At 63.6% G+C, this 54,126-nt stretch carries 61 protein-coding genes (2 of these 61 only partly in view); 28 read left to right on the top strand and 33 right to left on the bottom strand.

Translation table 11 applies throughout. The annotated features are described in order from the left end of the window. The 7 genes from C9427_RS26355 to C9427_RS26325 form a co-directional block, all read left to right on the top strand. A protein-coding gene (locus C9427_RS26355; protein ID WP_006327034.1) for a DUF1328 family protein crosses the window boundary here: on the top strand, positions 1–95 show its 3' portion. 67 nt of this gene lie to the left of the window's left edge; the window shows 95 of its 162 coding nt (coding positions 68–162); its start codon lies beyond the left edge, outside the window; its stop codon occupies positions 93–95. 98 nt (positions 96–193) lie between these two features. After that, on the top strand, positions 194–1,078 hold the full coding sequence (gene dapF / locus C9427_RS26350; RefSeq protein ID WP_107651975.1) for a diaminopimelate epimerase: 885 nt from the start codon (positions 194–196) through the stop codon (positions 1,076–1,078). Beyond that, positions 1,078–2,379 carry a tRNA (N(6)-L-threonylcarbamoyladenosine(37)-C(2))-methylthiotransferase MtaB gene (gene mtaB, locus C9427_RS26345; protein ID WP_107651974.1) on the top strand — a complete coding sequence of 434 codons (1,302 nt, stop codon included), beginning with the start codon at positions 1,078–1,080 and terminating at the stop codon, positions 2,377–2,379. The genes dapF and mtaB overlap by 1 nt, the downstream gene beginning before the upstream one ends. A 12-nt stretch (positions 2,380–2,391) precedes the next feature. After that, the gene (gene ftsY / locus C9427_RS26340; protein WP_107651973.1) at positions 2,392–4,278 is read left to right on the top strand and encodes a signal recognition particle-docking protein FtsY; all 1,887 of its coding nucleotides are present in this window, start codon (positions 2,392–2,394) and stop codon (positions 4,276–4,278) included. A 60-nt stretch (positions 4,279–4,338) separates the two neighbouring features. Continuing rightward, positions 4,339–5,013 (top strand): septation protein A, encoded by a 675-nt coding sequence (locus C9427_RS26335; protein ID WP_107651972.1) that lies wholly within the window; start codon positions 4,339–4,341, stop codon positions 5,011–5,013. Positions 5,014–5,036: 23 nt separating this feature from the next. Further along, a complete protein-coding gene (locus tag C9427_RS26330; protein ID WP_107651971.1) occupies positions 5,037–5,657 on the top strand; it encodes a pyridoxamine 5'-phosphate oxidase family protein in 621 nt (206 codons plus the stop codon). A gap of 33 nt (positions 5,658–5,690) precedes the next feature. Beyond that, positions 5,691–6,224, top strand: a complete 534-nt coding sequence (locus tag C9427_RS26325) for an NADPH-dependent FMN reductase (protein WP_107651970.1) — start codon at positions 5,691–5,693, stop codon at positions 6,222–6,224. Between the two features lie 181 nt (positions 6,225–6,405). On the opposite strand, the gene C9427_RS26320 is transcribed toward C9427_RS26325, so the two are convergent. Next, positions 6,406–6,612, bottom strand: coding sequence for a tautomerase family protein (locus C9427_RS26320; protein WP_107652001.1), 207 nt, complete (start codon positions 6,610–6,612; stop codon positions 6,406–6,408). A gap of 159 nt (positions 6,613–6,771) precedes the next feature. Then, entirely contained in the window at positions 6,772–7,689 is a 918-nt protein-coding gene (locus C9427_RS26315) for an SMP-30/gluconolactonase/LRE family protein (RefSeq protein WP_107652000.1), read from the bottom strand. A 300-nt stretch (positions 7,690–7,989) separates the two neighbouring features. Here C9427_RS26315 and C9427_RS26310 point away from each other — a divergent pair, with 300 nt between their 5' ends. Continuing rightward, positions 7,990–8,157 carry a hypothetical protein gene (locus C9427_RS26310; protein ID WP_008873374.1) on the top strand — a complete coding sequence of 56 codons (168 nt, stop codon included), beginning with the start codon at positions 7,990–7,992 and terminating at the stop codon, positions 8,155–8,157. A gap of 28 nt (positions 8,158–8,185) precedes the next feature. Here C9427_RS26310 and C9427_RS26305 read toward each other — a convergent pair whose 3' ends face one another. The 4 genes from C9427_RS26305 to ccmA all read right to left on the bottom strand — a co-directional run bounded on the left by C9427_RS26305 (position 8,186) and on the right by ccmA (position 10,516). After that, entirely contained in the window at positions 8,186–8,761 is a 576-nt protein-coding gene (locus C9427_RS26305) for a DsbE family thiol:disulfide interchange protein (protein ID WP_107651969.1), read from the bottom strand. After that, positions 8,758–8,925, bottom strand: a complete 168-nt coding sequence (gene ccmD, locus C9427_RS26300) for a heme exporter protein CcmD (RefSeq protein ID WP_107651968.1) — start codon at positions 8,923–8,925, stop codon at positions 8,758–8,760. The genes C9427_RS26305 and ccmD overlap by 4 nt, the downstream gene beginning before the upstream one ends. Positions 8,926–9,045: 120 nt before the next feature. Then, positions 9,046–9,711, bottom strand: coding sequence for a heme exporter protein CcmB (ccmB, locus tag C9427_RS26295; protein WP_107651967.1), 666 nt, complete (start codon positions 9,709–9,711; stop codon positions 9,046–9,048). Positions 9,712–9,907: 196 nt separating this feature from the next. Further along, entirely contained in the window at positions 9,908–10,516 is a 609-nt protein-coding gene (gene ccmA, locus C9427_RS26285; protein ID WP_107651966.1) for a heme ABC exporter ATP-binding protein CcmA, read from the bottom strand. A 285-nt stretch (positions 10,517–10,801) separates the two neighbouring features. Between ccmA and acnA the strand changes: the two genes are divergently transcribed. Continuing rightward, positions 10,802–13,492 carry an aconitate hydratase AcnA gene (gene acnA / locus C9427_RS26280; protein ID WP_107651965.1) on the top strand — a complete coding sequence of 897 codons (2,691 nt, stop codon included), beginning with the start codon at positions 10,802–10,804 and terminating at the stop codon, positions 13,490–13,492. A 39-nt stretch (positions 13,493–13,531) separates the two neighbouring features. On the opposite strand, the gene C9427_RS26275 is transcribed toward acnA, so the two are convergent. After that, positions 13,532–14,206, bottom strand: a complete 675-nt coding sequence (locus C9427_RS26275; protein WP_107651964.1) for a ceramidase domain-containing protein — start codon at positions 14,204–14,206, stop codon at positions 13,532–13,534. Between the two features lie 180 nt (positions 14,207–14,386). Here C9427_RS26275 and C9427_RS26270 point away from each other — a divergent pair, with 180 nt between their 5' ends. Beyond that, a complete protein-coding gene (locus C9427_RS26270) occupies positions 14,387–15,154 on the top strand; it encodes a DUF1223 domain-containing protein (protein WP_107651963.1) in 768 nt (255 codons plus the stop codon). 97 nt (positions 15,155–15,251) lie between these two features. Here C9427_RS26270 and C9427_RS26265 read toward each other — a convergent pair whose 3' ends face one another. Next, on the bottom strand, positions 15,252–15,653 hold the full coding sequence (locus C9427_RS26265) for an endonuclease domain-containing protein (protein ID WP_245437178.1): 402 nt from the start codon (positions 15,651–15,653) through the stop codon (positions 15,252–15,254). Positions 15,654–16,109: 456 nt separating this feature from the next. Between C9427_RS26265 and C9427_RS26255 the strand changes: the two genes are divergently transcribed. After that, the gene (locus tag C9427_RS26255; RefSeq protein ID WP_107651999.1) at positions 16,110–16,496 is read left to right on the top strand and encodes a DUF2794 domain-containing protein; all 387 of its coding nucleotides are present in this window, start codon (positions 16,110–16,112) and stop codon (positions 16,494–16,496) included. A gap of 1 nt (position 16,497) precedes the next feature. Here the strand turns inward: C9427_RS26255 and C9427_RS26250 are convergent, their stop codons facing one another. The 4 genes from C9427_RS26250 to C9427_RS26235 form a co-directional block, all read right to left on the bottom strand. After that, on the bottom strand, positions 16,498–17,070 hold the full coding sequence (locus C9427_RS26250) for a GNAT family N-acetyltransferase (RefSeq protein ID WP_107651961.1): 573 nt from the start codon (positions 17,068–17,070) through the stop codon (positions 16,498–16,500). Positions 17,071–17,187: 117 nt separating this feature from the next. Beyond that, positions 17,188–17,967, bottom strand: a complete 780-nt coding sequence (locus tag C9427_RS26245) for a Bax inhibitor-1/YccA family protein (RefSeq protein WP_107651960.1) — start codon at positions 17,965–17,967, stop codon at positions 17,188–17,190. 230 nt (positions 17,968–18,197) lie between these two features. After that, complete coding sequence (locus C9427_RS26240; protein WP_107651959.1) at positions 18,198–20,747, bottom strand: ABC transporter permease; 2,550 nt, start codon at positions 20,745–20,747, stop codon at positions 18,198–18,200. Further along, positions 20,747–21,457 carry an ABC transporter ATP-binding protein gene (locus tag C9427_RS26235; RefSeq protein ID WP_107651958.1) on the bottom strand — a complete coding sequence of 237 codons (711 nt, stop codon included), beginning with the start codon at positions 21,455–21,457 and terminating at the stop codon, positions 20,747–20,749. Before C9427_RS26235 ends, C9427_RS26240 begins: the two co-directional genes overlap by 1 nt. 84 nt (positions 21,458–21,541) lie before the next feature. Here C9427_RS26235 and C9427_RS26230 point away from each other — a divergent pair, with 84 nt between their 5' ends. Both C9427_RS26230 and thpR read left to right on the top strand, forming a co-directional pair. Further along, positions 21,542–22,186, top strand: coding sequence for an arylesterase (locus tag C9427_RS26230; RefSeq protein WP_107651957.1), 645 nt, complete (start codon positions 21,542–21,544; stop codon positions 22,184–22,186). A gap of 137 nt (positions 22,187–22,323) precedes the next feature. Then, complete coding sequence (gene thpR / locus C9427_RS26225) at positions 22,324–22,920, top strand: RNA 2',3'-cyclic phosphodiesterase (protein ID WP_107651956.1); 597 nt, start codon at positions 22,324–22,326, stop codon at positions 22,918–22,920. Here the strand turns inward: thpR and C9427_RS26220 are convergent. After that, complete coding sequence (locus C9427_RS26220) at positions 22,824–23,336, bottom strand: low molecular weight protein-tyrosine-phosphatase (RefSeq protein WP_107651955.1); 513 nt, start codon at positions 23,334–23,336, stop codon at positions 22,824–22,826. The two genes, thpR and C9427_RS26220, sit on opposite strands and share 97 nt — an antisense overlap. Before the next feature lie 53 nt (positions 23,337–23,389). Between C9427_RS26220 and C9427_RS26215 the strand changes: the two genes are divergently transcribed. From C9427_RS26215 to C9427_RS26205, 3 genes are all read left to right on the top strand, one after another. Continuing rightward, positions 23,390–23,686 (top strand): 4a-hydroxytetrahydrobiopterin dehydratase, encoded by a 297-nt coding sequence (locus tag C9427_RS26215; protein WP_107651954.1) that lies wholly within the window; start codon positions 23,390–23,392, stop codon positions 23,684–23,686. Between the two features lie 137 nt (positions 23,687–23,823). Further along, positions 23,824–24,186, top strand: coding sequence for a YkvA family protein (locus C9427_RS26210; RefSeq protein ID WP_107651998.1), 363 nt, complete (start codon positions 23,824–23,826; stop codon positions 24,184–24,186). A gap of 249 nt (positions 24,187–24,435) precedes the next feature. Then, a complete protein-coding gene (locus C9427_RS26205) occupies positions 24,436–24,939 on the top strand; it encodes an invasion associated locus B family protein (RefSeq protein WP_107651953.1) in 504 nt (167 codons plus the stop codon). 89 nt (positions 24,940–25,028) lie between these two features. Here C9427_RS26205 and C9427_RS26200 read toward each other — a convergent pair whose 3' ends face one another. The 6 genes from C9427_RS26200 to C9427_RS26175 all read right to left on the bottom strand — a co-directional run bounded on the left by C9427_RS26200 (position 25,029) and on the right by C9427_RS26175 (position 31,698). Next, positions 25,029–26,366 (bottom strand): chloride channel protein, encoded by a 1,338-nt coding sequence (locus C9427_RS26200; protein ID WP_107651952.1) that lies wholly within the window; start codon positions 26,364–26,366, stop codon positions 25,029–25,031. 139 nt (positions 26,367–26,505) lie between these two features. Then, positions 26,506–27,447, bottom strand: a complete 942-nt coding sequence (locus C9427_RS26195) for a glycosyltransferase (RefSeq protein ID WP_107651951.1) — start codon at positions 27,445–27,447, stop codon at positions 26,506–26,508. 68 nt (positions 27,448–27,515) lie between these two features. Next, on the bottom strand, positions 27,516–28,445 hold the full coding sequence (locus tag C9427_RS26190) for a CPBP family intramembrane glutamic endopeptidase (protein WP_107651997.1): 930 nt from the start codon (positions 28,443–28,445) through the stop codon (positions 27,516–27,518). Between the two features lie 129 nt (positions 28,446–28,574). Next, on the bottom strand, positions 28,575–29,180 hold the full coding sequence (locus tag C9427_RS26185) for a DUF1236 domain-containing protein (RefSeq protein ID WP_107651950.1): 606 nt from the start codon (positions 29,178–29,180) through the stop codon (positions 28,575–28,577). Positions 29,181–29,245: 65 nt separating this feature from the next. Further along, positions 29,246–30,343, bottom strand: coding sequence for a zinc-binding metallopeptidase family protein (locus C9427_RS26180; RefSeq protein WP_107651949.1), 1,098 nt, complete (start codon positions 30,341–30,343; stop codon positions 29,246–29,248). A gap of 107 nt (positions 30,344–30,450) precedes the next feature. Beyond that, the gene (locus tag C9427_RS26175; protein WP_107651948.1) at positions 30,451–31,698 is read right to left on the bottom strand and encodes a flavin monoamine oxidase family protein; all 1,248 of its coding nucleotides are present in this window, start codon (positions 31,696–31,698) and stop codon (positions 30,451–30,453) included. A gap of 267 nt (positions 31,699–31,965) precedes the next feature. Here C9427_RS26175 and C9427_RS26170 point away from each other — a divergent pair, with 267 nt between their 5' ends. Further along, on the top strand, positions 31,966–32,766 hold the full coding sequence (locus tag C9427_RS26170; RefSeq protein ID WP_107651996.1) for a lytic murein transglycosylase: 801 nt from the start codon (positions 31,966–31,968) through the stop codon (positions 32,764–32,766). Positions 32,767–32,869: 103 nt separating this feature from the next. Here C9427_RS26170 and C9427_RS26165 read toward each other — a convergent pair whose 3' ends face one another. Beyond that, positions 32,870–33,451: a hypothetical protein gene (locus C9427_RS26165; RefSeq protein ID WP_245437177.1), complete on the bottom strand. Its 582-nt coding sequence runs from the start codon at positions 33,449–33,451 to the stop codon at positions 32,870–32,872. A 190-nt stretch (positions 33,452–33,641) separates the two neighbouring features. Next, a complete protein-coding gene (locus C9427_RS26160; protein ID WP_107651947.1) occupies positions 33,642–34,871 on the bottom strand; it encodes an argininosuccinate synthase in 1,230 nt (409 codons plus the stop codon). A 184-nt stretch (positions 34,872–35,055) separates the two neighbouring features. Between C9427_RS26160 and C9427_RS26155 the strand changes: the two genes are divergently transcribed. Next, positions 35,056–35,697, top strand: coding sequence for a LysE family translocator (locus C9427_RS26155; protein ID WP_107651946.1), 642 nt, complete (start codon positions 35,056–35,058; stop codon positions 35,695–35,697). On the opposite strand, the gene C9427_RS26150 is transcribed toward C9427_RS26155, so the two are convergent. Continuing rightward, positions 35,669–36,148: a hypothetical protein gene (locus tag C9427_RS26150; protein WP_107651945.1), complete on the bottom strand. Its 480-nt coding sequence runs from the start codon at positions 36,146–36,148 to the stop codon at positions 35,669–35,671. The two genes, C9427_RS26155 and C9427_RS26150, sit on opposite strands and share 29 nt — an antisense overlap. Beyond that, on the bottom strand, positions 36,145–37,380 hold the full coding sequence (gene rlmN, locus C9427_RS26145) for a dual-specificity RNA methyltransferase RlmN (protein ID WP_097575296.1): 1,236 nt from the start codon (positions 37,378–37,380) through the stop codon (positions 36,145–36,147). Before rlmN ends, C9427_RS26150 begins: the two co-directional genes overlap by 4 nt. Before the next feature lie 411 nt (positions 37,381–37,791). Between rlmN and ffh the strand changes: the two genes are divergently transcribed. The 4 genes from ffh to C9427_RS26125 all read left to right on the top strand — a co-directional run bounded on the left by ffh (position 37,792) and on the right by C9427_RS26125 (position 41,171). Continuing rightward, the gene (ffh, locus tag C9427_RS26140; RefSeq protein ID WP_107651944.1) at positions 37,792–39,393 is read left to right on the top strand and encodes a signal recognition particle protein; all 1,602 of its coding nucleotides are present in this window, start codon (positions 37,792–37,794) and stop codon (positions 39,391–39,393) included. 7 nt (positions 39,394–39,400) lie between these two features. Next, positions 39,401–39,727, top strand: a complete 327-nt coding sequence (locus tag C9427_RS26135; protein ID WP_107651943.1) for a chorismate mutase — start codon at positions 39,401–39,403, stop codon at positions 39,725–39,727. A gap of 105 nt (positions 39,728–39,832) precedes the next feature. Then, entirely contained in the window at positions 39,833–40,234 is a 402-nt protein-coding gene (rpsP, locus tag C9427_RS26130) for a 30S ribosomal protein S16 (protein WP_107651942.1), read from the top strand. 91 nt (positions 40,235–40,325) lie between these two features. Beyond that, positions 40,326–41,171, top strand: a complete 846-nt coding sequence (locus C9427_RS26125; protein WP_107651941.1) for an acyl-CoA thioester hydrolase/BAAT C-terminal domain-containing protein — start codon at positions 40,326–40,328, stop codon at positions 41,169–41,171. A gap of 100 nt (positions 41,172–41,271) precedes the next feature. On the opposite strand, the gene C9427_RS26120 is transcribed toward C9427_RS26125, so the two are convergent. Beyond that, positions 41,272–41,682: a DoxX family protein gene (locus C9427_RS26120; protein WP_107651940.1), complete on the bottom strand. Its 411-nt coding sequence runs from the start codon at positions 41,680–41,682 to the stop codon at positions 41,272–41,274. A gap of 237 nt (positions 41,683–41,919) precedes the next feature. On the opposite strand from C9427_RS26120, the gene C9427_RS26115 reads away from it, so the two are divergent. From C9427_RS26115 to C9427_RS26105, 3 genes are all read left to right on the top strand, one after another. Beyond that, on the top strand, positions 41,920–42,324 hold the full coding sequence (locus tag C9427_RS26115; protein WP_107651939.1) for an ACT domain-containing protein: 405 nt from the start codon (positions 41,920–41,922) through the stop codon (positions 42,322–42,324). Between the two features lie 72 nt (positions 42,325–42,396). After that, positions 42,397–42,666: a type II toxin-antitoxin system Phd/YefM family antitoxin gene (locus tag C9427_RS26110; RefSeq protein WP_107651938.1), complete on the top strand. Its 270-nt coding sequence runs from the start codon at positions 42,397–42,399 to the stop codon at positions 42,664–42,666. A gap of 3 nt (positions 42,667–42,669) precedes the next feature. Next, the gene (locus tag C9427_RS26105; RefSeq protein ID WP_107651937.1) at positions 42,670–43,101 is read left to right on the top strand and encodes a type II toxin-antitoxin system PemK/MazF family toxin; all 432 of its coding nucleotides are present in this window, start codon (positions 42,670–42,672) and stop codon (positions 43,099–43,101) included. A gap of 159 nt (positions 43,102–43,260) precedes the next feature. Here C9427_RS26105 and C9427_RS26100 read toward each other — a convergent pair whose 3' ends face one another. Next, positions 43,261–44,295 carry an aspartate-semialdehyde dehydrogenase gene (locus C9427_RS26100; RefSeq protein ID WP_107651936.1) on the bottom strand — a complete coding sequence of 345 codons (1,035 nt, stop codon included), beginning with the start codon at positions 44,293–44,295 and terminating at the stop codon, positions 43,261–43,263. 455 nt (positions 44,296–44,750) lie between these two features. Here C9427_RS26100 and C9427_RS26095 point away from each other — a divergent pair, with 455 nt between their 5' ends. Both C9427_RS26095 and C9427_RS26090 read left to right on the top strand, forming a co-directional pair. Further along, on the top strand, positions 44,751–46,604 hold the full coding sequence (locus C9427_RS26095; RefSeq protein WP_107651935.1) for a DEAD/DEAH box helicase: 1,854 nt from the start codon (positions 44,751–44,753) through the stop codon (positions 46,602–46,604). Positions 46,605–46,771: 167 nt separating this feature from the next. Next, positions 46,772–47,473, top strand: coding sequence for a DUF805 domain-containing protein (locus tag C9427_RS26090; RefSeq protein ID WP_107651934.1), 702 nt, complete (start codon positions 46,772–46,774; stop codon positions 47,471–47,473). Between the two features lie 20 nt (positions 47,474–47,493). Here C9427_RS26090 and C9427_RS26085 read toward each other — a convergent pair whose 3' ends face one another. From C9427_RS26085 to leuD, 6 genes are all read right to left on the bottom strand, one after another. Next, the gene (locus C9427_RS26085) at positions 47,494–47,844 is read right to left on the bottom strand and encodes a hypothetical protein (RefSeq protein ID WP_107651933.1); all 351 of its coding nucleotides are present in this window, start codon (positions 47,842–47,844) and stop codon (positions 47,494–47,496) included. Positions 47,845–47,851: 7 nt separating this feature from the next. Beyond that, positions 47,852–48,955, bottom strand: a complete 1,104-nt coding sequence (leuB, locus tag C9427_RS26080; protein ID WP_107651932.1) for a 3-isopropylmalate dehydrogenase — start codon at positions 48,953–48,955, stop codon at positions 47,852–47,854. Between the two features lie 88 nt (positions 48,956–49,043). Then, complete coding sequence (locus C9427_RS26075) at positions 49,044–49,394, bottom strand: VOC family protein (protein ID WP_107651931.1); 351 nt, start codon at positions 49,392–49,394, stop codon at positions 49,044–49,046. Positions 49,395–49,402: 8 nt separating this feature from the next. Then, positions 49,403–49,786 (bottom strand): RidA family protein, encoded by a 384-nt coding sequence (locus C9427_RS26070; RefSeq protein ID WP_107651930.1) that lies wholly within the window; start codon positions 49,784–49,786, stop codon positions 49,403–49,405. Between the two features lie 312 nt (positions 49,787–50,098). Continuing rightward, the gene (locus C9427_RS26065) at positions 50,099–51,022 is read right to left on the bottom strand and encodes a hypothetical protein (protein ID WP_107651929.1); all 924 of its coding nucleotides are present in this window, start codon (positions 51,020–51,022) and stop codon (positions 50,099–50,101) included. A 62-nt stretch (positions 51,023–51,084) separates the two neighbouring features. Beyond that, a complete protein-coding gene (leuD, locus tag C9427_RS26060) occupies positions 51,085–51,690 on the bottom strand; it encodes a 3-isopropylmalate dehydratase small subunit (protein WP_107651928.1) in 606 nt (201 codons plus the stop codon). A gap of 156 nt (positions 51,691–51,846) precedes the next feature. Here leuD and C9427_RS26055 point away from each other — a divergent pair, with 156 nt between their 5' ends. Then, entirely contained in the window at positions 51,847–52,269 is a 423-nt protein-coding gene (locus C9427_RS26055; RefSeq protein ID WP_107651995.1) for a GNAT family N-acetyltransferase, read from the top strand. A gap of 292 nt (positions 52,270–52,561) precedes the next feature. On the opposite strand, the gene C9427_RS26050 is transcribed toward C9427_RS26055, so the two are convergent. Beyond that, entirely contained in the window at positions 52,562–53,728 is a 1,167-nt protein-coding gene (locus C9427_RS26050) for an NAD(P)/FAD-dependent oxidoreductase (protein ID WP_107651927.1), read from the bottom strand. 95 nt (positions 53,729–53,823) lie between these two features. Beyond that, positions 53,824–54,126, bottom strand: partial view of an ATP-binding protein gene (locus C9427_RS26045; RefSeq protein ID WP_107651926.1) — the 3' end only. The gene runs 1,302 nt beyond the window's last position; 303 of the gene's 1,605 nt are visible here — the last part of the coding sequence; the start codon falls outside the window, past its right edge; its stop codon occupies positions 53,824–53,826.

The raw sequence follows: 54,126 nt of genomic DNA, 5'->3' as shown, positions 1-54,126 counted from the left end.
TGGCAGGGGCTGCCGCGACCGGCGCCCGAATTCTCATCGGCATCGTTCTCCTCATCTTCCTGCTGATCGTACTTGGCGTTTTTGCGGTGACGTGAGAACGTCCGCCGATAACGCGCCGCACTGGTAATTCCGGCCCGTTTCCGCCATATAGCGCCAAACGGACACGGCTAACCGACGCGGAACCACCGGAGCAATGGCAGGCACGGCCCCCTTCGCCAAGATGAACGGCATCGGCAACGAGATCATCGTTGCCGATATGCGCGGTCGTGCCGATCGGGTAACCGCGGCTGCCGCCATTACGCTCAATGGCGACACGGCCACGAAATTCGACCAGATCATGGCGATCCACGACGCCAGGACCCCGGGCACCGCCTTTTTCATCGACATCTTGAATTCCGACGGAACCGGCGCGCAGGCTTGCGGCAACGGCATGCGCTGCGTCGTCCGGGCGCTCGCCGCCGAGACCGGCCAGAAGACATTCACCTTCGAGACGGTTGCCGGCATCCTCAACGCCAGGGAACATGACGACGGTTCGATCTCGGTCGACATGGGCACACCGCGTTTTGGCTGGCAGGACATCCCGCTGGCCGAGGAGTTCCGCGACACCCGGATGATCGAGTTGCAGATCGGCCCAATCGATGCGCCGGTGCTGCATTCGCCCTCGGTCGTTTCGATGGGCAACCCGCACGCCATCTTCTGGGTCGACAACGATGTCTGGTCTTACGAGCTCGACCGCTTCGGCCCGCTGCTGGAAAACCATCCGATCTTCCCCGAGCGCGCCAACATCACGATTGCGCAGGTCACTTCGCCCGGGACCATGGTCATCCGCACCTGGGAGCGCGGCGCCGGCCTGACCAAGGCCTGCGGCTCAGCCGCCTGTGCCGCCGTCGTCGCTGCCGCCCGCACCAGGCGCACTGGACGCAGTGTCACGCTGGTGACGCCCGGCGGCGGCGAACTGCATGTCGAATGGCGCGACGACGACCACGTCATCCTGACCGGTGCCGCCGAATGGGAATTTTCCGGCAGCTTCGACCCGTCGACCGGCGCCTGGGCCCGCGACACCGAAAGCGCCGCCTGATGGGCGCTGTCTCCAACAAGGGTATCGAGGTCGTCACCTTTGGCTGCCGGCTGAACACCTACGAATCCGAAGTGATGCGCAGCCAGGCCGAAAGCGCCGGCCTCGGTGCGCTGGAAGGCGGCGCCATCATCTTCAACACCTGCGCCGTCACCGGCGAGGCGGTGCGCCAGGCCAGGCAGTCGATCAGAAAAGCCCGCCGCGAGAATCCCGGGGCGCGCATCATCGTCACCGGCTGCGCCGCGCAGACCGAGCCGCAGAATTTCACCGTCATGGACGAGGTCGATCTCGTCCTCGGCAATGAGGAGAAGCTCAAGGCGCATTCCTACCGCGCACTGCCCGATTTCGGCGTCAACGACACGGAGAAGGCGCGCGTCAACGACATCTTTTCGGTGCGCGAGACGGCCGGCCATATGGTCGATGCCATCGAGGGCCGGGCGCGCGCCTTCGTCCAGGTGCAGAACGGTTGCGACCACCGCTGCACCTTCTGCATCATTCCTTACGGCCGCGGCAATTCGCGCTCGGTGCCGATGGGCGCCGTGGTCGAGCAGGTCAAGCGGCTCAGCGACAATGGCTATGCCGAGATCGTGCTGACCGGGGTCGACATGACAAGCTTCGGCGCCGACCTGCCCGGCGCACCGAAGCTTGGCAAACTGGTCAAGACGATCCTGAAGCAGGTGCAAGGCGTAAAGCGCCTGCGGCTTTCCTCCATCGATTCGATCGAGGCCGATGAGGATCTGCTCGACGCGATTGCCACCGAGCCACGGCTGATGCCGCATCTGCATCTGTCGCTGCAATCCGGCGACGACATGATCCTGAAGCGGATGAAGCGCCGGCACAGCCGAGACCAGTCGATCCGCTTCTGCGAGGATGTCAGGAAACTGCGTCCCGGCATCGTCTTCGGCGCCGACATCATCGCCGGTTTCCCGACCGAGACCGAGGCGATGTTCGAGAATTCCGAAAAGATTGTCGAGGAATGCGGCCTGACGCATCTGCACGTCTTCCCATTCAGCCCGCGCGAAGGCACGCCCGCCGCGCGCATGCCGCAGGTCCGCCGCGAAGTGGTCAAGCAGCGCGCCGCCCGGCTGCGCCAGGCCGGTGAAGCCGCCTACAGCAGCCATTTGTCGTCGCTCGCCGGCAGCCGCCAGTCGATCCTGCTCGAGCGCGACGGCCTCGGCCGCACCGAAGGGTTTACGCTAGCCGCGATCGCGGCTGGCGCGCCGGGCGAGATCGTCGAGGCCGATATCGCCGGCCATGACGGCGCTCGCCTCATCGCGGCGCCGCTCGCTGCCCGCGCCGCCTGAGACGATTGAAGCATGGCCGGTTTTTTCAAGAAGATATTTTCGTTCGGCAAGAAGGAAGTCGTCGAGGAGCGCATCGACGAGACCGCCCCCCTGCCGCCGATCAAATGGGACGCGCTGGAGGCGCTCAAGCCGGCGGCCGAGCAGACCGTTCCGGAGTTTTTGAAGCGCGACGAGCCCGAGGCAGAAGCCGCGCCGTCGGTCGAGCCCGCATCAGCTCCGCCAGTCGAAGCGGAAGCAGAGCCGCAGCCCGAGGAGCCAAAGCCCGAGCCGACCCCGACCATTCCGCCAGCACCAGAGCCGATTGTTCCGTCCGAACCGGAACCTCTGCCGGAGCCCGAGCCGATAGAGGAGCCCGCTCCCGAGACGCCTGCCGAGCCGCCAGCGCCCGAGGAAATTCCAACACCGCCGGTCGTTCCCGAGCCTGCCCCCGAACCGCAGCCGCAGGAAGTACCTCCCGCGCCGGCCGAGCCGGAGATCGCACCGCCACGCCCTGAGACGCAGCCCGAACCGGCGCCCGCCGAAGTGCCGACGCCGCCTGCTGAGGTCCCAGCGGAGACGCCGGCGCCCGAAATTCCTCCGGCCGAAGTTTTGCCGCCCGTTCGCCAGCCGGCTCCCATCGATCCGGAGCCGCTGCGCGCCGAGATTGCTCCGGAGATCGAAGCTGCGGCGACGCTCGAACCTCCTCTCAAGGAGGAGGTAGCGCCCGCCTCCATCGCAGAACCCGTGCTGCAGCCCGTCGTCGAGCCGTCCCCGGCCGCGCCTGAACCCGAAGCCCCGCCGGCCGAAATCCCGCCCCCCATTCGACAGCCGGCACCGGTGGAGACACAGCCGGTCCGTGCCGAAATCGCGCCCGAGCCGGAGGCCATACCAGCGCCCCAGCCAGCCCCACAACCCAAAACCGCCCCCGTCCCTGGCAAGGTGACGGTCACCAGGAAGGTCGAGCAGAAAGCGGAGCCGCAAAAGGCGCCGGAACCGGTTCAGCGGCGCTCGTGGTTCCAGCGCATGAAGGACGGGCTTGCCCGTTCGTCCCGCGAGCTCACCGGCAACATCGCCGGCGTCTTCACCAAGAGGAAGCTCGACGAGGACACGCTGCAGGATCTGGAGGACGTGCTGATCCGCGCCGACCTCGGTATGGAAACCGCCCTGCGCGTCACCGATGCGCTGGCCGCCAGCCGCTACGGCAAGGATGTCTCCGACACTGAAGTGCGTGCCATCATGGCGGCCGAGGTGGAGAAGGTGCTGACCCATGTCGCCATGCCGCTGGAGCTCGACCTCTCCCACAAGCCGCATGTCATCCTGGTCGTCGGCGTCAACGGCACCGGCAAGACCACGACCATCGGCAAGCTGGCGGCCAAGCTCACCGATGGCGGCCTGTCGGTGATGCTCGCCGCCGGCGACACCTTCCGCGCCGCGGCGATCGAGCAGCTCAAGATCTGGGGCGAGCGGACGAAATCGCCGGTCATTGCCTCGAAACTCGGCGCCGACGCTGCCGGCCTCGCCTACGACGCCTTCGAGCGGGCCAGGGAAGCCGGCTCCGACGTGCTGATCATCGACACCGCCGGCCGGCTGCAGAACAAGACCGAGCTGATGGCGGAACTGGAGAAGATCGTGCGCGTGCTGGGCAAGCTCGACCCGGAAGCGCCGCACACCGTGCTGCAGACGGTCGACGCCACCACCGGCCAGAACGCGCTCAACCAGGTCGAGATCTTCCGCAATGTCGCCGGCGTCAATGGCCTGGTGATGACCAAGCTGGACGGCACGGCGCGCGGCGGTATTCTGGTGGCGATCGCGGCAAAGCATAAATTGCCGGTCTATTTCATCGGCGTCGGCGAGCAGGTCGACGACCTCGAACCTTTCTCGGCAAGCGAATTCGCCCGGGCGATCGCTGGAGTGGCCTAAAAAGCATGATCCCAAGAAGTTGCAGGCTTTTTGGACAAGACCATGTGTAAGAAGGAAACCATGAACCCGCCCATTCTCGAACGCGACCCGTCCGACCCGCAAAAGCAGAAGAAGGAAGGCGTCAATCCGCTGCTCAAGCTGGTGCTGGAGCTCGGCCCGCTGATGGTGTTCTTCTTCGCCAATGCGCGCGGCGAGTGGCTGACGCAGAAATTTCCAGCCCTTGCCGAATTCGGCGGGCCGATCTTCGTCGCCACCGGCCTGTTCATGGCCGCGACCGCGATCGCGCTGATCGTGTCCTGGCTGCTCACACGCACGCTGCCGATCATGCCGATGGTGTCGGGCGTCGTCGTCCTCGTCTTCGGCGCGCTGACGCTCTACCTGCAGGACGACATCTTCATCAAGATGAAGCCGACCATCGTCAACACGCTGTTCGGCGGCGTGCTGCTCGGCGGCTTGTTCTTCGGCAAATCGCTGCTCGGCTATGTCTTCGATTCGGCCTTCAATCTCGATGCCGAGGGCTGGCGCAAGCTCACCTTCCGCTGGGGTCTGTTCTTCCTGTTCCTGGCTCTTGTCAACGAAGTGGTCTGGCGGAATTTTTCCACCGATGCATGGGTTACCTTCAAGGTCTGGGGCATCATGCCGATCACGCTTCTGTTCACCTTCAGCCAGATGCCGCTGATCCTGCGCCATTCGCTTGAGGACAAGACCGAGAAGGCGGAAAAGGCCGGCAAATAGAGCAATTCTAGGAGGAGACGGGGATGGAGTTCATCACCACGCGTGACGAGCTGAGGACAATCTACAAGACGCCGCGACCGACCGACGGTTCGATCCGCAAGGAATTGCGGGCGCTGGACGGCCACTGCCGCTCCTTCATCGGCAAGAGCCCCTTCGTGCTGATCGGCTCGTCAGACGGCGCCGGCAATGCCGACGTGACGCCGAAAGGCGACAAGCCGGGCTTTGCCGCCGTGCTCGACGAGCGAACCATCGCCATCCCCGACCGCCCCGGTAACAACCGGCTGGACACGCTGGAGAACATCCTTCTCAACCCGTCGATCGGACTGCTGTTCCTCATTCCGGGCATGAACGAGACGCTGCGCGTCAATGGCGATGCCCGCATCACCATCGATCCCGGCTTGCGCGAGCGCCTCGCTGTCGACGGCAAGCAGCCGCAATGCATCGTCGTGGTGTCGGTGAAGGCCGCCTACATGCACTGCGCCAAGGCCTTCATGCGCTCCGACCTGTGGAAGCCGGAGACCTGGTACGATCGTGCGACGCTGCCGACGCTCGGCCAGATCCTGCGCGACCAGCTGGCGGTCGCCGATACGGCCGAGGCGACGGATCGCTGGCTGGACGAGGAATACAAACACACGATGTGGTAGTCCGCGCAGGCCACGATACGTCAGAGCGCACCCTTGCTGAACATCCTCGCCATCTCCGGCAGCCTGCGGGCCGCCTCCACCAACTCGGCCTTGATCGTGGCTCTGGCGCAAAACGCACCGCCCGGTTGCCATGTCACGGTCTATGACGGACTCGGCCGATTGCCGATCTTCAATCCGGACGACGAGGGCGAACGGACGCCGGCCAAGGCCACGATGCTGATCGATGCGGTCAACAAAGCCGACGGTGTCATCGTCTCTTGCCCGGAATATGCGCATGGCGTGCCGGGCGGTCTGAAGAACGCACTGGACTGGCTGGTCTCGCGCGATGCAGCCGTCGGCAAGCCGGCCACGCTGGTGCACGCCTCGCCGCGCTCGCTGTTTGCCCGAGCCGCGCTGACCGAAATCATGCGCACCATGTCTTTCGCGCTTTATGAGGATGTGACGCTGGAAATTCCGCTGCTCGGCAAGAAACCGCCGGAGGTGGAGAAGACCCTGGCAGAGCCGACGAATGTGCTGGCGATGCGCAATACGCTCTCGGCCTTCGCCGACTTCATCCGCTCGCGTTAAGCGAGCCCTTCCCTTCTCCCCTTGTGGGAGAAGGTGGCATCGCGAAGCGATGTCGGATGAGGGGTGCTCCAGCTTGGCAATTTGCGTGAAATCGCCGCCGTCTCATTCCGTCCAGCACCCCTCATCCGTCTTGTCGCTGCGCGCCAATCCACCTTCTCCCACAAGGGAGAAGGGAGGCGCGCTACCCCTTCCGCAACGTCTCGACATCGGTCTTGCCGACGTACCAGTCGCGCGCGCTGACCTCCTCGAACACCACCCAGACGTCATTCTCGGTCAGGCCAGTGGCGTCCATGATGGCTGCCGTGACCTTTTTGGCGATGTCAGCCTTCTTGCCAGCGGGGTCGGCGGCGATCACTTCCTTGACGATGCGGATGTTGACGAATGGCATGACGTTCTCCCTTTGAATTTTGTTGGCTGCCGTCAGCAAGCGGACTCGAAATTCGCTCTGGCGAACCGGGTGGTCGCACCGGAAACCGCAGTGCAGCAGGCACTGCGGGCAAGCGCAGAAACGCCGTCAAAGGCCGCCAGAAAAGAGTTTCGAGTAGCCTCAATAAGTCTTGGCCCCGTTGACCATCAGCCGGACCATGTAAAGCGAAGTCGTGCCGGCGATATAGAGGCAGTTGAGCTTGTTGCCGCCGAACACGCAATTGGCAGTCACTTCCGGCACCTTGACCTTGCCGATCAGCGTGCCGTCCGGATCGTAGCAATGGATGCCATCGGCCGCGCTGGTCCAGATCCGCCCGTCCGCGTCGAGCCGGAAACCGTCGAACAGGCCGGCCGTGCAGTCGGCGAAGATCTTTTCGCCCGAAACCTTCTTGCCGCCCTTGCCGACATTGAACACCCGCATATGCGCCGGGTTTTGAGCGCCGTGCGTGCGGCCGGTGTCGGCGACATAGAGCTTGCTTTCGTCGAGCGAGAAAGCGAGCCCGTTGGGCCTGACCATGTCGGTGATGACCGCCTCGACGTCGCCGGTGCCCGGATCGACCCGGTAGACATGACAGGCGCCGATCTCGCTCTCGGCCTTGTCGCCCTCATAATCCGTATCGATGCCGTAGGTCGGGTCGGTGAACCAGATCGAGCCGTCGGACTTCACCACCGCATCGTTGGGCGAATTCAACCGCTTGCCGCGCCATTTGGCGGCGATGGTGGTGATCGACCCGTCATGCTCGGTGCGGCTGACGCGCCGCCCTGAATGCTCGCAGGTGACCAGCCGGCCCTGCCGGTCGACGGTGTTGCCGTTGGAATTGCCGGACGGGTGGCGGAACACGCCGACGCTGCCGTCGGTCTCGTCGTAGCGCAGCATGCGGTTGTTGGGGATGTCGGACCACACCACATAGCGGCCGGCCGCTAACCATGCCGGCCCTTCCGCCCACCGGCATCCGGTGTACAGTCTGTCGACATTCGCATTACCGTTGAACAGCCGCGCGAAACGCGGATCGAGAATTTCATAGTCTTCGGCGGGCATGTTTCCTCCAGTCATCCAATCCAAAATGCCGGCGCGATCAAGCCAGCCGGCGATCGATATGGCAAGATCGATCGCGTCGCAGCTTCGCAATTTGTAGGACAAAAAAGCTTGATACGCGAACGCGGTGGGCATGAGGCTTCGTTGAAACCACGGCCATGGCGGCGTTAACCCGCTATGCGTGCAGCGCAATGGTGCATTGCAACATCTTCTTTTTGCAATGCACCATTACTATGTCATGCTCCGTATCGATCAAGGGAGGAACAACCGGCCGCGAGAATGCGGCACAGAAGGAACCTTGCTATGATCCTCGACAGCCTCATGAGCCGCGCTCGCGCCAGCATCGCCAAGCGCCGCCACTACAACCGCCTCGTCGCCGAAATCGACAGCTTTTCCAGCCGCGATCTGGCCGACATGCGCGCCGACCGCTCGGAAATGCTCTACCAGGTCCACAAGCAGATCTACGGCTGATTTCAGTCGAACCGAAGGCAACGCCGCATCACCCTGGTGCGGCCAGCGCTTTCTCGATCTGCGGCAGCAAAAGATCTCTCGCTGACTCTGGTGTCAGCGGACCGACATGCTTGTAGGCGATCTTGCCGTCCTTGCCGATGACGAAGGTTTCCGGCACGCCGTAGACACCCCAGTCGATCGCCCCGCGCCCCGCTTCGTCGACACCGATCGCCTGGAACGGATTGCCGAGATCGCCAAGGAAGCGGCGAGCATTTTCCGGCTGGTCCTTGTAGTTCAGCGCCGCCATGGTGAAGCGCTTGTCCTGCGATAGCGCCAGCAGCACCGGGTGCTCTTCCCGGCACGGCGCGCACCATGACGCAAAGACATTGACCAGCGTGACCTTGCCGGCGAAGGCTTTCGAATCGAGGCCGGGCAGGTTCACACCCTCCAGCGCCGGCAGGTTCGTCTGTGGCGCCGGCAGGCCGATCAGCGCCGACGGCACTTCCGAAACGTCGCGGCCGGACAAAAGCTGCAACAGGAACAGCCCCGCCAGCGCCATGAAGACCAGAAGCGGCAACAGCACGATCAGGCGACGGCGCGCGGGCGCTTCTGTTTGCGTATTCATGATTTTCCGGCCTTGTCGGAGCGGCGTCGCACGCCTGATGCTTCCAGTTCGGCGAGATCGCGTTTGCGCGCCCGCTGGTCGATGAGGATCCAGCCGATCAGCCCGGCCAGAACCACGGCCGTGATGGCATAGGCGGCCATCACATAGAGCGCATGCACGCTCATGCCTGCCGCTCCGCGAGCGCAGCGCTTTCCAGCCCGAGCATTTCGCCTCGTTCGAACATGCTTATCCCTTAACCTTGTGCCATCGGCTTCGCAATCGACCGCCGCGCCGCAGCCATTGCCCTAGTCCGTCCCGTGGCGCAGCGCCAGCGCCGCCGCCACCGGCCCCAGTACGGCAAGAAACAGGGTCAGCGCGGCAAGAATGAGGAAAGGCTGCAGGAACGGATCGGGGTCCGCCACCGCGCCATAGCTTGCAGAGACGCCGAAGATCAGCACCGGGATGATCAGCGGCAGCACCAGCACCGAGATCAAGAGCCCGCCGCGCGGCAACGCCACCGCCACCGCCGCACCAGCCGCGCCGATGAAGGTGATAGCCGGCGTGCCGACCAAGAGCGTCAGCGCCGTGGCGCCAATGCCGACCGGCGCCATGTTCATGAACAGGCCGAGCAAGGGCGCGGCGACAACCAGCGGCAAAACGCTTCCCGCCCAATGCGCCAGGCATTTCACCAGCACCGTCAGAGCCAGCATGTGCCGGTCGTTGCCGAGCACCAGAAGATCGAGCGAGCCGTCTTCCCGATCGGCCTGGAACAGCCGGTCGAGGCCGAGCAGGCAGGCGAGCAGGGCGGAAATCCAGAGAATTGCCGGGCCGATGCGGGCCAGCAGGTTGAGATCCGGTCCGACGCCGAAGGGGATGGTGACAATCACCGCCAAGAAGAAAATGACGCCGGTCAATGCGCCGCCGCCGGCGCGGATGGAGAGGCGGATGTCGCGCAGGAAGAGGGCTAGCATGTTTTGAGATGCTCGCGCTTGAACACCCCCCTCTGTCCTGCCGGACATCTCCCCCTCAAGGGGGGAGATCGACCGTCGCCACGGCTTTCGCCAATTTCGTTCGTTGAAAGATGGGCGCAGCAACGAAGCTGCCAATCTCCCCCCTTGAGGGGGAGATGTCCGGCAGGACAGAGGGGGGCGCCGTGGAGCACTGACATCAAACGGCCTCCCCCATCCTCAATTCCCTCGCCCCTTCAATCCCCAGCGGCAGATGCGTCGCTGCGACAATCATCCCTCCGTCCCGACAGTGCTTCGTCATCACCCCGCCAAACCGCCCTTCCGAAGCCTTGTCCAGCCCCGCCGTCGGCTCGTCGAGCAGCCACAGCGGCCGCCGGCTGACCAGCAGTTTCGCGATCGCGGCGCGCCGTCTCTGCCCCGTCGACAGATACCCGAACGGCAGATGGCCGATGCCATCAAGCCCGACGGTTTCCAGCGCCTCTTCGACGCTCAGCGCCACCTCGCCCGAAAAATCGCGCCAGAAGCGCAGGTTTTCCGTTACGCTGAGCGCCTGCTTCATCGCATTCTGGTGGCCGAGATAATGGCAGGCCGAGGCGACCGACGGAAAATCCTCAGGGCCGCCCTCGATCCGCACCCGACCTTCCGCCGCCGGCAGCAGTCCGGCGATGACCCTGAGCAGCGTCGATTTGCCCACCCCGTTCGGGCCGGTGACGATCAGTGCCTGGCCTTTCTCGAGAGCAAAGCCGATGCCGGAAAACACCGTTTCGCCGCCCCGTTCGCCGCCCAGATTTTCGGCGATCAGCCGCATTCCTTGCCCGTCCCGAAAACACCGCGCCGCGGCAGGCACCGCATCGCACAAAATAGCCTTTCGACTGTCTAGAACTATTCCAGGAAATTCTCTATATGCGTGGCATCCGTGCCAGCGGTCGGCACGGGAACAGAATTTGCGCCGAACCAGCGCACGCGCCGCCTTGAACGGCTCGGGTTGCTTGGGAACGGACAGCGGAAATGGCCGTACCCGCACCTTTGCGCGTGATTGCATGCCATCGGCGTCCGTTCCCTTTCAGGCTGAACAGACAAGGACGGATCGCACGTGTCAAAATCCCTCGACAGTTTCAATTGCCGCCGCACCCTGACCGCGGGCGGCGCCGATTATGCCTATTTCGACCTCATTGAGGCCGAGAAGAACGGCCTGACCGGCATCGCCCAGCTGCCCTATTCGATGAAGGTGCTGCTGGAGAACCTCTTGCGCAACGAGGACGGCCGTTCCGTCACCAAGGAAAGCATCCAGGCGGTCGCCGGCTGGCTGACCGACAAGGGCACCGCCGGCGTCGAGATCGCCTATCGCCCGGCCCGCGTGCTGATGCAGGATTTCACCGGCGTTCCCGCCGTTGTCGATCTCGCCGCCATGCGTGACGCCATGGCCTCGCTCGGCGGCGACCCGCAGAAGATCAATCCGCTGGTGCCGGTCGACCTGGTCATCGACCACTCCGTCATCGTCGACGAATTCGGCACGCCGATGGCTTTCGCCAGGAATGTCGAGCTCGAATATGAGCGCAACGAAGAGCGCTACAAATTCCTGAAATGGGGCCAGCAGGCCTTCCGCAACTTCCGCGTCGTGCCGCCCGGCACCGGCATCTGCCATCAGGTCAATCTCGAATATCTCGGCCAGGTCGTGTGGACCAATAGCGAGGACGGCGAAACCACCGCCTATCCCGACACCTGCGTCGGCACCGATTCGCACACCACCATGATCAACGGCCTCGGCGTTCTCGGCTGGGGCGTCGGCGGCATCGAGGCCGAGGCCGCCATGCTCGGCCAGCCCGTCTCCATGCTGTTGCCCGAAGTCATCGGCTTCCGCCTCACCGGCAGGCTGAAGGAGGGCGTCACCGCCACCGACCTCGTGCTGACCGTCACCCAGATGCTGCGCAAGAAGGGCGTCGTCGGCAAGTTCGTCGAATTCTTCGGTCCGGGTCTCTCCAACATGACGCTGGCCGACCGCGCCACCATCGGCAACATGGCGCCCGAATATGGCGCCACCTGCGGCTTCTTCCCGGTCGACTCAGAAACCATCCGCTATCTCACCATGTCCGGCCGCGACGAGAACCGCATCGCGCTGGTCGAGGCATACGCGAAGGCGCAAGGCATGTGGCGCGACACCGGCTCGGCCGACCCGGTCTTCACCGACCTGCTAGAGCTCGAGCTCGGCGATGTCGTGCCCTCGATGGCAGGCCCCAAGCGGCCTGAAGGCCGCGTTGCGCTGGAGGGCATTCCGGCCGGCTTCGCCAAGGCGATGGAGACCGAATACAAGAAGGCCGCCGAAATCGACAAGCGCTACGCCGTCGAAGGCACCTCGTACGATCTCGGCCATGGCGATGTCGTCATCGCCGCCATCACCTCCTGCACCAACACCTCGAACCCGAGCGTGCTGATCGGCGCCGGCCTCTTGGCGCGCAACGCCAACCGCCTCGGCCTCAAGCAGAAGCCATGGGTCAAGACCTCGCTGGCGCCAGGCAGCCAGGTGGTCGCCGAATATCTGGAGAAATCCGGCCTGCAGAAGGAGCTCGACCAGATCGGCTTCAACCTGGTCGGCTTCGGCTGCACCACCTGCATCGGCAATTCCGGCCCGCTGCCGGCGCCGATCTCCAAGACCATCAACGACAAGGGTTTGATCGCTGCCGCTGTACTCTCCGGCAACCGCAATTTCGAAGGCCGCGTCTCGCCCGACGTGCAGGCCAACTACCTCGCCTCGCCGCCGCTGGTCGTCGCCCATGCGCTGGCCGGAACCGTGACCAGGGACCTGACCACCGAGCCGCTCGGCGAGGACAAGAACGGCAATCCGGTCTACCTCAGGGATATCTGGCCGAGCTCGGCCGAGATCCAGGAATTCATCGAGAAGAACGTCACCCGCGAACTGTTCGCCCGCAAATATGCCGACGTCTTCAAGGGTGACGAGCACTGGCAGAAGGTCCAGGCGCCGGAAGGCCAGACCTATGCCTGGGACGACAATTCGACCTATGTGCAGAACCCGCCCTATTTCGCCGGCATGACCTCGGGCTTCGGCAAGATCGGCGACATCAAGGGCGCCCGCGTTCTCGGTCTCTTCGGCGACAAGATCACCACCGACCACATCTCGCCGGCGGGTTCCATCAAGGCAGCATCGCCGGCCGGCAAATACCTGACCGACCACGGCGTCGGCGTCGCCGACTTCAACCAGTACGGCACGCGGCGCGGCAATCATGAGGTGATGATGCGCGGCACCTTCGCCAACATCCGCATCCGCAACCATATGCTGGGCGAGAATGGCCGCGAGGGCGGCTACACCATCCACTATCCGTCGAAGGAAGAGACGTCGATCTACGACGCCGCCATGGAATACAAGAAGGAAGGCGTGCCGCTGGTCATCTTCGCCGGCGTCGAATATGGCAACGGCTCGTCGCGTGACTGGGCCGCCAAGGGCACCAATCTTCTGGGTGTCCGCGCCGTCATCGCCCAGTCGTTCGAGCGCATCCACCGCTCGAACCTGGTCGGCATGGGCGTCATCCCCTTCGTGTTCGAGGAAGGCACTTCCTGGGCCTCGCTCAATCTTAGGGGTGACGAACTGGTCGAGATCGACGGGCTGGACGCCATCAAGCCGCGCCAGAAAATGGTCGCCAGGATCACCTATGGCGACGGCACGGTGAAGAATGTGCCGATCATTTGCCGCATCGATACGCTGGACGAGCTCGACTATTTCAAGAACGGCGGCATTCTGCAGTACGTGCTGCGCGATCTTGCGGCTTAAAGCAGCAAGGGAATAGGGCTTAGGCAGTAGGGGATAGGCCTACTGCCTACTGCCTACTGCCTTCCCAAACCGCGCCGTCGCCGCCAAAAGCACGCCGAGCATCACGGCATTGAGAATGTGCCACAGGAAATGCGTGCCGAGCGGAAAGCTGCCGCAGACCAGTGGGTCGATCATCCTGCAGATCACCGACACCACGAAGATCGCCGAGCCCGCAAGATTGTACCAGCCCGCGCGATTGCCGCTGGCCGCCACCCAGGCGCCGAAGAAGGCAAGCGCCAGGAACGGCGGCAGATAGCCGGTCGTGCCGTTCGAGGCCTGGCGCAGCCAGTCCGGCACGGCGAAGGTGATGAGCCCGGCGACGGTATAGAAGGCGACGAAGACGACAATCGCCTTGCCCCATTTCATGCCGAGGAAGCGGCGCAGGTTGAACAGCGTGTAGGCCAGCGTAAAGCCGGCGATCGGCAGCACGTCGGCCCAGATCGTACCGCGATTGGCAAAGGTGTGGAACAGCGCCGAGCCGATGCCGATCGCCACCACCCACCAGGCCAGCACCTCGGCGAAGGTGCCGGTGCCGCGCCGCCGCACTTCCCGAACACCCCACAGTCCGGCCGCGATGAAGGCAAGGTTGGTCAAGGCATTAACCGGTTCGGCCCAAAATTCCGGCCCGGTCCGCTCGCAATAGAGGTCGATCGGCGTCAGGAAAGTTTGCCACATGCTGATATTGCCGCCCGAATCTGTCGCTAGCTTGCAGTGCAGGCCTTTCCTATGGCTGCTTTGCCGGTGGTTGCAACGGCAAAATTTCACCGCAACGTGACTTCACGTTGACTGTCGCTTCTGCCACATATTTCAGCAATCAGAACAAGGCCGGCATCACCGGCGGGAATTGGAACGGTCATGACATCTCGAAGACCATTGCGGCTTGCGGCCTTTGCGCTGGCCTTCTCGGTGCTTGCCGGCAATGGTCTTGCCGGCGAGGCCGACAAGCTCCAGTCTGACCGGCCCTTGGGCGTGGTCGAGCTTTTCACCAGCCAGGGCTGCAATTCCTGCCCGCCGGCCGACGAGTTCTTTACCGAGCTTGCCGCCAAGGGGGACATCGTCGCGCTCGCCTATCATGTCGACTACTGGGACTATCTCGGCTGGCAGGACACGCTGAGCCGCAAGGAGAACACCGAGCGGCAGTATGACTATATGCGCGCTTTCGGCAGCCGGTCCGTCTATACGCCGCAGGCCGTCATCAATGGCCGCAGCCATGTCAACGGCGCCAGCCGCAGGGACGTCGATGGCGCGCTCGCCCGCATGGAGAAATCAGGCGAAGGCATGCGGGTGGGCATCAAGGTCAGCCGCACCAGCGACCGCGTCATGATCGATACCGGCGATGCCGGAACCGGCCCCAGCGACGCCCACGTCGTCATCGTCTATTTCGACCCGCCGCAGACGGTCACGATCGCCAAGGGCGAGAATACCGGCCGCAGCATGACCTACTGGAACGCCGTCTCCGCCATCCAGACCGCCGGCATGTGGCACGGCAAGGCGCAGCGCTACGAATTGCCGCTGAGCGAGATTTCCAAGAAGAAGGGCGGCTGCGCCGTGCTGCTGCAGTCGGTCGGCAAGGACGGCCTGCCCGGACCCATCCTCGGCGCCGCCTTCATCCGCAAGCCTTGACCACAGCCTCTTCCTTCTCCCCTTGTGGGAGAAGGTGGATCGGCGCGATAGCGCCGAGACGGATGAGGGGTGTTCCAGCTTGGCGCCAGCGTTCGTCTCACCGCCATGGCTGGAGGTTCATATCCCGTACGTATGCAATGATGGTGTCGCAAACGCCGTTTATATCCTTCAGCACGTCGTCGTTCCAGAAACGCAGTACGCCAAGGCCTATCGCTTTCAGATCGGCACCACGGACGCGATCAGACTCTGATTCCGCATGCTGACTTCCGTCGATTTCGACAATCAGTCCAGACCCGACGCAGACAAAATCGGCAATGTATTTTCCGACTGGCATCTGGCGCCGGAATTTTATCCCGTCGAGCCTGCGGTCACGCAACTCTTGCCACAGCCTGTCTTCCGCTTCCGTCGCGCCGAAGGGAACGGGCAAAGCGACGTTTGGCTGGTGGAACTGGCTGATGCGGCATGGCGCAAGATTAGTTTGAGGTTGCGCTCCGTCCAACACCCCTCATCCGTCTCGGCGCTGCGCGCCGATCCACCTTCTCCCACGGGGGAGAAGGAAAGTGCTCCACCCAGCCCAATAAAAAACCGGCGCCAGCTTGCTTCTGACGCCGGTCATTTTAGGTTTTGGGATCGTCGCACCTGATTTTCCCCTAGGGAAAACCGAGGTTGGTTCGATCCGACGCAGACCCGTGGGCGGGGGGCTTGGGGTTTACGAGCCGGTGCCGGACCGAACCGTCTCAGGCAACGCCGGTAAATTCGTCGGACATTGGGGCATGAGCGCGGATAAAAAAAGGCAGAATTGTGGCGGAACATCACCAATTCCAACGATCGTTTCAAAACGTGACTGGACACTTTGGAAACGGCCCCGACGCTGCCATTGCCCGACCGGCCCTTGCAATTCCATGCTGAAAGCGTCAACTTTGGTCGGCGAAAGATTCATTCGAAGGATCGAGGCATGACTGATCGCGGCAGCGGGACGGAGGATGGGGACGCATCCGCAATATTGATCCCGTTGCATGAGGCAAGACGCGAACGCCTCGACCAGCCGGTGCGCTTCGACCGGCGCGAACTGGACCAGATTCTCAGGCTTTACGGACGCATGGTCGCCGCCAATGAATGGCGCGACTATGCCATCGATCATCTTGCCGACCGTGCTGTGTTTTCCGTGTTCCGCCGCGCCAGCGAGGTGCCTTTGTTCCAGATCGTCAAGGATCCGAAGCTGGCCCGCAAGCAAGGCGCTTTCGCCGTCATTGCCGCTGGCGGGCGCATCCTCAAGCGCGGCCAAGAGCTCGGCCGCGTGCTTGGCGTCTTCGACGGCAAGCCGAAGCTGGTCAAGGCTTAACTCACTGTTTCTGTTCTAGAAATCTCTGCTCGGGCAGCGAGTTGGGATCGGGCGGAGCCAGCGCCCCGTTATTGATCGACAGTTGCATGAATACCGTGTCCAGCCAGCGCCCGTGCTTGTAGCCGGAGCCCTCCAGGCGACCCGAATGGCGAAAGCCGAGCTTTTCATGCAGCCGCACCGAGGCGCTGTCTGGACGGCCGTCGCCGATCACCGCGATGACCTGGCGGAAGCCCGCCGCCTTGGCCGCGTCGATCAGCCCCTGCATCAGCTTCAGCCCGACACCCTGACCCTTGGCTTCGGGCGCGACATAGACGGAATCCTCGACGACAAAGCGGTACGCCGGGCGTGGCCGGAAGGCGCCTGCATAGGCATAGCCGAGCACGGCGCCGTCCTTTTCCGCCACCAGATAGGGAAAGCCGCCCGCCTTCAGGCTGTCGAATCGGCTCCCCATCTCGGCGCGACTCGGCGGCTCGAGCTCGTAGCTCGCCGTGCCATGAGTCACCGCGTCGGCATAGATTTCCGTGATTCGGTCGAGGTCTGCGGCCGTGGCGGGCCGTATCGTGATACTGCTCATAATTTATGCAAATCGTTCATCTGCCTGCCATAACAGCAAAGGCAGGCACAAAAGAAAAGGGCGGCCGTTGGGCCGCCCTTTCCAAACTCACTGGTCCAGTTGGACCGACCTACGCCTTTAGCGACGGTCGCCCATGAACTGCAGCAGGAATGTGAACAGGTTGATGAAGTCGAGATAGAGCTTCAGCGCGCCCATGATCGCCTTGCGGCCGGCGACATCGGTAGCGTCACCCTCGTAATACATTTCCTTGATGCTCTGGGTGTCGTAGGCAGTGAAACCGGCGAAGATGAGTACGCCGATTGCCGAGATAGCGAAGGTCATCGCCGACGAAGCCAGGAAGATGTTGATCACCATCGCGACGATCAGGCCTATCAGACCCATGTAGAGAAACGAACCAAGCCCGGAAAGGTCGCGCTTGGTTGTATAGCCGTAGAGCGAGAGCGCTCCGAATCCGGCGGCGGTGGCGAAGAAGGTCTGCGAGATGCTGGCGGACGTATAGACCAGGAAGATCGACGACAGCGACAAACCAATCAGGCCGGCAAAGACCCAGAAGGTCGTTTGCAGCGCCGAAACGCTCATCGATTGCATGCGAGCCTGCATAAAAAACACGACGGCCAGCGGTGCGAAGATGACCACCCACTTCAGCGGCGAGGCGAAGATCGCAACGCCGAAAGAGGTCAGCATCTCACCGCTCCGCAGCGTGGCAACCGCAGAAGCCGGATCGGCAGTGGTGGCCAGCATGATCGTACCGACCGCTACCAGGCCCGTGATGAGCAGGCCAAGCCCCATCAGATTGTAGACCTTGACCATATAGGCGCGCAGGCCCTGGTCGATGGAGGCGTCGACGCCGGCGCCGGGCACGGCGCGCGTCTGATAATTACGAATGGGTTCAGCCATGGTAGTCCTCTATTGCTTCTGCCCCGTCGGGTGTCAGGTCAATTCGGACCAAGGCGCCGCTGGCGGGGCTCCAGCATGCCTGCCGCGAAATATGATGGTTCTTGACGACAAGAACAAGACCGTAACCGGGTGTAATGCTTCGTGAGGCCTCGAAAAACCGGTTTTATTCGCTTTCAAGGCGCTACATGAACGAGATTTAATCAATTACCGCTCAGCCCGGCCCTTGCGAATCACAGATTGCGCAGTACCGGCGCCGCCTTGTGACCGAGCACCCGCCACGTGCCGGCAAGGCCGATACCGACCGTGACCGCCAGCGCAAAGACGATCGTGGCCACCGCCACTTCAGGCATGAAATGCGACGGCAGCGTCATGATGCGTGCGACAACGAACCACGCCGCGATCCCGCCCGCCGCCAGCGCGAAGATCGCCGTGGCAAGCCCGATCAGCATGTATTCCAGCGAAAAGGCCGCGATCAGCGTCTTCCTGGTGGCGCCCAGCGTCTTCAGCACCACCGCGTCATGGATACGGGCCCGGTTGCCGGCGGCGAGCGCGCCGGCCAGCACCAGCACCGAGGCGATCAGCGCCACGCCAGCCGCGGCCCGGATCGCCGTGCCAAGCTGCGCGACCAGACGGTTGACGACGTCTAGCGCATCCTTGACCCTGACCGTCGTCACCGCCGGGAAGGCACGGGTCACCGCGTTAAGCAGGCGGGCATCGTCGGCCGCCGACGCGTTCTTCTCGGTCAGCGTCGCCAGCCAGCCATGCGGCGCGCCGGCAAATGTGTTGGGCGAGAACACCATGACGAAATTGATGCCCATCGTCTCCCACTCGACCTGGCGGAAATTGGCGATCCTGGCCGTCACATTGCGGCCTAGCACATTGACGGTGACGGTATCGCCGAGCTTCAGCCCGATCTCCTTGCCTTCCTCGGCGGAGAACGAAACCAGCGGCTCGCCGGCATAATTGTCCGGCCACCATGTCCCTTCGGTCAGCGTCGCATTGGCGGGCAGCCTGGCGTCGTAGGTGAGCCCGCGATCGCCGCGCAGCACCCAGGCGCCTTCCGCCGGCACCTTGACCTTGCCGACATCGACCCCGTTCAGCGCCATCACCCGGCCGCGCAGCATCGGCACCTTGACCAGCGTTCCCGCCGGAGCCTCCTTGCCGATCAGGGCGGAAAACGCATCGACGTCGCTGTTCTGGATGTCGACGAAGAAGAAGTTCGGCGCCCGCTCCGGCAGGCTGCCGGAGATCTGCCGCCGCAGATTGCCGTCGATCAGCGCCAGCGTCACCAAAAGTGTCAGCCCCAGCCCGAGCGACAGCACCACGGACGGCGTTAGCGCGCCCGGCCGATGGATGTTACCGATGGCGAGCCTGAGCGCCGTCGAGCGGACGCGCGGACTCTTCCTGGCGGCCGACTGCACCAGCACGCCGACTACGCGCAGCACCAGGAAGGCAACGACGGTGGCGCCGACGAAGATCGAGGCGATGCGGCGATCGCCGGAAAACAGAATGGCCAGCGCCGCCAGAGCGAGCGCAATGCCGAGCGCGGCGGCGACATAGATCAGGCGCGGAAAACCGCGGCCTTCGAACCCCATTTCGCGAAACAGCGCTGTCGCCGGCACGTCACGCGCGCGACCGAGTGGAAGCAGCGCGAAGGCCAGCGTCACCAGCAACCCGAACAGCGCCGCCATGCCGAGCGCGCCGGGATAGAAGCCGCCTTCCGCCGGCACCGGAATGACGGATTGCAGCGCAGCACTCGCCGCGAACGGCATCAGCGCCCCGAGCACCAGGCCAAGCGCGATGCCGAGGCCGGCGATCATCAGGATCTGCACGAGATAGACGGCAAAGACGAAACCGCCCGAAGCCCCCAGGCTCTTGAAGGTGGCGATGACGCCACGCTTGCCGTCGAGATAGGCGCGCACCGCATTGGCGACGCCAACGCCGCCGACCACCAGCGCCGTCAGCCCGACCAGGGTCAGGAACTGCGAGAAGCGCTCGATGTTGGAGGACAGCGCCGGTGCGGCATTGCTGCGCGTGCGAATCGACCAGCCAGCCTCGGGAAATTCCTTGGCGGCCCGGTCCTGGATGGCCTTGATATCAGCTTCGCTGGCGCCGCTGGGCAGCCGGATCTTGTAGGCGTTTTCGACGAGGCTGCCCGGCTGGATCAGGCCGGAAGCGGCAAGCCCGTCGGTCGAGACCATCAGCCGCGGCGCAAAGCCGAAGCCGTCGGACACGGCATCCGGCTCGTTGACCAGCCTGGCGCGCAGTTCGAAGGTGGCGCTGCCAAGCTTCAGCCGGTCGCCGATCGCCAGATGCAGCCGCTCGAACAGCAGATCGGGTGCTGCGGCGCCGAAAACGCCGGACCGTTCGCCGAACAGATCTTGCCTGGACACTGCCGGCTCGGTTTCCAGCGCGCCATAGAGTGGATAGGCCTCGTCGACCGCCTTGGCCTCGACCAGCGCCTGGTCGGATCCGTCCTCGAGCCGCGCCATCGAGCGCATATTGGCGCTGTGCGAGACCGTGCCCAGCCCGTCGAGAAAAGCCTGCTCGGTTTGCGTCGCGGCGCGCTGGTTGATCTGGAAACGCAGGTCGCCGCCAAGCAGCGTCTGGCCCTGGTTGGCGACGCCGGCGGTAATGGCGCGCGCCACCGAATTGACGCCGCCGATCGCCGCCACGCCAAGGGCGATACAGGCGAGGAAGATCAGGAAGCCGGACAGACCGCCACGCATCTCGCGCAGCGAGAACCGGAAAGCAAGTTTCAGCGTGCGCGATAGCGGCATCAGGCCGGCACCTTGCCGGCGGTTGGCGACAGCACGGCTGCGTCCTCGATCCGGCCCGAGCGCATCGACACCTGGCGCGAGCAGCGCGCGGCCAACGCCGGGTCATGCGTGACCAGCACCAGCGTCATGCCGCGCTCGGCCGCCTTGGCAAACAAAAGGTCGGCGACCTGCCGCCCCGTCGACTGGTCGAGATTGCCGGTCGGCTCGTCGGCGATCAGGATGCGCGGCGACGGCGCCAGCGCCCGGGCGATCGCCACCCGCTGCTGCTCGCCACCCGACAATTCGCCGGGATAGTGGGTGACGCGGTCGCTCAGGCCGACGGCCGCCAGCTCGCGCGCCGCCACACCAAATGGATCGGCATGGCCGGCCAACTCAAGCGGCACCGCGACATTTTCGAGCGCCGTCATGTTGGGGATGAGATGGAAGGACTGGAACACGATGCCGATGTTTCGTCCCCGAAACGACGCGATCTGGTCCTCGCTCTTGCCGTTTAGCAGCTCACCGGCGATTCGTACCGTACCCGAATCGACCCTTTCCAGGCCTGCAAGCACCATCAGCAGCGTCGACTTTCCCGAACCCGATGGCCCAACGATGCCGGTTGCCTCGCCGCTTGCCACATCGAGGCTGACGGCTTTCAGCACATGGACGGAGGATGCGCCTTCACCGAGCGTCAGCGATACGTCTTTCAGCGCGATGACGGCTTCTGTCACAATTAAATCGTCCTATATGGGAGAATGGAGGCTAGAGCATCGCCTTCGTCGAAAGACCGTTCCTCGTCATATGGGGCCTGCCGCATGGCTTTCAAACACTACCTTGCCGCAGCCTTCATGCTTTTCCTCGCGCTTTGCGGCGCCATTTCGTCGGCGCGCGCCGAGCCTTTGCAGATCGTCGGCTTCGGCGACAGCCTGATGGCGGGTTTCAGCCTCGGCCCGGGCGAGGGCTTTACCGACAAATTGCAGGCGGCACTTCGCGCCAAAGGCCATGATGTGACTGTCGCCAATGCCGGCGTTTCCGGCGATACGTCGAGCGGCGGCCTGTCGCGGCTCGACTGGTCGGTGCCGGACGGGACCAAGCTCGTCATCCTCGAACTCGGCGCCAACGACATGCTGCGTGGCATCTCTACCGCCATCACGCAAAAGAATCTGGACGACATGCTCGCCAAGCTCAAGCAGCGCAAGATTGCCGTGCTGCTGGCCGGCATGCGCGCCGCGCCCAATCTCGGCGCCGATTACCAGAACAGCTTCGATGCGATCTTCCCGAAACTGGCCGAAAAATACGGCATTCCGCTCTATCCATTCTTTCTCGACGGCGTCGCCGGCGAGCCCGCCTTCCAGCTCAAAGATGGTCTGCACCCGAACGCCAGGGGCGTCGACCGCATGGTCGAGCGCATCCTGCCGACGGTGGAAAAGGCCATCGCCACGGCTCAGGGCGCCTCTTGAAGGGCAATTCCAATGATGTCGCCGCATTCCGTTAGGGAAACTTTCTGGTAGGCCTGCGACCAACAAACCGCTTGCTCCGCTTGAATATCGGTGATTCGCTAGGGACCAGAGTTCGATTCGAGGACAGGAGGCTCATCATGCCACGTCTTTTTACCGCCCTCGAAATTCCGCGTGATGCCGCCCTTTCACTGTCCCTGCTCAGGGGCGGCTTGCCCGGGGCCCGCTGGATCGACGTTGAAAATTACCATCTGACGCTGCGCTTCATCGGCGATGTCGAAGGCCATGTCGCCGACGAGATCGCCAACGCGCTCGACCGTGTCCACCGCCCCTCTTTCGCCCTGACGCTGTCCGGCGTCGGCGCCTTCGGCCAGAAGAAACCGCATGCGGTGTGGGCCGGCGTTTCCGCCTCGCCCGACCTCTCTGCGCTTCAGGGCGAGATCGATCGCATCTGCCAGCGCCTCGGCATCCCGGCCGATCCGCGCAAATTCATGCCGCATGTGACGCTGGCGCGCCTGCGCAATTCGAGCCCGCTCGACGTCGCCCAATATCTGTCGGCCCGCGGCAATTTTTCGACGCTGCCCTTCCGCGTCGGCCGCTTCGTGCTGATGTCGTCGCGCGATTCGGTCGGCGGCGGACCCTACATCGTCGAGGAGGCCTGGCCGCTGTCGGGCGCCGATGCGCGCGCGGCGAGCCGGCTCGCCAGCGTTTCCGACGCCTCGCGGATCATGCGATAGACCGAGGCGAAGGCTTCCGGTCCCTCATAATACGGATCGGGCACGTCTTGCGCCTTGGCCTGCGCGAATTCGAGGAACAGATGCACCCGGTCGCGCATGGCGGTAGGCGCCAGCGCCCTGAGATCACGGACGTTCGAACGGTCCATGCCGAGGATCAGGTCGAAGTGGTGGAAGTCCTCCGCTGTCACCTTGCGCGCCATCTGCCCGGAAATATCGATGCCATGGCGCCCCGCAATCGCGATCGAGCGTGGATCGGGGGCGGAACCGACCTCCCAGCCGCTGGTTGCGGCCGAATCGAGCAATACGTCCAGCCCGCGCTCGGCCAGCACAGCGCGCGACACGCCTTCGGCGAGTGGCGACCGGCAGATATTGCCGAGGCAGACGAAAAGAATGGAGTTTATGGGCTTTGCGCTCATCGATCCGGCGCTATGGTTTAAGGTCAAAGGTCGAGATAGCACGGGAGACGGACATGGCGAGAGAAAAACTGGGCAAAGAGGCGATCGCTGAAGCCCTGGCTGGGCTCGACGGTTGGTCGTTGGCTGGGGATGGCGGCTCGATCAGGCGCAGCTTCGTCTTCAAGAACTTTTCCGAGGCCTTCGCCTTCATGACGCGCGTCGCGCTCGCGGCGGAGAAGATGGACCATCATCCCGACTGGTCGAATGTCTACAAGACCGTGAACGTCACGCTGAACACGCATGACGCCGGCGGGGTCACCGCGCTCGATATCGAGCTGGCCAAGAAGATGAACCGCTATTTCGGTGGCTGACCCGCGTATTGCGATGTTCGCAATACGGCTGAGTATCTCAAATCGGCGGCGGCATCTTGCAGCGGGGTTCGGGTTTCACCACATTTTCCCTCGCGGTCGCCCGTTATGTCCACGCGGCGTTCGGCAAGGAGAGGTTGATGGCGCAAAAAACCGGTTTTGATTTCTTCGGCTTTGACGGCAAGCCGGGCGACGAGGGCGAAGTGCGCGCCAAATTCTGGCGCACCGCCAAGAAGGCCGCCCGGCATATCCCGTTCATGGAAGAAGTGGTCGCCGCCTATTACTGCGCCATGGACAAGAAGACGCCGCTGCGCGCCAAGGGCATATTGCTGGCCGCGCTCGGCTATTTCGTGCTGCCTGTGGACGCGATCCCCGACTTCGTCTTCGGGCTCGGCTTCACCGACGACATCGCCGTGCTGACCGCCGCGATCACCGCGGTCAGCGCCCATATCACGCCCGCGCACCGGCTGGCCGCCAGGGAGGCGATGGCCGACGAAAGCTGAGCTGGCGCTGCGCCGGCGGGCCGTGTGAAAAGTCAAACTCTTGCCGCTTTCGTGGCCTCCAAGTCGGCCCAGGGACACCATGTCCGCCGCTTTTCTAGCGGTGGCGCGGGAATGGCGGCGGTTTCCTGGGGTGAGGGTCCTTTTCCCAAAGGAAGTTCACCGTTTGGTAACCCAGATTAAATCAAAATGAAGCGACGGCAGGACGCCACGCGGATCTGCCTCCGCACCATTTGGAATACAGGAAAAACGATGCGCGGATTGATTGCTACAGTTTCGAGCCTGGTCCTGGTGGCCTTGACAGCGCCGGCCCTGGCGCAATCGGCGACCAAGATCGGCCAGCACAATGCCTGGGGCACCTACAGCTACAAGGCCTCGGGCGGCAAGGTCTGCTATGTCTTGACGGTGCCGACCGACAAGCAGCCGCCGACGCTCGACCATGGCGACATGTTCTTCTTCGTCAGCCAGCGGCCGGGACAGCAGATCTCCTACGAGCCGCAATTCATCGCCGGCTACAATTTCCAGGAAGGCTCCAAGGCGACCGTCACCATCGACAAGAAGAGCTTCTCGATGTTCACCCGCGGCAAGTCGGCCTGGGTGGAGAACGCCGCCGAGGAACCGGTGCTGATCGCCGCGATGAAGACCGGCACCGACATGAAAGTGTCGGCGAAATCCGGCCGCGGCAACACCACCACCTACGTCTTTTCGTTGAAGGGCATTTCCGCGGCGTTGGCGTCGATCGCCAAGTGTAAGTAGGCAAGCCGATTTGCCAAAGCCGGTTTGATGAAGGGCCGGGCCGCGAGCCCGGATTTTTTGCACCCCTTTCCGCTCATTCCTGCGGATATCTACGCCGCTTCCGCCCGGCGCCGCCGGATCGCCTCGGCGATGAAGACCCGCGACAGCGCGTGATAGAGCGGTTCGTGCGAGATCAGGCGCGCCGTGCCGTAGCCCAGCATCGAGGCGCACATCAGCGCAATGACATTGTCGTGATTGCCGGTCATTTCGAGGATGATGACGAAGGCGGTCATTGGCGCCTGCACCACGCCGGCAAAATAACCGGCCATGCCGAGCAGGGCGGCGGCACCCGCGCTGGCGCCGAAGACCAGGCCGAGCGAACTGCCGAGGCCGGCGCCAACCGCCAGCGACGGCGCGAAGATACCGCCGGGAATGCCCGAAATCATCGACAGCAGCCCGGCCGCGAATTTTTCGGCAAAGAAGAACCATGGCAGCGGCGTGCCTTCCACCGCGCTGCGCGCCTGCGCGTAACCGGTGCCGAAGGTCAGTCCGCCCGAGGCGACGCCGATCGCCGCCACCCCCAGCCCACAGACGGCGGCCACGGCCAGCACCCGCCACAAGGGCTGCAAGCTGTTCCAGCGCCGGATCCGCCGTGTCGCCTTCAGCGCCAGCAGCGAAAACAGCGCGCCAAAGCCGCCGCCGATGATGCCGCAGGCAATGACCAGCGGCCAGTCGGCGGCAAATGAGATCGTTTCCTTGGCGACACCGAAATAGGTGTAGTTGCCGAGCAGCCCTAGCGAGGCCAGGCCCGCCAGGATCACCGCCGTCAGCACCATCCCGTTGGTGCGCGCCTCGTAGGTGCGGCCCATCTCCTCAATGGCGAAGACGATGCCGGCGAGCGGCGTGTTGAAGGCGGCCGCGATGCCGGCGGCCGAGCCGGCCAGGATCAGGCCGCGCGCCTGCGCCATGCCGCCCCAGCGCGCCACTTGCAGCATCAGCGACGCACCGACCTGCACCGTCGGGCCTTCGCGTCCGATGGAGGCGCCGCAGAACAGGCCGACAATGGTCAGCGCGATCTTGCCCACCACCAGCCGCAGCGAAAGAATATGGCTGCGATCCTCGTCGTCGCGCAGATGCCGGGCGGCGATCGCCTGCGGAATGCCGCTGCCTTGCGAACCCGGAAAGAAGGCGTGCGCCAGCCAGGCGCAGACGACGAAGCCAAGCGGCGTGATGACGAGCGGCAGGCAGCTGCGCCAGCCGCCGTCATTGCCCGTCATCATGTGGAACAGCTCCTGCGCGCGGTCGGCCAGCATCGCAAACAGCACGCTGATCAGGCCGATGCAAACCGCGCCGGCCCAGAACACCAGCCGCGGCTGCCAGACGCGCCGCGAGCCCCACATTGCCCGCGAGCGCCGCAGCAGGGGATATTTTCGCAATATGCCGGCCATGACAGTCCTTCCAGGGAATGGTTCGACCTAACACAGCCACGACATGAGGGGCCAGCTTTGCGTACAGGCACGGCTCCCCCTATCGCCTTGTTATAGAGCCCTATCTCCCCTTGTTATAGAGAAGGTAAAAGATCCCGGCTCATGGCAGCGTTTCACCGTCGAGGATCCGCCGATAGAGATCGAGATAGCCCTTCGCGCTGCGGGCGATCGGGAACCGCTCGGCGGCAGAGTCCCGGCAACGCTGCGGCGAAAGGCCGCCAACCGCTTCAAACGCCGCGGCGAACTCCCCGTCGCTGTCGAAGAGGCGCCCTGTATCGTCGTCGATGATCTCGGGCATGGCGCCGCGCGGCGTCGTCAGCACCGGCGTTCCGCACAGCATAGCCTCGACCGGCGCCATGCCGAACGGCTCTTCCCAGGCGATCGGATTGAGGAAGGCCTTTGCTTGCCCGAGCAAACGCAACTTTTCGTCACCGTTGACGACGCCATGGAAGCGAAAGCGCTTTCCCAGGCTCTTGAAGAAGACACCATCGCGCCGGACCTGGCTGCGCGTCAAAAGCGTCCAGCGCGAGCCGCCGGCGATATCGAGGGGGAAATCGAATTCTTTCGCCAGATCGACCGCGCGGTTCAGGTTCTTGCCGGCGCGCGCGATGGCGGCGAGGAACAGCAGGCGGTCGCTCTTCGAAGCGGTCAGGCGATAGGCGTCGACCGGAAAGCCGTTGTAGACGAAGGTCTTCCTGCCATGGTTCCGCGCATGGCTGGCGCTGACGAAGCTCCAGTTCGGCTGCGGCCTCGATTTTTGCGGGGAGTAGCCATGCGCGGTGTTGAGGGACGGGTAGGGAACGTCGAGAAACCAGCTGTGAAAATGGACGATCTGCGTGTCCGCCGGAATGGCGGCCCGGTATTGCGCTTCCGAGGATGCATGCCGCACCTCGCAAAGCGGGTGGCTTGAGCCGGGACTGGCAATCAGCACGACGCGATGGCCAAGGCGGGCCAATTCCGAAGCCAGCCAGTCGACCTGGCGCTGGGTGCCGCCATAGCCCCTGGAGGGGATGGTTCCGATAACCGCCAGTGTGATGCGCATCAGCCGCCTCTGCCGGTTTTTTGCGTTACCATGACCTCATCCAAAAAACCGGTTTCCACTTCTTGGGATCACGGTCTATCTGGCTCGACCTTCAGCGGCGAGCGCGGATGCAGGAGCAGCAGGATCGTCAGCAGGCTGCAGGCGATGCCGATCACGGCGATAAGGACCGCGTCAAGTGTCGTCCAGCCGGGGCCTTCGAGTGGCTTGGCGTTGAACAGGGCGAAGGAATTGTAGCTCTGCTGATGCGAAATCAGCAGGAACCCGGTCAGATTGTTGCCGAGATGGGCGCCGAAGGCGGCGCCGAGATTGCCGGTGGCATGGACCACCAGCGTCAGCAGCAGTGCGAAAGCGGCGATCGAGGCGAGCACACAGGCGTTGATGGCGGCGCTCGAGCCTGGGCTCCAATGCATCGAGGTGAACAGCAGTCCCGGCAGCAGCGCCCAGATGAAGGGGTTTCGAAACCGGCTGGCCAGGCCCCTCAAGAGATAGCCGCGAAACAGCACCTCCTCGGACGAGGTTTGCAGCAGGGTCAGCACGATGATCGGGACCAGGAAGACAAGCCAGGTCGAGAAGCTGATCGCACCCCGCGCCATCTCGGGCTGCAGCACATAGAGCAGGATTTCGGACAGCGCCGAGGTGATCAGCACCGCGGCTAACCCCTTGAGGAATCCATCGCGCGAGACATGGCGGCTCACGCCGAGCAGCGCCGTCAGCGGCTCGCGATGGACCCAGCGCATGGCAACCCAAAGGCCGATCCAGATGCCGGCGAAGGAGGCGAGTGCGGCAAGAATCCCGGCGGGCGACGCCATGAAGTCCTGCACCGTACCCGCCGATGCCTGCCACAGCGCGAAAAGATAGGCGCCGCCGAGCAACACGACCATGGTCGTCGCGACCCAGAACAGGATGACGATCGCCGATCCGAACAGCAGGCGCGGCAGGGTCGTCTTGTCGTTGGGGGTAAGCCGATAGCGCTCGAAGGCGGCAGGGTCTGATATCACGCGGGTTCCTTTGCCGAACGCATCGGGTCGCATGATCTAGCGCATGACCCCGAAAATCAAAATCGATTTTCGGGGTCATGCGCAAATTGAAGCTGCGGAGACCGCCGACTTGGCGGTGGCTCCTGCTGGTTATTGACGCACGACGTACATGATGCGCCGCGTGGCCGGATCGACCAGCGCCGGCTGGCCGTTCACATAGACATAGCGATAGTCGTAGTCCGGAATCTCGCGCAGTTCGACGCTGTCGGGCAAGGTTGCGCCGGTCACCACCTCGCCATCGAGATAGACCGGATCGAGCCTGTTGGTGTCGACATAGGTGCGCACCTCGGCCGGCGGTCGTCTGATGGGCTCGATCGGCTCGCCGGCGACGATCGCTCCGGTATAGGTGTCGGAATACTCGTCGCTGTCGGCGGGCGGCGTCACGATGGTGATGTCGGCATCGGCCGGACGCCGCGTCAGCACGACCCGGTCGCCGCCGAAATCGGCGGTCACATAGTCGGAATAGATCCAACCCTGGCCACCTGCCTCGGCGATGGTGCACCATTTGCTGTTTTCGATACAGCCGTCGAGCGTCGCTGACTGGCCTGCAGTGAGCACGCCGATGACCGGGTATTGCGGGCCAGGCCCGGCGCGCACATTGAGATCGGCAATGGCCGAAACGGCGGTGTCGGCCAAGGCCGTCCCCGACATGGCGGCAAGCGCGCCGGCTATGGCAGGAAACAGTAAGCGTTTCATGGTTTCGCTCCGTTTTTCACAATCCCTCGCCAACGGAAACGAGGCAAACCCCTCATGCGTTCCGGCTAAAATGCCCCGGCCGGCTCACGATTTATTCCGGTTTCTTTCGTTACCCCGGTCAGGAGGTCATGGATAAAAGCCAGCTTTTGCGCCGTTCGATCCGAGATGACGAAGGGATAGAGGTCGGGCAGGCCCATGCAGCGGTTGATCGAGTTGGACGCCTCCGACAGCACCAGCCAGCGGGTCAGGATCCTTTCAAAGGGTTCCGGCGTGGCTGCGGGTTCGGCCGGCGCCGCCTGCGGCTTGCCGCCGGTATCGCCCTGCGGCAGAGCGTTGGTTTCCACGGTTTCCAGCCGGCCGAGCGGAAAATTCAGCGCATGCACCATTTCCAGCGTATCGGTGATGTGCAGATGGTGCGCCCATGTCTCGGCCCAGTCCTCCCAGGGATGGGACGTGGCATAGGCCGAGATGTGGCTCTGCTGCCAGTCGGGCGCGGCGCCATTGGCGTAGTAGGCCTTCAGGGCCTGTTCGTAGTCGGCGCGCTCGTCGCCGAACAGGCTGCGGAAGGCGGCAAGCCTTTGCGGGTCGTCGCGGATCAGGCGGTCCCAGTAATAATGGCCGAGTTCGTGACGGAAATGGCCGAGCAAGGTGCGGTAGTTCTCGCCCATCTCGATGCGCCGCCTCTCGCGCTCAGCCGAATCCGCCTCGGCGACGTTGAGCGTGATCAGGCCGTTGTCGTGGCCAGTCAGGATGCGTTCGCCGCCCGGTCCGCCGCCGATCGGATCGGCGAGGAAATCGAAAGCCAGACCGGCCTCATCCAGCGGGCCGGTCTTGGGCGCGACCGGCAGGCCGAAGGCGAGCAGGGAATAGATGGCGCGTTTCTTCGCCGCCTCGACGCGGATCCAGTGCTGGCGGTTGCCATCGACCGAAAGGTCGGGGATCAGCTGGTTCAGCATGCAGGCGCGGCAGAAGGCATGGCCCGGCTCTGCCCGCCAGTTGCAGGCACACTCGTCGGCGTTGGTGCACTGGAAAACGCCATCGGCGCCTGACAGCGCGAAGCGCGCGTGCCCCGGATCGTAAAGCACGAGGCTGGCGCAGTTGAGGCACTGGGCATTCTCGAAATACAGGCGGTGGCCGCAATGCGGGCAATCGAAAAGCTTCATGTCGGTCTCAAATCATCAGGGGTCCGCACACCGGACAAGATGACGGACATAGTGCGGGGCGATCCGTTGCCCAAACGTCCGCCATCGGCGAGCCGTTCCCGCCGAGGCTATTTTGCCGCAAGCTGGGCGACGACCTGCCGCGCCACCGCCTCGCCGGACAGCCGCGCGCCGCCGCAGGTCTGCATCAGCGGACCGGCCAGGTGCTCGCCGGCGAAGAAGATCTTCTCCGCCACCGGCTGCATCAGCGTGGCGCGTGCCTCCGAACGGCCGGGGCGGGCCGCCGCATAAGCGCCGCGCACGAAGCGCTCGCCGCCCCAATTGGTCATCATGGCGCGTCCGACATGTTTTCGCACATCCGTGCCGAAGATGCCGCATAGCCGGTCGACGACGAAATCGACGCCTGCCGCCTCTCCCGCCGCCGACATCTCCCAGGCGAAATCGCCGCCGACGAAGCCGACCATCAGGTCGAGGTCGAAGGGAAAGCACAGGAAGTAGATGTCGTGCCTGGCCATCCGTTCGATCAGCAGGTCATCGAACGGCGCCAGCCCGAGCCTCGTGCCCCGGATTTCCACCGGCAGCTTGGTCAGCATGCCCATCGGCAGGTCGAAGAAGGCGCCAAAATGCGTGTCGGGCAGCGCCGGCGAGAATTCGATCTCCTCGAAGGCGAGCACGGCCGGCGAAGCCGTGACGATGGCTGCCTTGGCGCGGATGGTGCCGCGATCGGTGACGCAGGCCACGCCAGGCACCTCCCAGAGGATCTTGCGCACCGGCGTCGACAGTTCGACCGGCACCTCGGCCCCGAAACGGGCGACCAATGCGCCGAACCCTTCCTTGGAGAAGTAGTTCGGATCGAGATCGGCGGCGGCCTGGAAGTCGCAGATCGAGATCTCGTCCTCGTCGGCGCCGAAATCCATCGGCCCGGCAAAGGTGGCGGCCGCACGCGGCGCCTGTCCCCTGGCGAGCAGCGCCGAAAGCCGGTCGTCGTCGCCATCGCCGACCTCATGCGCCGCCAAAAGCTCGAACAGCTTGGCGTCCGCAGCCTTCATCGCGGCCTCCTCGGCCTCGCTCGCCTTGCGCTGGAGATAGTAGAGATGATCGACATTCATGTCGTGATGGTGAAGCGTCCAGCCGGCCGCCTGGGCCTCGGGAAAATAGGGATTGCGGTCGGCCGCGTGCAGCCAGGCGCAGCCGATGTCGAATGGCACGCCGAAATGCTGGTCGCTGGTCCAGGCGCGGCCGCCAATGCGGTTCATCGCCTCGAACAGCTTGAAGGAAAGGCCGGCTGCGCCAAGGGTCCTGGCGGCGGCAAGCCCCGCCGAACCGGCGCCAACGATCACGACGTCAACGTCTTCCATGAATATTCTGCCCCGCCACAATAATTGCTTGATCGTAGGCAAGTTCTGCGGCATTCGCCAGCGCGGTACCGGGAAACGCGTAAACGACTTCTTACCGTATCTGCCCGAAAACCGGAGTCGACTTTCGCAAAGCATGATACGCGGACTCAAAGTGTTGGAGCGTACTTTGTGCCTGCGAATGCACGCACGCCGCTCTAGAGTGACAAACGCACGTTTCACTGGCAAATTCGCAACTGGGACGTGATTCAGGCAAATCAGGAGAACAGCATGGCATTTCTTGCCAAGGGAAAAATGTTTGCAGCGGCCACGGTAGTGGCGGTGTTTGCACTGGCGACGGGCGCGCAGGCGGCGGCCAGCTGCGGCAAGAGCGGCGCCGGCTTCGATGCTTGGAAGCCGGAGTTTGCGGCGGAGGCCAGGGCCAATGGTGTAGGCGCGAAGGGTCTGGCCGCTCTGGCCAACGCGAATTACGCAACAAGGACGATCGCCGCCGACCGCGCCATCCACAAGGCTTTCAGCGGCTCGGTGGAAGCCTTCATGAAGCGCCGTGGCGGATCCGCGATCATTGCCAAGGGCCGGGCGTTGAAGAAGTCGAACGCAGCGCTGTTCGACAAGATCGAACGGACCTACGGCGTGTCGCCGGGTGTGTTGCTCGCCATCTGGGGTATGGAGACCGGCTTCGGGTCCTCCATGGGCAACCAGAACACGGTCTCTGCCATTTTGACGCTTGCCTATGATTGCCGCCGCCCGGAATTCTTCTACCCGCATGCCATTGCGGCGCTGAAGCTGGTCGATCGCGGAGCGTTGAGCGCCTCGTCGGTCGGCGCCATGCATGGCGAGATCGGCCACACGCAGTTCCTGCCCGGCAATGTCATGAAGTATGGCGTCGGCAGCAGAAACCTGCGCGACAAGAGCACTGCGTTGGCGTCCACCGCCAACTTCCTCAAGGGTCATGGCTGGCGGGCGGGCGCGAGCGCGCAGGCCAATATGGGCGCAATCGCCGGCTGGAATTCAGCGAGCGTCTATCAACAGGCCATCGCCCGCATCGCCACGGCGATCGATGCCGACTGATAGAGATATCCAGATTGATTAGTGGAAAGCCCGGCCATGCGCCGGGCTTTTTTGTTGATGTGTGGCAAATGCCATGCCCGGCTGAGCGCCTGGCACATCGCTCTCAATTATTCGCGTAGCCGCTCAACGGGCATTTCCGGGAAACGGGAATCTGGAAGGTACCGGTAATACCGCTGCAGGTACGAAATTTGGGGTTCCGCGGCGCCGGGGTAGCCGTCTTTGATTTCCCCGTCATCTCGATTTTGGTCGGTTGGTCGAACTGCGCGTGGCCGCTCAACGGGCATTTCTGGGAAGCGGGAACCTGGAAGGCGCCGTTATTTCGGTAGCAAGTACGGAAGTTGGACGTCCGAGGCGCCGGGGCTTGCGTAGCAGCCTTCGACTTGCCCTTGATGACCATCCAGATTTCGGTCGGCAGGTCGAATTGCAGGTTGTTCAAATCGGAGTAGCTGATCCGCCCGCTGCGTATCCCTTCGGCAAGGCGCTCGCAGAACAGGGCCGGCATGCGCTCCTGCGAGACGCCCATGAAAGAGGCGATATCATGCTTGAGCGTGATGCCCCATGCGTGGACAGCGGTGACACATCCGCCCAGGTTTGCGCTTGGGTTGCGTTTCGCGCTTGCCTCCGACGACGGGCACACCGTCAAGGCGATGGCCGTTGCAAAGAGAATAAAAATACCAGTTTTCATTGTAAAAAACCCCCGATCCAGCAAGAGAGAGCGTAGATGAAGCCACCGAAAGGTCAAATGAAACTCATTTGCGGTGGTTAATTTCGATTATATTAGAAATGACAAATAAAACCCGGCGTCTCCGCCGGGTTTCTCGGATCGTTTTCAGCCTTCACGGAATCGGTAGAGCGCCCAGCCCGCTGTTTGGATCTCAGCCCTTGCGGTTGCGCGCCGCCAGCGTGCGCAGCCTCAGCGCGTTGAGGCGGATGAAGCCTTCGGCGTCCTTCTGGTCATAGGCGCCGCGGTCGTCCTCGAAGGTGACCAGCGCGTCGGAGTAGAGCGTCTTCTTCGACTTGCGGCCGGTGACGATGACATTGCCCTTGTAGAGCTTCAGTCGCACCGTGCCTTCGACGTCTTCCTGGCTCTTGTCGATCATCGCCTGCAGCATCAGCCGCTCGGGCGCGAACCAGAAGCCGTTGTAGATCAACTCGGCATAGCGCGGCATGAACTCGTCCTTGAGGTGGGCCGCACCCCGGTCCAGCGTGATCGATTCGATCGCCCGGTGAGCCGATATCAGGATGGTGCCGCCGGGCGTTTCATAGACGCCGCGCGATTTCATGCCGACGAAACGGTTCTCGACCAGGTCGAGCCGGCCGATGCCGTTGTCGCGGCCGAGATCATTGAGCGCGGCCAGCATCGTCGCCGGCGACAGTTTCTTGCCGTCGAGCGCGATGGGATCGCCTTTCAGGAATTCGATCTCGATCTCGGTGACTTCGTCCGGCGCGTCCATCGGCGAGATGGTGCGCTGGTGGACGAATTCCGGCGGCTCGGTCCACGGGTCCTCCAGCACCTTGCCCTCGGAGGACGAGTGCAGAAGGTTGGCGTCGACGGAGAATGGCGCGTCGCCCTTCTTGTCCTTCGGCACCGGAATCTGGTGCTGCTCGGCGAAGTTGATGAGATCGGTGCGCGACTTGAACGACCAGTCGCGCCACGGCGCGATGACCTTGATGTCGGGGTTCAGCGCATAGGCCGACAGTTCGAAACGAACCTGGTCGTTGCCCTTGCCGGTGGCGCCATGGGCGATGGCATCGGCGCCGGTCTCCCGGGCGATCTCGACCAGGTGCTTGGAGATCAGCGGCCGCGCGATCGAGGTGCCGAGCAGATAGGTACCTTCATAGACGGTGTTGGCGCGGAACATCGGGAAGACGAAGTCGGCGACGAACTCCTCGCGGACATCGACGATGCGGATATCCTTGATGCCCATCATCTCGGCCTTGCGGCGCGCCGGCTCCAGTTCGCCGCCCTGGCCGAGGTCGGCGGTGAAGGTGACGACTTCGGCGCCGAGTTCGGTCTGCAGCCATTTCAGGATGATGGAGGTGTCGAGGCCGCCGGAATAGGCGAGCACGACCTTCTTGACGTCTTTTATCTTGCTGGGGGACATTTTAGCGGTTCCGCGCGAAAGGTTTCGCGGGCGAGGTATCACGGCGTTTCCGGCCAGCGCAAGAGACGAACGGTGCCTGGACCAGATGCTGCATCTCCCAGAAGCTGGCAAGAGCACGGCTCTTGGAGTATGGCTGCGCCGTCTTTTGCTGCCACGAGCCATATTTGCTGCCACGAGATTGGCCATGTCCTTCATTCCCGACACCACGACGCTGATCCAGTTCGCCATCGCCACCGTGATCCTGGCGATCACGCCGGGGCCCGACATGACGCTGTTCGTGTCGCGCACGCTGAGCCAGGGCCGCGCCACCGGCTTTGCCTCGATGGCCGGGGCGCTGTGCGGCACGCTGATCCACACGACGCTGGTGGTGGTCGGCGTCTCGGCGCTGATCGTGGCCTCGCCGATGGCCTTCTTCGTGCTCAAGCTGTTCGGCGCCGGCTATCTCGTCTTCCTGGCGTGGCAGGCCATCGCAAAGGGGTCGGCCTTCTCGCCGGAGAAGAAGAGCGGCCCGCAGATTTCGCTGTTCCGTAGCTGGGCGGCCGGGCTCGGCGTCAATTTGCTCAACCCGAAGATCATCCTGTTCTTCATGACCTTCCTGCCGCAATTCGTCTCGGCGCACGATCCGAACGCACCGGGAAAACTGTTCTTCCTCGGCGCGATGTTCGTCGTGCTGTCGATCCCGGTGACGGCGCCGATGGTCTTTGCAGCGGAAAGATTCTCGACGGCGATGAAGGCCAGCCCGCGGGTGACACGCGTCGTCGACTACCTGTTTGCCGGGGTGTTTTCGGCCTTCGCGCTCAAGATCCTGACGGCCCAGGCGAAATAGCGCTTCCGATCTGACGCCAGCTTCCGGCCCAGCGCCCGGCGCTCAACCAGTAGAAGATGCCGCCGACCATGCCGCAGCCGATCACCGCCAGCATGACGCTGGTGTTGGTGACCTCGAAATTGGCATCGGCCGTCTGGTGGACGAAGCCGAGGAAAACCGCGGCGACCGCAGCACCCGCCAGCGCATAGAACAGCCAGTCGCGCCTGCCGAGGATCTCGGAAACGATGATGGCGATGGCCGCCGGCATGAAGGCGAAATAGGCGACGAACAGCGCGACGAAGGGGATGGAAAACCACAGCGACGCCTGCGCCGCCGGTTGCGTCTCGTCCGTCATCAGCCCAAGAGACGCCAGGAACATGATGTTGAGGAAGGCGCTTGCCGCCAGCGAAGCGACGCCATAGCCGATCAGGATGACAGCGAAGCGGATGAGGTAGGCGACGAGACGGTTCACGCCTCGCCGTGCCCCGCGATCATCATCGCTTCCAGCGCAAGCCGGTCGACCTTGCGCATGCGCTCCGATTCCGACTTGAGCTGGCCGCAGGCGGCCAGGATATCGCGGCCGCGTGGCGTGCGTATCGGCGAGGCGTAGCCAGCATTGTTGATATAGTCGGCGAATTTCTCGATCGTCTCCCAGTCCGAGCACTGGTAGTTGGTGCCCGGCCACGGGTTGAACGGGATCAGATTGATCTTGGCCGGGACGCCCTTGAGCAATTTGATCAGGGCCTTGGCGTCCTCAATGGAATCGTTCACGTCCTTGAGCATCACATATTCGAAGGTGATGCGCTTGGCGTTCGACAGGCCGGGGTAGGCGCGGCAGGCGGCGATCAGTTCTTTCAGCGGATACTTCTTGTTGATCGGCACCAAGAGGTCGCGCAGATCGTCATTGGTGGCGTGCAGCGAGATCGCCAGCATGACGCCGATCTCCTCGCCGGTGCGAAAGATTTCGGGTACGACACCGGAGGTCGACAACGTGATGCGGCGCTTGGACAGGGAAAGCCCGTCGCCATCGGAGGCGATCAGCAGCGCCTTCTTCACCGCCTCGAAATTGTAGAGCGGCTCGCCCATGCCCATCATGACGATGTTGGACACTTTCCTGCCCTCGGCCGGCACGATGGCGCCGTCCGGCGTGTCGCGGTCGGGGAAATCGCCAAGCCGGTCGCGGGCGGTGAGCAACTGCGCCAGGATCTCTTCCGCCGTCAGATTACGCACCAGCTTCTGCGTGCCGGTGTGGCAGAAGGAACAGGTCAACGTGCAGCCGACCTGCGAGGAGATGCACAGCGTGCCGCGGCCTTCCTCGGGAATGTAGACGGTCTCGATCTCGACCGGCCGGCCGGCGCCACGCGGCGGAAAGCGGAACAGCCATTTGCGCGTGCCGTCGGCGGAGATCTGCTCCTCGACGATTTCGGGTCTGGCAACAGTGAAATGCTTATCCAGCTCGGCGCGCAAATCCTTGGAGATGTTGAACATGCCGGCGAAGTCGGAGACGCCGCGCACATACATCCAGTGCCAGAGCTGCTGGGCGCGCATCTTGGCCTGGCGCTCCGGCACGATGCCCGATGCGACGAGGGCTTCACCAAGCTCAGCCCTCGTCAGGCCGACCAGCGACGGCTTTTCGGCCGGCGTGGCGCGGGCGCGCAACGCCTCACGGGCGCCTTCGGTGGTGAGATCGAGCGAAAGGGTCATGGTTGCACTGATATAAGCTATTTGCGGCCGATTGCAGCATCACGCTGGACATGAAGCGCGGCGCATAGCACAGCCTGACGCCGGAGTCATGCGCGCGCCGATCCACCTCTGCCACAACAATGGGAAGGGGAGCCTGAACTGGCCATATCCGGCTCGCAGCTTGACTCTGCGGCCGATTTCCTGTCTACAGCCCACGAATTCCGCGACGAGTATCCCTCCGAGCAAGCCGACCAGGACGCCGAAGCCTCTTTGAGGCGAGTGCTGTAAATCGATCCTGGAGGCCAACACCCGGCAGCGCAGAGCGCCCCCGGGTGCTTTTTGGCTTTGCGTTTGCACGGGCTTTTGTTTGGACACTCGGCGCGAACGCATTATTTCTCGGGTCGGACCTGAACCGAGATCGAAGGACGACAGATGTTTGAATCGCTTCAGGAGCGCCTTGGCTCCATCCTGAACGGCCTGACCGGCCGCGGTGCCCTGTCCGAGGCGGATGTCTCGGCGGCACTGCGCGAGGTGCGTCGCGCGCTGCTCGAGGCGGACGTGGCGCTGGAAGTGGTGCGGTCCTTCACCGACAAGGTGCGTGAGAAGGCCGTCGGCGCCGCCGTGGTCAAGTCGATCAAGCCCGGCCAGATGGTCGTCAAGATCGTCCATGACGAGCTGGTCGAGATGCTCGGCGCCGAAGGCGTCGCCATCGACCTCAATGCGCCGGCGCCCGTCGTCATCATGATGGTCGGCCTGCAGGGTTCCGGCAAGACGACCACCTCGGCCAAGATCGCCAAGCGGCTTTCCGAGCGTCAGAACAAGAAAGTCCTGATGGCCTCGCTCGACACGCGGCGTCCGGCCGCGCAGGAGCAGCTCCGCCAGCTCGGCGAGCAGGTCAAGGTGGCGACGCTGCCTGTTGTCGCCGGCCAGAATCCGATCGACATCGCGCGCCGCGCCGTGCAGGCGGCCAAGCTCGGCGGTCATGACGTCGTCATCCTCGACACCGCCGGCCGCACCCATATCGACGAGCCGCTGATGGTCGAGATGGCCGACATCAAGAAGGTGTCGTCGCCGCACGAAATCCTGCTGGTCGCCGATTCGCTGACCGGCCAGGACGCCGTCAATCTGGCCAAGAGCTTCGACGAGCGCGTCGGCATTACCGGCCTCGTCTTGACCCGCATGGATGGCGACGGCCGCGGCGGCGCCGCCCTTTCCATGCGGGCCGTCACCGGCAAGCCGATCAAGCTGATCGGCACCGGCGAAAAGATGGACGGGCTTGAAGAGTTCCATCCCAAGCGCATCGCCGACCGCATCCTCGGCATGGGCGACATCGTCAGCCTCGTTGAAAAGGCCGCCGAGAACATCGACGCCGAGCAGGCGGCGGCGATGGCCAAGAAGATGCAGTCGGGCAAGTTCGACCTGAACGACCTTGCCAGCCAGCTTCAGCAAATGTCGAAGATGGGTGGCATGGGCGGCATCATGGGCATGATGCCGGGCATGGGCAAGATGAAGGACCAGATGGCTGCCGCTGGCCTCGACGACAAGATGTTCGGCCGCCAGCTCGCCATCATTTCGTCGATGACCAAGGCCGAGCGCGCCAACCCCGATATTCTCAAGCACTCGCGCAAGAAGCGCATCGCCGCCGGCTCCGGCACCGATGCGGCCGAGATCAACAAGCTGCTCAAGATGCATCGCGGGATGGCCGACATGATGAAGGCGATGGGCGGCAAGGGCAAAGGCGGCGGCCTCATGCGTGGCATGATGGGCGGCCTCGCCCAGAAGATGGGCCTCGGCGGCATGATGCCGGGCATGGGGGCCCCGGGCGGCATGATGGGTGGTGGCATGCCGGACCTGTCGAAGATGGACCCCAAGCAGCTCGAAGCCTTGCAGAAGCAGGCGCAGGCCGCCGGCCTCGGCGGCATGAAGGGCTTGCCCGGTGGCGGCGGACTGCCCGGATTGCCCGGCGGTATGAAACTTCCGGGGCTTCCCGGCCTGGGCGGCGGTGGGCTTCCTGGCCTCGGCAAGAAGAAGTGAGGACGCGATGAACGAAGAGAAGGACATGGCCGACGCACGCACGATGCTGGCCGGCTACCGCGCCTCGATCGACAACATCGACGCCGCCCTCATCCATATGCTGGCCGAGCGCTTTCGCTGCACCAAGGCGGTCGGCGTGCTGAAGGCGGAACATGGCCTGCCACCGGCCGATCCGGCACGCGAGCAGCAGCAGATTGCCCGTCTTCGCCAATTGGCGAAGGACGCTCATCTCGACCCGGATTTCGCGGAGAAATTCCTCAACTTCGTCGTCCGCGAAGTGATCAGACACCACGAACAGATCGCCGCTTCCAACGGCGTGACGAGAACCGGCTGAGACAAGTGCATATCGCCCAAAAGTGCGCAGCGGTTTTGGGATAACGATTTGCACAAGACAAAACCGTAAACCGACTAACGAATCAGAGCTTTTAGGAGAAAAGAAATGCCATTGAAGATCAGACTGGCCCGTGCGGGCTCGAAGAAGCGTCCCTATTACCACGTCGTCGTCGCCGACGCCCGTTCGCCGCGCGACGGCCGTTTCATCGAGTCGCTCGGCTCGTGGAACCCGCTGCTGCCGAAGGACGGCGAACGCGTCAAGGTCGACGCCGACCGCGTCAAGCACTGGCTGTCGCACGGCGCCCAGCCGACCGACCGCGTGCTGCGCTTCCTCGACGAGGCCGGCCTTGCCAAGCGCGACGCCCGCTCCAACCCGAAGAAGGCCGAGCCCGGCAAGAAGGCGCAGGAGCGCGCCGCCCTGCTGAAGAAGGCACAGGAAGATGCCGCCGCCGCTGTTGCAGCCGCTGCGGCCGCGCCGGCCGAGGCGGAAGCCGCCACCGCCGAGTAAACATCGCTTTATCGCATCGACAAAACGGCGGGCCTGTGCCCGCCGTTTTGCTATTGTTCGACCATGATAGGCATTCCGGCAGCTGGGTCAGATGAGCGAACAGGCAATTGCGGAAGAAACCCTGTCCGGCCGCGTCGCAGGAAAGCTATTGCGATGCACGGATGCCACGACCGGTGTCGTGGTATTGAGCGGGTCGAGCGGCCGTGTCGACATTGCGCGCGCACGGCTGTTCGCCAATGAGGGTGCGTCTGCCTTGGCTCTCCAGTGGTTTGGCGGCGAAGGTCAGATTCCTGGAATATGCGAGATTCCTCTCGAAACGTTTTTCGCAGCAACCGACTGTCTTGTTGCACTTGGATGTCGGCGCATCGTCTATGTCGGGACGTCGAAAGGCGCCGAGGCATCCTTGCTGGCGGCGGCTCACGATCCACGCATAGACGCCGTGGTTGCGATCAGCCCGACATCGGTCGTCTGGGGAAATATCGGGCCCGGGCGCGATGGCATCAGTTGGCCCGAACGATCGTCATGGACGCTCAAGGGGGTTCCTTGCCCGTTTGTCCCAAGCAATCCCGATTGGAGCGCTGAGTACGTCGACGGTCTGGCGTCCTATCGGGGACTTTTCCAGCGCAGCTTGCAAACCTTCGGGGACGAGGCGAACAAGGCCGCCATTCCCGTTGAGACGACTTCGGCGGAGATTGTGTTGGTTGCAGGTGGCGATGATGCGCTGTGGCCGTCCCTGGATTTTGCCGAATCGATTGTCCGACGTCGCATGGCTGCGGGAAAGACCACGCGCCTCGTTTCGGCGCCCGATGCGGGCCATCGAATTCTTTTGCCGGGTGAAAACACCCCGCGGTCGGGATCGCATGCGCATGGCGGCAATGATGCCGCAGATGCAAGCCTTGGACGAGAAGCCTGGGACTATATCCGGGAACTGCTCTAATCTATGCATGAAAACAGCGGGCCTGTGCCCGCCGTTTTGCCATTGTCGGAGACCAGAGCCGCTATTTCTCAGCAACTTTTCTCAGATTGGCGAGGCCAGCCTACCGGCTGAACGGGATCAGTGCGCGCACCCTTGGGTCGCGCAGATACAGGCCGCCCCACAGGATGATGCCGAGATAGACGCCGAACAGCGTGTGCGACAATAGCGGGTTGCCAACACGCATATTGGTGGCGATGGCGCCGCCGAGATAGGCGGTGAGCAGGATGGCGCCGAGCATCGAGGTGCGCGGCAAGGCGTAGAGTGCGGTCGAGATCAGCCCTATGATGCCGAGCATGCGCGCGACGTTTGCATCGGCCGGCCAGCCAAGCGGCACCATGGTCTGCGTGACGACATCGAGCGGCGGCAGCTTGATGACGCCGTCGAAGATCATGAACAGCACGATGATGGCGCTGAGCACGCGGCCGGTCCACAGCGCAGGCGACGACACGGATGTCGATTGGGCAATGGTCATTGGTGTTCCCTCCGTTGTTTCGGACACTGGCCTTGTTCGCCAGGTTCGAAGCAAGGACGCATCACAAGGCGGCGATCCGACACGGTCTGGAAACTTTTTCTCGCCAGGCCCCGATACAGCACACATGCAAGCTCAGCCGCCAGCGACATCGCCATGTCGCCTGTGTACCGGGGACTATCGGCATAACCTCGCCACGGGTAATTAGGCACGTTCCAAGGTGTCAGTCGGAGAATGGCAATGAGCGGCGAGACCGACCTGAGGAAACTTCTGGCGACGATGACGCCGCAATTGCTTGCCGGCATCCATGTCTTCGTCACCTTGCCGCCCGCTGTGCCGGTTCCCGGCACCCTCGACCCGGTGATGCAGTTTCGCGAGCGCGAGGGCACGACGCTGATCGTGCTCGAGGATCAAGCGAGGGCGGCCGGCCTGGACGGCGTATTTCCAAGCCGCATGATCACCTTGAACGTCCATTCGTCACTGGAAGCCGTCGGTTTCCTCGCCGCCATCACCGCGCGGCTGGCCAGCGCCGGCATGGGCGTCAATCCGGTCTCGGCATTTTACCACGATCACCTGTTTGTCCCCGCCGACCGGGCCGAAGAGGCGCTCATCCTCTTGCAACAGCTGGCGGACGGTGACGGCTGAGTTTGACAGGAGTGTGTAAATCACGTAAATTACGTCAAATACGTAAATTGTGCGATCTGGGACAAAGTCACCATGCGAGAAGTTCCTGCCACCGAATTCGCCCGCAATTTCGGACGCTACCGCGAAATCGTGCAGCGGGAGCCCGTCGCCGTGATGAGTCACGGCCGCCCCACAGGCTATTTTGTTTCGGCCGTCGAGTACGAAGACCTTCAGCGCTACAAGAATCTGGTCCGGCAATCGTTTGCGACGAAGGATCTACAGCGCGAGGAAGTCGAGGCCATCGCCAGCGGCCGCATGTCGTTAGAGCATGATCATCTCAATGCCCTGATGGACGCCAAGTAAGGCATGCCCCTTCCCGATCCGCAGCTCGGCCTCGTCATCTCCTACGCGTATCTGTGGCACCATGAGCATCAAGCTGGACAGGATGAAGGTCGGAAGGATCGCCCCTGCGTGGTCGTGCTGGCCGTTGATCGCGGCGCCGATGGCCTGATCGTTACTGTAGTGCCTGTCACGCACGTGCCACCGACGGACCCGCTATTGGCGATCGAGCTGCCGCCTGCCGTCAAACGTCACTTGGGCCTCGACGGTGAGCGCTCGTGGGTGATGCTTCACGAAGGCAATCGCTTTGCGTGGCCGGGTTACGACCTTCGTCCGGTGCCGCGCTCCACCGACCGATATGACTACGGCCTGCTGCCTCCGCGCCTGTTTTTATTGATGGTGGAGCGCTTTAAGACTATTTGGGAAACAGGGTTGGGCCGTCCGGTGCCGCGCGATTGACCCGGGTCAACATAACCGAGCCCGCCACGTGCACCAGCGAGACGGCCGTGAGCGAAACATCCCGGCCGAAGGCCGAGCCCGCGACTGCGGGCCGCCGGTCGTCCGGCTCGCCCGCGCAGGGCCCGCCGCGGCAGCGGCGATACGGCCCGTGAGCGAAAACTAAGCCGCCTTCTTCTTCGGTTGGATCAGTCCGCGCTCGACCAGCAGCTCGGCGATCTGCACCGCATTGAGCGCTGCGCCCTTGCGCAGATTGTCGGAGACGATCCACATCGACAGGCCGTTGTCGATGGTCGAGTCTTCGCGGATGCGCGAGATGAAGGTGGCGTCCTCGCCGGCCGATTCGAGCGGCGTGATGTAGCCGCCGTCCTCGCGCTTGTCCAAGACCTGACAGCCAGGCGCGTCGCGCAGGATATCGCGCGCCTCGTCGGCGGTGATCGGCTTTTCGAACTCGATGTTGACCGCCTCCGAATGGCCGATGAACACTGGCACCCGCACGCACGTCGCCGTCAGCTTGATCTTGGGATCGAGCATCTTCTTGGTCTCGGCGACCATCTTCCACTCTTCCTTGGTGAAGCCGTCGTCGAGGAAGACGTCGATATGCGGAATGACGTTGAAGGCGATGCGCTTGGTGAACTTCTTGACGTCGACGGTATCGGCGACGAACACGGCCCGCGTCTGCGTGAACAGCTCGTCCATGCCTTCCTTGCCGGCGCCCGACACCGACTGGTAGGTGGCGACGACGACGCGCTTGATGGTGGCGAAATCATGCAGCGGCTTCAGCGCCACGACGAGCTGCGCCGTCGAGCAGTTCGGGTTGGCGATGATGTTCTTGCGGGTAAACAGCGAGATCGCGTCCGGGTTCACTTCCGGCACGATCAGCGGCACGTCCTGGTCGTAGCGGAAGGCCGACGAATTATCGATGACGACGCAGCCCTGCTTGCCGATCTTCGGCGACCATTCCTTGGAGACATTGCCGCCGGCCGACATGATGCAGATGTCGGTGTCGGAAAAGTCATATTGGTCGAGCGCCCTGACCTTCAGCGTGCGGTCGCCGAACGACACTTCCGTGCCCTGGCTGCGCCGCGAGGCCAGCGCCACCACTTCGCTCACCGGAAAGCCGCGCTCTTCCAGTATGTTGAGCATTTCCCGGCCCACATTGCCCGTGGCGCCGACGATCGCTACCTTGAAACTCATCAGAAATCTCCTGTCCCTCTCCACTCGGTTTTTGGAGAAAACCCGCCGGCCGATGCGGGCCTCAACCCCCGGGCCGGACCCGGGAGAGGGTGGTTAGGCCAAGGGAATCACACCGTTTTGGTGGTGGTTTTGCCACTTTCTTTGGCCAAGAATGGGGTTTTGCTGGAACGGGGTGACGCGCCGAGGCGCCCGGCCCAATGGTGTACATTGTGGCTGGGGATGTCGAATGCAAGGAGCGCCATCAAAAGGCCGCGCATCGATACTGTCCCGTTTGGAGCCGGCTTTTACGCGGTTTGCACAAAGAGTCAATTGCAACGAGCTCCGCGCTTGCCCTGTACAATGATGGCGGCGCGAAGTACGAACGGTGGGACCGTCCGGCTCATTGAGCGTCTCAGCGCCCGCCGACAAAAGGCCCATTGCCGGGCACAGAAGTATCCGAATTCCGAAAGAGCAAGATGTCCAATTTCGATAGTATTGTTGCTGCGCTGGCGGCTGCGCTGGAAAAACGCGGCTATGTTGCGCTGACGCCGGTGCAGAAGGCGGTTCTGGCTCCCGAGCTTGGCGAGGCCGACGCACTGGTTTCGGCGCAGACCGGCTCCGGCAAAACCGTCGCTTTCGGCCTCGCTTTGGCGCCGACCCTTCTCGGCGGTGCGGAGCGCTTTCCCCACGCCGCCGCCCCGCTGGCGCTGGCCGTGGCGCCGACGCGCGAGCTTGCCCTGCAGGTGACGCGCGAACTGGAATGGCTTTACGAGCTGACCGGCGCCACGGTCGCGTCCTGCGTCGGCGGCATGGACATGCGCACCGAGCGGCGCGCGCTCGAGCGCGGCGCGCATATTGTCGTCGGCACGCCCGGACGCTTGCGCGACCACATCACTCGCCACTCGCTCGACATGTCGGCGCTGAAGGCGGTGGTGCTCGACGAGGCCGACGAGATGCTCGACCTCGGCTTTCGCGAGGATCTCGAATTCATCCTCGACGCTGCTCCGGCCGAGCGCCGCACCCTGATGTTTTCCGCCACCGTGCCGCGCTCCATCGCCACGCTCGCCCAGGGCTACCAGCGCAATGCTGTGCGCATCTCGGCCGCCGGCGAGGAAAAGCAGCATCTCGACATCGAATACCGGGCTTTGAGCGTCGCCCCGGCCGACCGCGAGAACGCCATCATCAATGTGCTGCGCTATTACGAGGCCAAGAACGCGCTGGTGTTCTGCAACACCCGCGCCGCCGTCAACCATTTGACCGCGCGCTTCAACAACCGCAATTTCTCGGTCGTGGCGCTGTCCGGCGAGCTCAGCCAGAACGAACGCAGCCATGCGCTGCAGGCGATGCGCGACGGCCGCGCCAAAGTCTGCATCGCCACCGATGTCGCGGCGCGCGGCATCGACCTGCCCAATCTCGAACTGGTTGTCCATGCCGACCTGCCGACCAACCCGGAGACGCTGCTGCACCGCAGCGGGCGTACCGGTCGCGCCGGGCGAAAAGGCGTCAGCGCGCTGATCGTGCCCAACAGCGCCCGCCGGCGCACCGAACGCCTGCTGCAAAGTGCCGGCCTGACCGCCGCGTGGGCGAGCCCGCCCTCGGCCGACGACGTGCTCAGGCGCGACGACGAGCGCATCCTGGCCGATCCGTCCTTCGAGCAGCCGGTGAGCGATGACGAGCGCGGCTTCGTCGACACGCTTCTGGAAAGACATGGCGCCGAACTGGTGGCGGCCGCTTTCGTGCGCATGTGCCGCTCCAGCCGCTCGGCCCCCGAGGATCTCCTCGATGTCGCACCCTTCGCTCCATCCGGCGAAAAGTTTGCGCGCCGCGACGAAGCGCCCAGCCGCCGCGACGATTTCGGCGCCAGCGTCTGGTTCTCGCTGTCGGTCGGACGCCGGCAGAATGCCGAACCGCGCTGGCTGATCCCGATGCTGTGCCGCACCGGCAGCATCACCAAGCGCGAGATCGGCGCCATCAAGATGCAGCCGGAAGAAACCTTCGTGCAGATATCGGCCGATTGGGCCGACCGGTTCCTCGCCGCGATCGGGCCGGATCGCAAGCTGCAGAACAACATCGTGGTGAAGCGGCTGGACGGCACGCCCGACCTGTCGCGCGCCGGCTATCAGCCGCCAAGGCCCGACAAGAAGCCGCATCGCGGCAAGGGAGCGTTCGATCCGAACGCACCGAAGCCGAAATTCGAAAAGCGTGCGCCGGCCGGACAGCGCGACGCCGGTTCATTCGAGGCAAAACCCTGGGCGAAGAAGCCGGGCAAGCCGAAGTTCGAGACCAGCGGTGCGCCGAAACACAAGAAATCGAAGAAGCGGCCGACCTGATCATGGGCGCAGCGATCTGACGGGTTCCTCTCAGCTTTGCTGCCGAAGGGACAGGGCGAAGTTGGGGACGGCCTGCTTGTAACTGACACACAGCATTTCACGCTCACCTCTTGCGATCCGCCGCAACTCTAGACAGTCTGGCGAGACGCGAATGGGGGTGGGCAGGCATGCGCGGCGAAGTTCTTCACTATGACGAGACCCAGGGCTTCGGTTTCATCACCGGAGCCGACGGCAATCGCTACGGCTTTGCGCGCGAGAACCTGCGCCGCGAGACGTCGATGGCCAAGGGCGCGCTGGTCGAGTTCCAGCCTGGTGGCGGAAAAGCGCGCGACGTCTTTTCAATTCCCGCCCAGACGGCTGCGGCCGGTGCTCCTGCTGCGCCCGCACCGTCTCAGCCCGGCCATGCGCCCGAAACACCCAAGCCGCAACATTTCGGCCGGTCCGCCGAGAACGAGCCGGCTGCGGCCACCGGATTATGGGATTACTTCTGGCGGGGTCTGACCGAGAATTACTTCAACTTCGCCGGCCGCGCCCGCCGCAAGGAATATTGGGGTTATTGCCTGTTCTGGACGATCGCGCTGCTGGTGATTGGCGGCATCGGCGTCTTCATCGACGACGCCATGGCCAATCTCGACGAATTGCCGGTAGTGACAGTCGGCCTTTGCGGCCTCTTCCTGCTGGCGACAATCCTGCCATGGCTTGGTCTCAACGTGCGTCGCCTGCACGATATCGGCCTGACCGGCTGGCTCGTCCTGCTTGTCCTGATCCCGACCTTCGGCAGCCTGATCATTCTGGTCTTCGCGCTGATCCCAACCCAAGCACGCGAAAACCAGTGGGGGCCAGTGCCGGCGGGGGTGAAGACCACTTAGTCCTGACCTGAGTTAGTCTGCTACGGCTGCTCGCTAAAGGCGACCCGCTCGACGAGCTCGAAGTCTTTCAGAGCACGACCACGAAGGGCTTTCTTGTAGACCTCAATTGCGCGTGTCGTGACAATTTCAAATCTCGATCCGTCATAGGCAATTTCGCAGTCAACCACCTCATCCGGCCAAAGCCAGATCGAGAGAAGCATCTCGCTCTGCTCAGGAATGCTGGCGATCAGATATAGATGGCCTCTCTCGGTTGAATGTCGTTCGCAAACCAGCTGCAGCAACGATGCAAGGTGCTGGTCGCTGCGAAAGTCCACCTGGCGTTTGTGCTCGCCAAGAGTGTCTTTTTCGATGGCGCGTCGTACCTCGCCCATATGTCTGTCAGCCCAGGAACTTGGCGATGATCGCGTCGCCCATCTCGACCGTGCCGACCTCGGTCATGCCTTCGGACATGATGTCCTTGGTCCGCAGCCCGTCGTCCAGCACGGCGGCAATCGCGCCTTCGAGCTTGTCGGCTTCCGCCACCATGCCGAAGGAATAGCGCAGGCACATGGCGAAGGAGGCGATCATGGCGATCGGGTTGGCGATGCCCTTGCCGGCGATATCTGGCGCCGAGCCGTGTACCGGCTCGTAAAGCGCCTTGCGCTTCTTGGTCTTCACGTCAGGCGCGCCGAGCGAGGCTGAAGGCAGCATGCCGATCGAGCCGGTCAGCATGGCGGCGATGTCGGAGAGCATGTCGCCGAACAGATTGTCGGTGACGATGACGTCGAACTGCTTCGGCCAGCGCACCAGCTGCATGCCGCCGGCATCGGCCAGCATGTGGTCGAGCTTGACGTCGGAATAGCGCGCCTTGTGGGTCTGGGTGACGACCTCGTTCCACAACACGCCCGATTTCATGACGTTGCGCTTTTCCATCGAGGTGACGTGGTTCTTGCGGGTCCGCGCCAGCTCGAAGGCGACGCCGGAAATGCGCTCGATCTCGAACGTGTCGTAGACCTGGGTGTCGATGCCGCGCTTCTGGCCGTTGCCGAGGTCGATGATCTGCTTCGGCTCGCCGAAATAGACGCCGCCGGTCAGTTCGCGCACGATCAGTATGTCGAGCCCCTCGACCACCTCCTGCTTGAGCGAGGAGGACGCCGCCAGCGCCGGATAGCAGATCGCCGGCCTGAGATTGGCGAACAGCTCCATGTCCTTGCGCAGCCGCAGCAGCCCGGCTTCCGGGCGCACCTCGTAAGGCACCGTATCCCATTTTGGCCCGCCGACGGCGCCGAACAGCACGGCGTCGGCCGCCATCGCCTTTGCCATGTCAGCATCGGAGATCGCCGCGCCATGCGCGTCGTAGGCGCAGCCGCCGACCAGGCCCTCGTCGGTGGTAAAGCCGCTGCCAAGCCTGTCGTTCATGGCTGATATCAGCTTCTTCACTTCGGCCATCGCCTCGGGGCCGATGCCGTCGCCGGCAAGCAGGAGAAGATTTTTCGAAGCCATGGAGAACCGTCCCAATACTGTTTGGAGAAACCGCGGCCTTGCTAAACGCCAAGCGCCCGGTGCGCAAGCCTGCGCATGGGAAGCGTGGTCACCGATGCGAGAGAATGTTGACCAGCCGGCCGAACGGATCGCGCACATAGAAGCGCCGCACGCCCCAGGGCTCGTCGGCCGGTCCGTATTCGATGGCAAAGCCGGCGGTCTTCATTGCCTCGAACGCCGCATCGACATCGTCGACCTCGATCGACAGGTCCGGCACCGGCGTGCCGGAGCCGCCCTGGGCCATGAAGCTGACCTGCACCGTCATTTTCTCCTGCGAGCCATAGGTGGCGATCCAGCCCAGATCCATCTTGAGATCGAGGCCGAGCACGTCCTGGTAGAAGCGCTTCGCCGCTGAGATGTCCTGCGTTTCGATGTTGGCTACGATGCGCTTTACTTCCATGACCGTGCTCAGGCCATGCGCCGCAGCGCCGTGACTTCGATCTCGATCTTCATCTCGGGCTTGTTGAGCTGGCAGACGATCATCGTCGCCGCCGGTCTGATCTCGCCAAACGCCTCGCCGAGGATCGGGAAGACGACATCCACGAAAGCCTGGTCGGTGATGTAGTAATGCGCCCGCACCACATCGGCCATCTCGAAGCCGCCATCTCCGAGTGCCTTGGCGATCGTCGCCAAGCAATTGCGCGTCTGCGCCTCGACCGTCTCCGGCATCGTCATCGTCGCATAGTCGTAGCCGGTCGTTCCGGAGACGAAGCACCAGTCGCCCTGCACCACCGCGCGCGAATAGCCGGCGGTTTCTTCGAAGGGCGAACCGGTGGAGATGAGTTTGCGCATGGTGCCTCGCGGTGGTTGTGGGCATCCTGAAGGTATAGGGCCCGCCCGGCCATGGGCCAGAGGCAACCGATTGTTGTTAAGGACTGAGAGCGCCGACTTTGGAGATTGGCCGAACCTTTCGCGTCTTCGTCATTCTATGGCGAAGCAAGGAGCGAAGCGACGCGGCGCAGACCATAGGATCCATGCCATGACATCGGTGCGTTGCCACGGTGCAGAATTCTGGCCCGCCGCGCCCTTTGGCCGAGGTAACGGCATGGATTCTTGGGTCAAGTCCGAGGGCGACGAAGGTGTGCGATTGCTCCGTCGCCAAAGCTAATTCCCCAGCGCCTTGTCCAGCGCCTCCTTTATGTCGGCCGGCCAGGTCTTGACCGCCGGCCAGGCATCCGGCTCGCCATTATCGCCACGGCGGGCGAAATAGAGTTTGTGCTGGGCCGGGTCGACCGCCATGAAGCCGTCATTGCCACCGCAATCATGCGGCACGCAGCCACTGGCGTAGAAGGCGCCAGATACTGCCTTCTGCGTACCGCCGCCGACCAGCAGGCGGGTCGCCATGTCGGGCATGGTATCGCCGAGCAGTTTTTCGGCCGCCTTGTAGACGGCCTCATTGTGGAAGGCATCGATGATGTTGTCGTATTTCGCCGGGTCGACGTCCTTCCAGTCGGTGCCGGGCTCCGGCGTGTAGATCAGGTTGCCAGAGGTCGACAAGCCGCCGGTCGGCGACCATTGCAGCGCCGGCTTTGAATCGCCCGGCAGCAGGTAAGGCACGAAATAGATGGCATTGTCGGACACCGCTGCCGGCGGCGCGCCGCATTCGTCCTGCTCGACGGTGGTGGTCTGGATCGTGCCGCCTTCCGGTTTCCACACGATGACCTTGGCCGGCCCACACTGGTTGCCGCCGTCGCCGACATCGACCAGAGCCACATTGACGCCGCCGACCTTGACGACCTTGTCGAAGAACACATCGTAATTGCTCGCCAGCTGCTTGCCGTCATAGGCCAGCACCTTCTCGCCATACTCTTCCTGCTGGGTGATGGTCAGCTGCCCACCCTCGAACGGGATCGGCCCCTGGCTGTCATTGTCGGCCAGGGCCGCATTGCTCGACGCGCCCTGGTCGGCGGCGCCGTCGGACGCATCGTCAGCCGGCACGAGCACCATGTCGCTCTGCGCATGCACGCCAGCCACCGGCATGAGAATCCACGCCAGCGCGCAGGCGCCGGCAACAAGCGAACGTGTCATGACTGTCCCTCCGTTCAGCCGTCACGAACCCGGCCTGCCGCGACCGGGTTTCATCGCATCGCTCAGGCCCAGGGGCGCAGCTCGGCGTTCTTCTTTTCGAACGAGGCGATGGCGCCGGCCTTCTCCATGGTCAGGCCGATGTCGTCGAGACCGTTCAACAGGCAGTGCCGCTTGAAATCGTCGAGGTCGAACTTGACCACGCCGCCATCCGGCCCACGGATCTCCTTGGCTTCGAGATCGATCGACAGCGTCGCGTTGGAACCGCGCGAGGCATCGTCCATCAGCTTCTCCAGATCCTCCGGGCTGACGGTGATCGGCAGGATGCCGTTCTTGAAGCAGTTGTTGTAGAAGATGTCGGCGAACGAGGTCGAGATGACGCAGCGAATGCCGAAATCGAGCAGCGCCCACGGCGCATGCTCGCGGCTCGAGCCGCAGCCGAAATTGTCGCCGGCGACCAGGATCTGCGCCTTGCGATAGGCCGGCTTGTTGAGCACGAAGTCCGGGTTTTCCGAACCGTCATCCTTGTAGCGCATCTCGGCAAACAGGCCGGTGCCGAGCCCGGTGCGCTTGATCGTCTTCAGATAATCCTTGGGGATGATCATGTCGGTGTCGACATTGACGATCGGCATGGGTGCCGCGACGCCGGTGAGCTTGGTGAATTTTTCCATGGTTTTTGCCCGAGTTTCGTTGCGGGGGATTTGCTGCCGCCGGTTTACACAAAGCCGCGGGCAAATAAAAGGCAACTGTTTGTGCACAGCCGCGGAGCAAAGGGCGAGCAAAAAAATGGCTTCGAAATCGCTGCTCCTTGTTGCAATCTGGCTGCCATGAGCGAACAGCACGTCCTCTATGCCAGCGAGCCGGCCCTCGACGCGGCCGAGTTCCGCCGCGTACTGGTGGAGTCCGGCCTCGGCGAGACGCGCCCGGTCGATGATGAAGCCCGCTTGAAGGCGATGCTTGCCGGCGCCAACCTGGTGCTGACGGCGCGCCTCGACATCGAAGGCAAGCCCTTGATCGGTGTCGCCCGCGGCCTCACCGATTTTTCCTGGGTCTGTTATATTTCGGACCTTGCCGTTTCTCAGGCGGCGCAGGGGCTCGGCGTCGGCAAGGGCCTGATGGACGAGACACGCCGGCAGCTCGGGCCATCGGTCGCCATCAGCCTGATCTCCATGCCCGACGCCGTCGGCTTCTATGAAGGCATCGGCATGAAGCGCATGGCGGACGCCTTCTGGTTCGGCCGCAAGGGCTGACGGAGCTGGACTGGCTGCAGGCTTATCTGGATGCGGGCTGGCTGGCGGCTTAATCCATATTCGTCATCCTGGGGCGAAGCGAACGCGAAGCGGAGCGAAGACCCCAGGATCCATGCCGTGATGTCGAAGCGTCGCGGGGTGCAGAACTTTTATCGCGGGTCGGCGCAGCCTTCATTCTGCACCGCTAACGCCCTTGGGCAGTAGTAACGGCATGGATTCCAGGGTCTCCGCGACGTCGCTTCGCTCCTGCTCCGCCCTGGAATGACGAAGGAACAAGGCGCCGCGCCAGCCATCAAATCACATTCAACTCCCGGAACGCCCTTCCCTCGGCAACGCGCTCATACCCGAACGCCGAGCAATCCACCGTCCTGTAACCGCCATGCACGATCAGCTCGGCCAGCGCCTTGCCGACCGCCGGCGCCTGCTGCAGGCCATGGCCGGAAAACCCGTTGGCGAACAGGAAATTCGTCACCTCAGGATGCGGGCCGATCACCGCGTTCTGGTCGAGCGTGTTGTAGTCGTAGTGCCCGGCCCAGGCGCGCGTCGGCTTGATCGCCTCGAAGGCCGGAATGCGGGTCGCCAGCACCGGCCAGATCACCTCTTCGAACAGCGGCCAGTCCGGCTCGAAATCCTTCGGGTCAGCCGGGCCGTCGCCCTCTTCCGGCTCGGCGCCGCCGGTGATGTAGACCGAGCCTTCCGGCCGGACATAGATACCGCTGGGATCGACCAGCAGCGGCATGTCGGCATATTTCTCGCGCGCCTCGAAGACGAAGACGTTGCGTTTGCGCGGCTCGACCGGCAGCGAAAGCCCGGCCATGCCGGCGACCTTGCCGGCATTCGGCCCGGCGGCGTTGACGACGATGCCGGCTTCTAGCCTCTCGCCATTGTCGAGGCTGACGCCGGTGACCCGATCACCCTGCCGCTCGATGCCGGTGACATCGGCGGTGATGAAATCGATCTTTTTCTCGCGCAGCGCCTTGCGGAACAGCATCAGCATCGCATGCGCGTCGAACCAGCCCTCGCCGCTGCGGCCATAGGCGCCGGCGGTGATGCCTTCTACCGACAGCCACGGGAAGCGGAGTGTGAGCTGATCGGCATCTTCCAGCAGGATGTCGGCGCCCTCGGCCATCTGCGCCTCGTGGTTCGCTCTAAGGATCGGCAGGCCGTTCTCGCCGGCCAGGATGAGATAGCCGCCTTCGCGAAAGCCGATATCGGCATCGGCGCCGAAAACCTCCGTCAGCCGCCGGAACAGTTTCAGCGTGAACTGCGACAGGCGGATGTTTTCGGGGATCGAGAATTGCTGGCGGATGGAAGCGCAGGACAGCGTCGTCGCCGCGTGGGCGAATTGCGGATCGCGCTCGACCAGCGCAATCGAGCCCGAAAACCCCTCCTCGCGCAGATAATAGGCGACCGAGGAGCCGACGATGGCCCCACCGATGATGACGATGTCGTAGCGCACTCTTTCGCCTCTCCAATTCTAGAGCATGATCCCGAACCGAAGGTCAGCGCCAGCAAAAAGTGGGTACCGGTTTTCGGACAAGATCATGCTCAAACTCAAACGACCGGCAAGGTTATCTCGAAGCGCGTGCCGCGCCTGGAGTCAACCAGCCGGATCGTGCCATCATGCGCTTTCAGGAGGGCCAGCACGATACCGAGCCCCATGCCGGTGCCGCCGGAATCGCGGCGCGTGGTGAAGAATGGCTCGAAGATGCGGTCCCGGTTGCTCGGCGAAATGCCGGCGCCGTCGTCGCTCACCAGAACCGTCGCCTTGCCGCCCGCGCTGCTTGCCGCGAGCGAAACCGCGCTCGCACCGTGCCGCGCCGAATTGTCGATCAGATTGGCAAGCACGATCGCCGC

The organism is Mesorhizobium helmanticense (assembly GCF_003034915.1).
Classification (GTDB): Bacteria; Pseudomonadota; Alphaproteobacteria; order Rhizobiales; family Rhizobiaceae; genus Mesorhizobium; species Mesorhizobium helmanticense.
The sequence above is the reverse complement of the archived record's forward strand: the minus strand, read 5'-3'. Positions and strand labels throughout refer to the sequence as shown.

Coding starts and splice junctions, on each gene's coding strand:
- C9427_RS26305 (WP_107651969.1), bottom strand. CDS start 8,761: ATGAATACGCAAACAGAAGCGCCCGCGCGCCGTCGCCTGATCGTGCTG.
- leuB (WP_107651932.1), bottom strand. CDS start 48,955: ATGGCTTCGAAAAATCTTCTCCTGCTTGCCGGCGACGGCATCGGCCCC.
- ffh (WP_107651944.1), top strand. CDS start 37,792: ATGTTTGAATCGCTTCAGGAGCGCCTTGGCTCCATCCTGAACGGCCTG.
- C9427_RS26215 (WP_107651954.1), top strand. CDS start 23,390: ATGGCGAGAGAAAAACTGGGCAAAGAGGCGATCGCTGAAGCCCTGGCT.
- C9427_RS26115 (WP_107651939.1), top strand. CDS start 41,920: ATGAGCGGCGAGACCGACCTGAGGAAACTTCTGGCGACGATGACGCCG.
- C9427_RS26185 (WP_107651950.1), bottom strand. CDS start 29,180: ATGAAACGCTTACTGTTTCCTGCCATAGCCGGCGCGCTTGCCGCCATG.
- C9427_RS26210 (WP_107651998.1), top strand. CDS start 23,824: ATGGCGCAAAAAACCGGTTTTGATTTCTTCGGCTTTGACGGCAAGCCG.
- C9427_RS26075 (WP_107651931.1), bottom strand. CDS start 49,394: ATGGAAGTAAAGCGCATCGTAGCCAACATCGAAACGCAGGACATCTCA.
- C9427_RS26255 (WP_107651999.1), top strand. CDS start 16,110: ATGACTGATCGCGGCAGCGGGACGGAGGATGGGGACGCATCCGCAATA.
- C9427_RS26100 (WP_107651936.1), bottom strand. CDS start 44,295: ATGAGTTTCAAGGTAGCGATCGTCGGCGCCACGGGCAATGTGGGCCGG.
- C9427_RS26055 (WP_107651995.1), top strand. CDS start 51,847: ATGAGCGAACAGCACGTCCTCTATGCCAGCGAGCCGGCCCTCGACGCG.
- C9427_RS26310 (WP_008873374.1), top strand. CDS start 7,990: ATGATCCTCGACAGCCTCATGAGCCGCGCTCGCGCCAGCATCGCCAAG.
- C9427_RS26270 (WP_107651963.1), top strand. CDS start 14,387: ATGACATCTCGAAGACCATTGCGGCTTGCGGCCTTTGCGCTGGCCTTC.
- ccmB (WP_107651967.1), bottom strand. CDS start 9,711: ATGCTAGCCCTCTTCCTGCGCGACATCCGCCTCTCCATCCGCGCCGGC.
- C9427_RS26110 (WP_107651938.1), top strand. CDS start 42,397: ATGCGAGAAGTTCCTGCCACCGAATTCGCCCGCAATTTCGGACGCTAC.
- C9427_RS26245 (WP_107651960.1), bottom strand. CDS start 17,967: ATGGCTGAACCCATTCGTAATTATCAGACGCGCGCCGTGCCCGGCGCC.
- ccmA (WP_107651966.1), bottom strand. CDS start 10,516: ATGCGGCTGATCGCCGAAAATCTGGGCGGCGAACGGGGCGGCGAAACG.
- C9427_RS26090 (WP_107651934.1), top strand. CDS start 46,772: ATGCGCGGCGAAGTTCTTCACTATGACGAGACCCAGGGCTTCGGTTTC.
- C9427_RS26105 (WP_107651937.1), top strand. CDS start 42,670: ATGCCCCTTCCCGATCCGCAGCTCGGCCTCGTCATCTCCTACGCGTAT.
- C9427_RS26095 (WP_107651935.1), top strand. CDS start 44,751: ATGTCCAATTTCGATAGTATTGTTGCTGCGCTGGCGGCTGCGCTGGAA.
- C9427_RS26315 (WP_107652000.1), bottom strand. CDS start 7,689: ATGCCCGCCGAAGACTATGAAATTCTCGATCCGCGTTTCGCGCGGCTG.
- C9427_RS26200 (WP_107651952.1), bottom strand. CDS start 26,366: ATGGCCGGCATATTGCGAAAATATCCCCTGCTGCGGCGCTCGCGGGCA.
- leuD (WP_107651928.1), bottom strand. CDS start 51,690: ATGGAAAAATTCACCAAGCTCACCGGCGTCGCGGCACCCATGCCGATC.
- dapF (WP_107651975.1), top strand. CDS start 194: ATGGCAGGCACGGCCCCCTTCGCCAAGATGAACGGCATCGGCAACGAG.
- ccmD (WP_107651968.1), bottom strand. CDS start 8,925: ATGAGCGTGCATGCGCTCTATGTGATGGCCGCCTATGCCATCACGGCC.
- C9427_RS26125 (WP_107651941.1), top strand. CDS start 40,326: ATGAGCGAACAGGCAATTGCGGAAGAAACCCTGTCCGGCCGCGTCGCA.
- C9427_RS26180 (WP_107651949.1), bottom strand. CDS start 30,343: ATGAAGCTTTTCGATTGCCCGCATTGCGGCCACCGCCTGTATTTCGAG.
- C9427_RS26330 (WP_107651971.1), top strand. CDS start 5,037: ATGGAGTTCATCACCACGCGTGACGAGCTGAGGACAATCTACAAGACG.
- C9427_RS26135 (WP_107651943.1), top strand. CDS start 39,401: ATGAACGAAGAGAAGGACATGGCCGACGCACGCACGATGCTGGCCGGC.
- C9427_RS26230 (WP_107651957.1), top strand. CDS start 21,542: ATGGCTTTCAAACACTACCTTGCCGCAGCCTTCATGCTTTTCCTCGCG.
- C9427_RS26320 (WP_107652001.1), bottom strand. CDS start 6,612: ATGCCATTCGTCAACATCCGCATCGTCAAGGAAGTGATCGCCGCCGAC.
- C9427_RS26275 (WP_107651964.1), bottom strand. CDS start 14,206: ATGTGGCAAACTTTCCTGACGCCGATCGACCTCTATTGCGAGCGGACC.
- C9427_RS26165 (WP_245437177.1), bottom strand. CDS start 33,451: ATGAAAACTGGTATTTTTATTCTCTTTGCAACGGCCATCGCCTTGACG.
- C9427_RS26085 (WP_107651933.1), bottom strand. CDS start 47,844: ATGGGCGAGGTACGACGCGCCATCGAAAAAGACACTCTTGGCGAGCAC.
- C9427_RS26195 (WP_107651951.1), bottom strand. CDS start 27,447: ATGCGCATCACACTGGCGGTTATCGGAACCATCCCCTCCAGGGGCTAT.
- C9427_RS26155 (WP_107651946.1), top strand. CDS start 35,056: ATGTCCTTCATTCCCGACACCACGACGCTGATCCAGTTCGCCATCGCC.
- rpsP (WP_107651942.1), top strand. CDS start 39,833: ATGCCATTGAAGATCAGACTGGCCCGTGCGGGCTCGAAGAAGCGTCCC.
- C9427_RS26175 (WP_107651948.1), bottom strand. CDS start 31,698: ATGGAAGACGTTGACGTCGTGATCGTTGGCGCCGGTTCGGCGGGGCTT.
- C9427_RS26250 (WP_107651961.1), bottom strand. CDS start 17,070: ATGAGCAGTATCACGATACGGCCCGCCACGGCCGCAGACCTCGACCGA.
- C9427_RS26070 (WP_107651930.1), bottom strand. CDS start 49,786: ATGCGCAAACTCATCTCCACCGGTTCGCCCTTCGAAGAAACCGCCGGC.
- C9427_RS26240 (WP_107651959.1), bottom strand. CDS start 20,747: ATGCCGCTATCGCGCACGCTGAAACTTGCTTTCCGGTTCTCGCTGCGC.
- thpR (WP_107651956.1), top strand. CDS start 22,324: ATGCCACGTCTTTTTACCGCCCTCGAAATTCCGCGTGATGCCGCCCTT.
- rlmN (WP_097575296.1), bottom strand. CDS start 37,380: ATGACCCTTTCGCTCGATCTCACCACCGAAGGCGCCCGTGAGGCGTTG.
- C9427_RS26170 (WP_107651996.1), top strand. CDS start 31,966: ATGGCATTTCTTGCCAAGGGAAAAATGTTTGCAGCGGCCACGGTAGTG.
- C9427_RS26065 (WP_107651929.1), bottom strand. CDS start 51,022: ATGACACGTTCGCTTGTTGCCGGCGCCTGCGCGCTGGCGTGGATTCTC.
- C9427_RS26205 (WP_107651953.1), top strand. CDS start 24,436: ATGCGCGGATTGATTGCTACAGTTTCGAGCCTGGTCCTGGTGGCCTTG.
- C9427_RS26160 (WP_107651947.1), bottom strand. CDS start 34,871: ATGTCCCCCAGCAAGATAAAAGACGTCAAGAAGGTCGTGCTCGCCTAT.
- C9427_RS26335 (WP_107651972.1), top strand. CDS start 4,339: ATGAACCCGCCCATTCTCGAACGCGACCCGTCCGACCCGCAAAAGCAG.
- mtaB (WP_107651974.1), top strand. CDS start 1,078: ATGGGCGCTGTCTCCAACAAGGGTATCGAGGTCGTCACCTTTGGCTGC.
- C9427_RS26220 (WP_107651955.1), bottom strand. CDS start 23,336: ATGAGCGCAAAGCCCATAAACTCCATTCTTTTCGTCTGCCTCGGCAAT.
- ftsY (WP_107651973.1), top strand. CDS start 2,392: ATGGCCGGTTTTTTCAAGAAGATATTTTCGTTCGGCAAGAAGGAAGTC.
- C9427_RS26120 (WP_107651940.1), bottom strand. CDS start 41,682: ATGACCATTGCCCAATCGACATCCGTGTCGTCGCCTGCGCTGTGGACC.